This window comes from Deinococcus marmoris DSM 12784 (assembly GCF_000701405.1).
Classification (GTDB): domain Bacteria; phylum Deinococcota; class Deinococci; order Deinococcales; family Deinococcaceae; genus Deinococcus; species Deinococcus marmoris.
The window spans coordinates 50,728-100,123 of the sequence record NZ_KL370780.1 but is presented as its reverse complement, the minus strand read 5'-3'; the positions used below and the strand labels follow the sequence as shown (position 1 = coordinate 100,123).

Here is a 49,396-nt window from a genome sequence, read left to right as displayed (position 1 = left end):
GTTCTCGCTGCCCAGACACTGCCCGACAGGTATGAATGCTGGCCTGATCCACGAAGACCAGAGTGGGACAGACGGGATCGGCGTGCTGGGCCAGGGTCTCCAGAAAGCCCACGGTGTCTTGGCCGGTGGTATTGCCCTCAATCTCACGGTACTGGACTTCGCCACTGGCGAAGTCCACGACCCCCATCAGGTTCAAGCGGGCCGTGATGCCCCGTGCTTTGGAAGTCGGGACTTCCATCGGTTGCCCAATGGCGGACCAGGTGTATATGTTGGGTTGCGTCAGCCATACCGCAGACTCGTCCAGAAAGAGCAGTCGGAGCAGGCCCATCAAAGCCCCCTTTTTACCGCCTCGAGGTTGGCTTTGAATTCAGCTTTGCCTTCCGGATCGGCCTGTCCGGCCACCACCAGACGAGTGCGTTGCCAGCTCATCCCGGCATGGTGCAACCTTGTGCGCATGGCGGTACGCCCCACGGTGATCCCATACCGCTCGAACACGTAAGCCACCAGGCTACGAGAATTCCAGACCTGTTGACCTGCGGCGATCTGCCGCCCGACATCGGCCATGATGTCGGGCGGCAGTGGGCTGGTTCTTCCCGGATGGACGCGCTCGAAGAGCGCGTCCAGGCCGCCTTGGCGGTAGAGCGTGATGACCTTACGCACACTGTCGGCATTCATGATGCCCAGTCCCTCAATCTGTCGGGATGAGCTGCCAAGATGAGCGTGCCACAGGGCAAAATAGCGCTTGCGTTCACAGGGCAGCACGTCACGGGCGAAGAGCAGGTGTTCAAGCTCCTCAGCGTCTTGTGGGGTCAATTCTGGGTCAAGTCGTCTGATGCCGGAGTCTACACCCGCTAGCTACTTAAGGGACTGAAACTGAAATCCACAGCATGATGACCGTGATGGTCATTGATTTCAACGGCCTTCCCTGTTAAGGGACTGAAACGTGGGCGGGTGTCCTGCTTGGTGTGCTGTGTCATATTTCAACGGCCTTCCCTGTTAAGGGACTGAAACCGCTTCCTGGGGCTGTCTGCTCCAGGTCACGGCATTTCAACGGCCTTCCCTGTTAAGGGACTGAAACGCCATTCCTGCTCGCGGTACAGGGCGGAGTCAGATTTCAACGGCCTTCCCTGTTAAGGGACTGAAACTCAGGCGGGGTTCGCTTCCCTTGCCCAGCGTGTAATTTCAACGGCCTTCCCTGTTAAGGGACTGAAACTTGTCATTCAACACGCCGTCGTACCCGATGTGGTGCATTTCAACGGCCTTCCCTGTTAAGGGACTGAAACCCAGAATCCACGCACTGTCGGGTTCGCTCAGGTATTATTTCAACGGCCTTCCCTGTTAAGGGACTGAAACGTGATACTGGGGGCGGTACTTGATCCCCGGCGATATTTCAACGGCCTTCCCTGTTAAGGGACTGAAACCTCGTTCAGACCTACGGCTTCAACGCGCAGGGCTGCCGCATTTCAACGGCCTTCCCTGTTAAGGGACTGAAACCGGTCAGGCATAAACGGAGCGTAATTCTGGACAGATTTCAACGGCCTTCCCTGTTAAGGGACTGAAACACCGTCCCCTGAAGGGCGTACATCTGCTTCTCGGTGGTATGCCAGAACGGCTGTCCCATCGGCTGCGTTCCGCTGGCAGCGGTCAGCACGGGGAGGACACTGCCCGCATACGTGCCGCTGTCGTTGCCCCCCGGATCGCAATTTCAATGGCCTTCCCTGCTATTGATACCTGCGTAATTTGGGAACAGCTTACCCTGCAGCCATGCCACAGATTTGGCAACCTGAAAGGCTGACCCGTTCCCAACTGGAGGAACGGCGTTTGTTTGCGGAACCCTACATCCGAGAGGACAAGCTCAGTTCCGCACAGCTCGCTGAGCTCTGCGGCGTAGGTTCCAGCACCGTCCGAAAATGGCGTCAACGACTGCGTGACCAAGGTTCACTGGAAGCGACCTTTGCCTCAGGCCCGCCCAGACGTCTCCCGGATGAGCAGATAGCGGATGTGATGGCGCTGCTGCAAGCAGGACCTGATCCACACCTTTACCCCGACCAACGCTGGACCTGTCCCCGAGTGCGGAAAGCCATCGGCCTGAAATTTGACGTCTGGTACCACGTGGATCACCTGAGTCGCTTGCTCCATGCATGGGGGTTCTCACGGCAAAAACCGACGAAGCGGGCAGCAGAACAAGATCAAGAAGCGGTCATCGCTTGGATCGAAACCGTGGTGCCTGAGCTCGAAAAAAAGATGGAAGACGGAGAAACGCTTGCTTTTCTAGACGAAGTGGGTTTCAGCTTGAAACCCACGGTATCGCGGACCTGGGCGCCGTGTGGACAGAGCCCGGTGCTCGACGCCAAAACCAATTGGGACAAGGTTTCGACGATTGGGGCGATCACGACGACAGGCCAGTTTTTACAGCAGACGCATCAGGCCGCCGTCAAAGGCACTCAGGTCATCCAGTTCCTGACCCACCTGCTCCGACATGTGGCTGGGAAGGTCACGGTGATCCTCGACAACGCCAGCATTCACAAAACGAAGGCGCTGAGCGCCTTCGTCGCCGGTGAGGTGTGCCTATCTCTCAAGTATCTGCCGCCGTACTCACCAGAGTTGAATCCCATTGAACTGATCTGGGCCTACGTCAAGCAACACATGTTGGCGAATTTCTGCCCAAAAGATTTGCTCACCTTGAAGTCACGACTGGTTCAGGCGTGGCAGCGTGTTCGGTACCTCAGTAGCTGACAACTTCGTTTTTTAGTCGTCCCAGACGAGAGAGAGATCACTTTCCGGTCTGTCCCTCGACAGAAACGAGAAATGGCGGTGTTTTGAGGTGTGACGCCACCAAAACCCGCCGCTCCACAGGCTACCGAACTCACCGCCCATTTCAAGGCCTGCGTTCCCTCGCTGCGCATCGACACGCATCAGCGTGCCGTCGATGTCGTTCTGGCCATGATCATGGCGCAGAGCGTCAACCACCGCGATCTCGGTCCGCATTTGCCTGGAGAGAGCACGCTTGAAGCCAAGAAACGGCGCGTGGAACGCACCGTCCACGATGAGCAGCTCACGGCTCAGGTCTTCCTGGCCCTGTTGCTGGTCCACCTCCCTCCGGGCAAGATCCTGATGAGCGTGGACCGCACCACCTGGGAACATGGGGATGCTCCGCTCAACCTCTTGGTCCTGGGTGCGGTGGTCCATGGCTTTACGATTCCGCTCGTGTGGGTGGCCCTGGATCATACAGGCAACAGCAACACCCGGGCGCGCATGTGGCTGGTGTTGCGACTCTTGGAGGCCCTTCCAGCGTGCCGCTGGAAGGGCCTGGTGGCGGACCGGGAGTTCATCGGTGCCGAGTGGTTTCGCTTCCTGCGCCGGAAAGGCATTCGCCGGGCCATTCGGATTCGCAAGGATACGGTGCTGGACGAGCTGTCAGCCGCAGAGTGGTTCCAGGATCTGCAGCCCGGTCAGTTCCGGATGATCGCGGAGCGGACCACGGTCTTCGGTGAACCCATGCGGGTGGTGGCCACCAGGTCACCTGTGGGTGACCTGGTGATCATCGCGACGGACTTTCATGTGTGGGAAACGTGGCAGCTGTACAAGCTTCGCTGGACCATCGAATCGACATTTGGCTCGCAAAAGTCGCGGGGCTTCGATCTGGAACGGACCGGGGTCACACACCCCACTCGGTTGGAGCGACTGTTCGGTCTGGTGACCCTAGCGTGGCTGGGCTGCCTGCGAGTTGGGGTCTGGCGTCACGAGACGAAACCGATCCGGGTACTGGCCCATGGCCGGAAGGCCATGAGCTTGGTGCGCTATGGCTCGGAAGAACTGCGTCATGTCCTGCGGTGGATTCCCGAGAGAATCGGCGAGATCCTACGAATCTTGATAAGTCCTTTTCCTGCACTGGGACAGTCAGAATCTGAAGTTGTCGGCTACTGAGAAACTCGACACAGGCACGGTTCCCGGCACGCCGGTGATATTTCAACGGCCTTCCCTGTTAGGGGACTCCACCCAACATTCACTTCAGCAGGTCAGGTTCGTAGATGCGGCCGGCGCGCAGGGCCTCGGCGTACCGGCGGACGCCACGCGTCATGAACTGGCGGTAACTGAGATTCTGGGCCAGGGGAGCGTCTAGCCGCTGGGCAATTTCCTTCAGGAAAGCCTGGCGGCCTGCTGGGGCCAGCCGCAGGGTGCCAGTCTCCTCGCTGAAGTCGGCGGGTGTCAGCAGGCGGCGGTTGATGCACGCGAGAACGGCGCGGTCGACCAGGGGCGCGCGGTGGGGTTCCATCAAGTCCAGAGCCAGCGTGGGGCGGCGTCCATGCGGGCGGTGCAGGAATCCGAAGGCGGGGTGCAGGCCGACCCGCTGTAGATCGGTCAGGACGTGCTGAAACAGCAGGGTGTAACCGAAGGACAGCAGGACGTTGACCGGGTCCTGGGGCGGGCGGCGGTTGCGGCCCGCGAAGAACCATTCTGGGGAAATCAGGTCGCCCAGGGCCTGGAAATATGCGGCGGCGGCCTGACCTTCCAGACCCAGGAGCTGCTCACTGGCAGCCAGGGGAAGTTGTTTCATGGCGGACTGCTGTTCCTGGACGGCGGCGGTGACGGCGACAGACGGTTGCCTGCGGGCGAAACGCTTCAGGACCGTGGCTGAGTTCTGGAACTTGGCGTGCAGCAGGCGGCGGGCCTGCGCGAGTTGGTTCGGTGGATTTTCAGCGTGCACCTGGGCACGCAACAGGTCGGCGTGGCCGTCCAGCGAGGGCTGCAAACTGCCGAGGTGCCGCCCGGCACGGGTCAGAATATGCAGGGCGGCGCGTTGCTCCAGCAGGGCGCGCAGGGCCGGGGTGGTCACGGTCACGCCGCCGTGCAGCAGCAGTTCCTGCACGAGCTCCAGCGGAAAAGACGCGATTTCCTCGGCATGCAGGGTCACGCGCAGAGTGCCCTGACGCACCCCGATGACGGCCCCCTGACGCTGCACGCTGATGGTGTTCACAGGCGCCGGCCAGGATGGTACGGCGCGCCGCCGAGCAGGGTGCGGGCCAGGGCGTGCGCTTCCCGGTGCAGGGCAACCCGCAGACTCAGGATGCCGGCCCGTGGCGCATCGAGATGCGCGGCCCAGCGCAAAGGCACGGGGCGGAAATCTGCCGTGGGCAGGGTGTCGCAGCAGGCAGGCGTGAACAGCTGCGCCAGCAGGTCGGCGGCGCAGATCAGGGCGGCGCGCGGCAAACCTGCGGCCTGGAGCGCCTCGCGGGCGTCACGGCCCAGCAGGGCGGCAGCTTCCTCGCGCTGCGCCCAGACCAGACTTCCGTGAACCGTGTGGTACGCGGCTTGCAGGGCGACGGCGGCAGAGCCTGTCGGCAGCAGCCCCGCCGTTTCGCGCGCGGCGATCTGGGCCGCCGCCTGAAAGGCCGGATGGGGCCGCGACGGCAACAGGCACTGCAGGTCATGCAGGGCGGCGTCCCTCAGGACCTTGTGGAGGTCCTGGTCCGGCCCGCGCCGGGTCTGCCGCTGGCGGACCTGCGGCGCGAGACGGTACACGCTGCCCCGCGCGCGCGGGACGGGCGCAAAACGTGCCAGTCGGCCCTGAAGTTGCGGAAAAGTCTGGGCGGCCCAAGCGTCGAGGGCCTGGAGATCGGTGTAGACACTGCCCAGCCGGTAATACGCCTGCCAGCCCCGGACCAGGTCGTTGGCGGCGCGCAGCTGGGACTCGGGCACCTGAGGCGTGTCCAGCAGGTGCGTGAGTTCCTGCCGGAACTGTGCAAGGCGCACGGGAGCGACGCGCACGTCGCCCGCCTGGAAGCGGAAGCCCAGAAAGTCAAAGCCCTCGGTGCAGGAAACGATCCGGGTCTTGGTGGGGTTCAGGCGCAGACCGAGGTGACCAAGCGTCGTCCCGGCCAGAGTGGCCGCGCGTCCGGCTTCCTCGGGCGAGGGGGCCAGGACGACGAAATCGTCCGCGTACCGGATCACCTGTAATCCTGCGTGCGCGAGCTGACGGTCGAAGGGGTTGAGATACCAGTTGCACAGCGTGGGGGCCAGCAGGCTGCCCTGACACAGACCAACCTGGACGCGGTGGGTACCGCTGCGGTCCGTGACCGGGCGGGCCAGGACCGTGCCGAGCAGCGCCGCCAGCGGCCCGTCGATTTCCCCGGCCAGAGACGCGAGCAGCGGCGCGTGGGGAATGGAGTCGAAACATCCGGCCACGTCCCCGCGCAGCGCCCAGCCGCCAGCGCTGGAGTCCAGCAGGTGCTGCGCGGCCTGCAAGGCGCCGAGGCCCTGCCGGTACGCGAAGGCCGCGTCCGTGAGCTGCCCGTCGAGCCGGGGACGCAGGCCACGCAGCAGCGCCCCCTCCACCACGCGGTCGGTGATGGACAGCGCCACCACGCCCCGGGGCGCGCCGTGTTCGCGCGGCACCCACATCCGCCACGCGGGGCGCGGGCGGTAACGGCCACTTTGAAGATCGCCGTGCAGCGCTTGCAGGCGGGCCTCAGCCGTCAGGGCGAACAGCGGCGCGGTTTCACCGTCCGGTCCAGGCCGGGGATCACGCCAGCGCGTCGCCTGCCACGATTCGCGCAGACGCGGCAACGTCGCCACCTGCGCGAGGCAGAGCGCCGGAAACTGTTCGGGGTGGGGAATCGTCGCGGTCACACCCCTAGGTGACAGGGTTACCGAAAGCGAAGGGGGAATCCAGAAAAACCACCAGTGAGACGGCCCTGGTCCCATATCGTGCTTCACTTTGGGAGGTGGGGCCGCCTAGGGGCATGACCGCATCTGACCTGTCCTTCAGCGGCCCCACTTCCGGGGGACTGCCCACCCGTCTGCTGGCCTCCGGGCTGCTGTACGGCGGGCTGGCGGCGCTGGCCGCAGGAACACCTGGGCCGCTTTCCAGCCCGGCGCTGTGGGTCTGCGGTGTGCTGGCCGCGCTGAGTGCCGGACACGCGGCAGTGACGATGTCAGCGCCGCATATCCGCCCGGCACCGGCGCGCTTCATACCGGCTCAGGCCCAGGCCAGATCCGCCAGCACATCAGCCTGGACTGTTCCTGCCGGCTGGCAGGCCGGGTTCAGCGAAGGACGCCCGGTCCTGACCCGCCCGGACGGCAGGGCATTTCTGGTCACGGACCAGGCGGTGGCGAGCGCCCGGGGCATGACGGTCCTCTGGTGGCTGCCAGGCAGCGGCGCCGCGCCGCGCTGGGCCGAAGGGGTCTGGCAGGTGGGCGGCGGCCAAGCTGACGTGCTGGCGCTGGCGGAAGCGCTATGACGCTGCTGGCATTCCTGCTGACACCGGGCCTGCTGGCGGCGTCTGCACTGGTTGCGGGACACCGGCGGACGGCCGCCGCGCTGGGCGTGGGAACGCTGGGCCTCGCCGCCTGGCTGTGGCCCGCGTTCCTCGCGTGGCAGGTCCTGCACTCGGGCGGACGGCCCTCCTCGTTTCTGATGGCGCATGGCCTGAGCGCCGCTGCCCTGCTCCTGCCGGTGCTGGCCGGGGCCGCCGTCTGGGGCGCGTGGAGCCTGGTTTCCACTCTTTTCACGCTGCCCTCCCAAAAGCCCTGGCTGGTGCTGATTCTCGTGACGCACGCTGCGTCGGCCCTGACAGTCATCCTGGCATGTGCCGGGTTGACCGCCCTGGCCTTGCCACTGGTGGCCCTGTGGAGTCTCAGGCCCATCGCGTTCATCTACCTCCGGCTGAACCTGGGGGCGTCTCCTCTCCGTGCGGCGCGTCCCTTGCCAGGCCCCGGCCCCCTGGGGGTGGGTGTCCCAGTGCTGATCCTGACACTCGCGCTGGCGGTCACGGCCAGTCTGTGGCCCAGGTCTGGCTGGGCCAGTCTGAACATCGTCCGCGTCGCCGAGCTGCGTCAGGCCGCGTTGACGGACCTCGTCCCACGTTCCGCGTCAGGGCCGTAAAGAGCAGGGCAGCCGGGTAGAAGACCGCACGCTCAGCCAGACGGCCTATCGACATTGCTGTGGCCCCACCGTAGGCTGACGGACCCGAGAAGTCCCCGCGCACTGCGCGATGCATCTGATCTTTTCTTGCTCCCTACCCCTGCTGGCCCCCGGTGGCCTGCCAGGCGAACTGGTCGTGGGCTGGCAGTCGGCCATCCACGACGTGGTGCGCCCACTGCCCCTCGCTGCCGGGGGCGGCTCCCGTTACCACGCGGCGGTGCAGCAACTGGCTCACCGCACGCCACACGACACGCTGCGTCTGGCCGCATTCCGTGACGCGCCCGCCGCTCTGCGTGATCAGGTCCAGCGCGTCTGCCGGCCGGTGCAGCAGAACCTGCGTGATGCCGTCTATCCCCGACTGCTGGACTTCCCGGACCTGCCCCGGCTCTACCGCACCCCGGCATGCGACGACGTCCGCCCAGCCAGCCGTGAGCAGGTGCTGGACGCGGCCAGCGACGTCCTGCACTCCCCGCTGCTGGCGGCCCTGATGGTCAGCGCCTATCGCCCCGAACGCGGCAGCTTCGAGCGCTTCGTCGTGGCCTTCGCCCTGAACGACCGCCGGGCCAGCCATCAGCAGCAGTGCCGACAGGCCATGACCGCCCTGCCTCTTGAAGACGCCGGCGCCCTCGCGGCGGCCGAAACCGAACTGCCCGGTGAAGACGCGGACCCGGAAGCCGAACTACAAGACGTCCTTCAGCGCCTGCGCCTGCACTACGGTGGGCAGTTAAAAGCGCTGAACGTCAGGCTCGACCGCTATGCTGCTGAGCGGGCGTTCAAGGCTTACCTGAACTTGCTGGATCAGGAGCCAGAAGCGCTGCAGGCCCGTGACCGACGCGGCAACCCGCACCTGCCGCACGGCCTGGCCCGTGACCTGCCGGGCCAGATGCGCCTGAGTACTGCCCAGGAACGCCAGGCGCGGGAAGCCTTTTACCGTGCCCTCGAAATCCTCCGCGCCGAACGCTGAGCGCGGGTGCTGACGCCCTGAAAGGAGTGGAAGATGACTGCCCTGATCCTGAATTTTTCCCATCCGCTGACGCCCCGGCAGCAGCAGGACCTCGGCGAGCGTTTCGGCCCCGCCGAGGAGCGCCGCATTCCCGTCCATGTGCCTGATGGTCAGTCCCTGAAGGACGCGGCCCGTGGCCTGCTGGACCGCGCGGACCTGACCTCTGAAGAGTGGCAGACGCGCCCCCTGCTGCTGATCGTCCCCGGACTCGCGCCGCTGACTGCGTGTCTGCTGGCAGACCTGCACGGACGCTGCGGCTACTTCCCAGGTCTGGTCGTCATTCGTCCAGACCCAGAAGGCATCCCCGGCACGTTTCATGTCAGCGAAACCGTGAACCTTCAAGAGATCCGGCAGGGCAGCCGCTCTCGCCGGGATGAACCTGTCTAGACAGAAATGCCGACGATTTGCGAATTATACATTTTCCGGCGAAAAATACGTGCTGGCGGGTGAATAGCCTGTTTTGGGAACACGCCAAAAGGGCCATCGTCGGCACTGCCGTCCAGCACGGTAAAATCTGGTATCTTTGGAGCGTCGGAACACGCAAAAATCGGAATGGGATGAATAATCATGGGTCACCGTCATTTTCGGCTCCGCGAACGACGTGCAGGATGACAAAAAAAGTAGGGGCTATTTCAATGGCCTTCCCTGTTAAGGGACTGAAACCCAGGAAGTCGGCTATCTCGGTGGTGATGCCCTGAAATTTCAATGGCCTTCCCTGTTAAGGGACTGAAACCGCGCGTGAAGGTCTGGTCGTCGGTGAGCCGGGATTTCAATGGCCTTCCCTGTTAAGGGACTGAAACATGGTCTTTTCCCGTTTGGGAAAATCCTTCGGTATTTCAATGGCCTTCCCTGTTAAGGGACTGAAACTCAGGCGGACTGGCTTGATGTGGTTCATGTCATCATTTCAATGGCCTTCCCTGTTAAGGGACTGAAACCTTTGTGCTTGATCGCCCATTGGGTTGAGGCCAGAATTTCAATGGCCTTCCCTGTTAAGGGACTGAAACGAATGGTTCCCCACGGCAAGATGTCATCCAGCCTTTATTTCAATGGCCTTCCCTGTTAAGGGACTGAAACGGGATGATCACGTTTAGGACGCCGAGTTCGGAATTTCAATGGCCTTCCCTGTTAAGGGACTGAAACTTTACCGAGGAGGTCCAAGCTGGGGTTTAAGAAATTTCAATGGCCTTCCCTGTTAAGGGACTGAAACCGATCTTTTCGTAAGCGTTTCGGCCCATGAGAAATTTCAATGGCCTTCCCTGTTAAGGGACTGAAACATCAGCCCGATGTTGGCACCGAGACCGCGGATGTATTTCAATGGCCTTCCCTGTTAAGGGACTGAAACAGAATAATGGCCAGATGGCCGACGGTCTCCACAAATTTCAATGGCCTTCCCTGTTAAGGGACTGAAACCGTTTGCCAGTCCGTTGTAGTGCTTCACCTTGCATTTCAATGGCCTTCCCTGTTAAGGGACTGAAACCCGTCCTCGTTGCGCCAGATCACCAGCACGCCGATTTCAATGGCCTTCCCTGTTAAGGGACTGAAACTTGACGCCCGTGATGAACAAATCGTTTCTTTGTAATTTCAATGGCCTTCCCTGTTAAGGGACTGAAACAAGCGAGGGCGAGGCAGATGACGGCAAACATTATATTTCAATGGCCTTCCCTGTTAAGGGACTGAAACCAGGGGGCGCGGCAAGGTCATGTCCCAGTCTACATTTCAATGGCCTTCCCTGTTAAGGGACTGAAACGCTCGGTGAGGGTGTTGGAGGGGCGGACTTTGGATATTTCAATGGCCTTCCCTGTTAAGGGACTGAAACCTGTGTGCCGTGTTCGGGATCAACCAGGCCGAGAGATTTCAATGGCCTTCCCTGTTAAGGGACTGAAACACTGAGAAAAGGTGGCAACGATTTTGGCAATTGCATTTCAATGGCCTTCCCTGTTAGGGGACTGAAACTCTTTGGTGAGTCCTTTCACGCTGATCCGGGGATATTTCAATGGCCTTCCCTGTTAAGGGACTGAGACCCCATTTGTCTCCCTGTGTCTCATGGTTTCCCCCATTTCAATGGCCTTCCCTGTTAAGGGACTGAAACTCCATCAGGCGCGTCCAAAATGCAGATCAGGGCATTTCAATGGCCTTCCCTGTTAAGGGACTGAAACTTGGGAAAATCCTTTGGCCTATGACCGCTTCCACAGATTTCAATGGCCTTCCCTGTTAAGGGACTGAAACCCACTGGCGCGGCCAACGACAAAAGATCAACAGCATTTCAATGGCCTTCCCTGTTAAGGGACTGAAACTAAGAACTGTCGTGGCTTAGCTGCGACCACCCCAGATTTCAATGGCCTTCCCTGTTAAGGGACTGAAACTTCCCGGGCATTCAGTCGCCGATTTTCGGTGATGATTTCAATGGCCTTCCCTGTTAAGGGACTGAAACATCACGCCTGCGCTTGAGGCGCAGCGTCTTGAGAATTTCAATGGCCTTCCCTGTTAAGGGACTGAAAGTCTGTGATTAGCGGCCCCCTGAGTGCCCGGCTTCCAGTCGGGCACCCTTCCCGTTACGATGGGAGCCATGGGCTCGAAGGTGACTGAGAAAGATCTCTTCGAGATCATCCGTCGCCAGTCCGAGCAGATTGATCAATTGATCGCACAGAACAAAGCGCTTCAGGCTGAAAACGCCCGCCTCAAGAAGCGCATCGAGGAGCTGGAGCGACGTGCTCGCAAGTACGCCGCACCCTTCAGCCGGGAGACGCGCACCGCTGATCCCAAACCACCAGGACGCCGTCCTGGTGAAGGCCCGTTCGCGCACAAGTCTCCACCCACGCCGCAACAGGTCACCGAAACCGTGCAGGTTGCCACGCCGAACACCTGTCCTCGCTGCGGGTTTACGGGACCGCTGATCTTCACCCGTCACGACAAGGCCTGGGTCACGGAACTCGTCCCTCAAAACGCTACGCAGGTCACCGAGTATCACGTGCCTGTCATGGCCTGCCCCCAATGTCACCACGTGGTGCGTGGTGATCATCCCGCTCTGAGAACCGATCAAGTGGGCGCGACGGCCCACCGACTTGGCCCTGTCCTGCACGCCACCCTTCAGACCCTGCACCACGAAGTGGGCCTGCCTGTCCGCCGGATCGGGCGGGTCATAAATCTTCTGGGCGGCCTGCAAGTCACGCAAAGTGCGATCACGCAAGCCGCACAGCGGCTTGCTGCTGACGGCCGTCCCCTCGCTGCACACGTGGACGCCCTACAGGCAGATCTTCAGCAGGCGCCGTTCGTGCATCACGACGACACTGGCTGGCGGATCGGCACCCAGAACGCCTGGGTAGGCGCGTATCGCAGCACAGATACGGTGCTGTTCCGCGCCAACCTTCAGCACACCAACGTGGAGCTCCGGGAAGGCCTGGGGCAGAACTTTGCAGGTGTGCTGATCTGTGACCGTTTCTCCACGTACGACAGCCGCTTCCTGAATAAGGTGCGTCAGCAGAAGTGCCTGGCACACCTGATCCGCAACGCGGATGAAGTTGCCGCTGGGGAGCAGGGCCGCCCTGGGCGCGGGGAGGTGTACGGACAGCGGGTGGCACAGGTGTTCCGGGATGGGATCCGACTGCACGGGGACGTGACGACGGGTGGGTGTACGCGGGAGGAGTACGTGCAGCAGGGTGAGGGACTCACGCTGCGCCTGAACGCCCTGCTGAACCGGGCACCGCTGAAGTCGAAAGCGAACGAGCGACTCCGGCTGGGGATCATGAAGCAGTACGTGCTGGATCGGTTGTGGCCGTTCCTGAAGGATCCCGACATTCCCCCGACGAACAACGCGGCTGAACGGAGCCTGCGAACCGTGGTGATGGCGAGGAAGGTCTCGCAGTGCAGCAAGAACGCAGTCGGAGCGCAGACGTATATGCGCATCAAGTCCACAGTGGAGACCGCGCGGTTGCGCGGTCAGGATCCCGTCGCGGTCTTGATCAGCCTTACCCGCTAATCACAGACGACTGAAACCAGCTCGATGGGCCCGGACAGCGTTCCGCTGGCCATTTCAATGGCCTTCCCTGTTAAGGGACTGAAACACGCCATTCTGAGCAGCTCGACGAGCAGCGTCAATTTCAATGGCCTTCCCTGTTAAGGGACTGAAACATCTTGGCTTGGTCCAGCGCAAACATTCGGTCTATTTCAATGGCCTTCCCTGTTAAGGGACTGAAACCGGCGCGTGGTCATTCCTTTCTCGGCTTGTTTGATTTCAATGGCCTTCCCTGTTAAGGGACTGAAACATCCAGTGGACTGGAAAGCTGCTCCCGTCATGAAATTTCAATGGTCTTTCTTGTTAAGGGACGGGATCACAGCATAAAGTGGGCTGGACAGCTCTTTGTCGACTGTCCGTGCTGTTTTTTGCTGTGTTGTAAGGGCCTTTAAATGACCTGAGTGCGCGGCTGCTCATCCAGGGCGGGAACGTCGCGGCCCAGGCAGAGACGGGTGCTGGACGTGGCGTAAATCAGGATGCTGTCGTCGTCCTCCATCAGCTCCGCGAGTTGCCGGGTCAGGCGGCGCAACCGGGCCGCGTCCAGCAGCAACTCAAAGACGCTGTACTGCACGCGGCGGCCCCGGCGGGACAGCAGGCCGACGAAGCGTCTGCGCCGGGCGTCGCTGCTGGTGTCGTAACACACGACGTGCAGACCGGGGATCATGGGCCGCGCAGGTCGTCTGGAAAGACGCGCAGGCCACGCGCCCTGGCCTCAGCGGCACGCACGTTGTGAACATACAGCTGGAACTTGTAGCCCTGGCGCTCCCGGACGCTGGCGTCGAAGTCGGTGCCAGCAGGCAACTCAGTCACAATGATCAGGGAGACCGTGAAGCGCCCCAGGGTCTGCCCGAACTGATAGGTGTCGTGCTGTTCCTGATGCTGGCCGTCAAAGGCTTGCTCGAAGCTGGGCTTGACCTCCGCGACATACAAAATCTGGTCTCGGACCAGCAGCAGGTCCGGCGTCTTGAGGACAGGTGGGTAAACGCCCTCGTCCTGTCCAGTAACGGGGTTGAAGGTCAGTTGTTCCAGGGTGGGTTCGTGAATAACGGCCCACTCGGGGCCGAGGTGCTGCCGGGCGGACCAGAATACCAGATACTCGCGCGCCTTACCGATAACGCGCGTGAAGTCATGCTTGCTGTCCAGGGGCTTGAACGGCTGACCGGGAAAAGCAACATTCCAAAGCTGGTGAAACTCATGGATGTTGTGGTTTCCCTTTTGGCGGACCAGCCGCCAGGCAGCTTCAAACAGGTCTGGGTGGAAGGTGGGGGCAGGCGAGGAGCCGTCCCGCAGCCGGACACCCTGCACGGCCAGCAGTTCCCCGGGCGTCAGGGCCAGGGGCGCGCGCGGCAAGAAACGCTCGCTTCGCAGGTCGAGGACGCGGGGCCCACTGCTGTAGGTCAGCGTGGCGTCCGGAGGCGCGGCGAAGGTGGCCGCCAGGGCCATGTTCTTGGTGCCGCCAGTCAGGTTGAGGGTCAGGGCATCGGTGTGCTGGGCCGCGTGATTCACAGCGGCGCGGACGGTAGAGGCGTCATGGTTGGAGACGGCCAGGACGCGCACGTCGTGCGAGGGACAGCGGGCGTCCAGCAGCGTGACCAGGCGGCGCGCGGCGGCCTGCACGCCGCGATGCTCCCCGGCCAGAAGCAGCACCCGGTCATACAGCGCCGGATCAAAGTCGCTCAGGGCCGGCATGGGCTGTGCCCCCAGCAGCACGGCCAGGGTGCGGGGAAGATGGCCGAGCACCGGGAGGGCAGGAGCCGGAGTGGGCGCCGGCGCGGCCGCGTCCCTGACCGGACCTTCCAGGACGCGCAGGCCCTGACCTGCCGCGAGGCGGACATAGTGGTCCTGTTGCGAAACGTCGCGGTGGGGGGCCAGGTAGCCCTGAGCGAGTTGGCCTCCCAACCGGGTGAAGGTGCTGGCGGCCTTGCGGATGCCAGTTTGCAGGTTCCGATGTGTGTGCGGACTCCGCAGCAGCAGGATGTGCGGCACCGTCCCGCGCAGCACGTAGCTGAAGCGGTCCCCACCGAACTGCACGAGCTGGCCGCTGCCTACGTAGAACTGCTCATGGCAGCCCCGCTGTGCGGGGGTCAGGTCCCCGGGCTGCAGGACATGCTGTTCGCCCAGATCGGCATACAGGTTCAGAAGCAGGTCAGGGGGCAGAAAGGACCCGGGCGTGTCTATCGTCTGCCCGCTGTCCGCACCAAGGATACGCGTGGCCCCACCGTGGCTGTCGATCAGGAATGTCAAAGACGCTCCCAGAGATGCAGCAGCGTGAAGGACGCGCAGCATGTTCATCTTGTTGCCACCAGTTACGTTGGCGATGAGCTGGCCCTGAACCAGTGGCGCGAGGGCCGACATCAGTTCTCCGGTGGGCCGGCTGGGAAGCAGATGGAGACGCGCGCCCTGATGGTGCAGGTAACGGCCCAGTCGGTCACGGACGGCGTCCCAGCCAGCGTCGTCCGGCGTGTCCTGAACGAGAATGACCTGCCCGACATCCAGGCGCTGCCGGGTCAGCCACACGTACCCGGCGATGGCCGTCACGGCGTCGTTGCCCAGACTGGCGAGGTAGGTCACAGGTGTGGTCATCGGCGCTGGCGTCTGGATCACGCCGTCATGGTACAGGTCACGTCGGGCGGGCACGGCCTAGCGGTTTTCCAGTTCTCGCCGGAGCTTTTGTGCAGCGCGCTTTTCTCGGCGTGACCGGTGACGCCCACCCTTGCGCCCGGCCAGAACCAGGTGCAGATTTGAGCGAGGCTTGACAGGTGGCTGACGCGGTGGCTTGCGGGGCATAGGGGTCCTCCTGGACGTGAATGTGGGCGGCAACAGAGGTCAGTCGGCAGAACGGAAAAGCGTCCCAAGGTCAGCCGGCGGCGCGGCGCTCAGCGGACAGGTCTCAGCACCCAGGGCTTCTCTCTTCACCAGACGCAAAAAGCGGTGCGGGAAGCAGAGCGGCGGCCCAGTGGTCCGGCATCAGCTGTCCCCAGCGCTCAGGCAGCGCAGGGAAAGGAGGTTCGGCGGCAGGGAAAGCCCGGACGAACTCCAGCCCAGCCGGGGCAGGGACAGCCGATACCGGCGCAGCAAACAGAGTGCAGTGCTTCACCGACAGGTGCGGCTCCCGGAGTTCTGCCGCCCAGGCGGCCAGCAGGGTGCGGGTGGGAGACGGGCCGGGCAGGTCACCCATCTGCTGCAAGGCACTGGCGCGTTCGCCGTGCACCGAAACCCGCTGAAGACGGATGAACTGCGCCTCGACCGCGCCGGACCGGACCGAGCCGAACGGTGCCGGACCAACCGGCGGAAGGGGCAGGGCCGCGCAGAGGGGAGCCGGGAGGCTCAGCCTGCGGCGGCGCAGTTCGTACCACGCGCCGCCTGAAGGCAGGACCTGTGCAGCGGCCCGGAGATCCGGCGCGGTCATGACAGGATTTGCGGCGGACAGGGCGCAGGCAGCGAGTTCCAGACTGCGGGGCGGCCCGGAGAGGATCAGCAGCGCCGGCGCCTCACGCCGCCACAGCACCTGCAGGCACACGGCTGGGCTGAACAAGGCCGCGCGCAGCAGGGCGGCCCAGTGTTCACGCTGAAAATGAGGCGGCACGGGCGAATACAGGGACGACATCGGGGGCAGGGCAGCGGGGTTCTCCATCTGAGAGCAGACGCAAAATCCGGTGCCAGCAGCGGCACTCTGGCCTACGCCATCTGGCCGAGTGACATTCCGGCGCGACCTGCTAAATTAACCCTCCGAGTTTTATCCGCCTGCCCACGCGCAGGCCATGAATAACCTTTTCTTCCTGTCGGCCCTGGCGTTTTCCCGCACCGCTCTACGTGACCTGCTCGGAGAAGTCCATGACGCCAGCACGCCCGTCGGGGCGCTGGTGGAGGCCGAACGCGCGACCCCCAGGGTCCACGTGGCCGAGGCCCTGCGCTGCGGCAAGGTGCTGCGGGCGGCCCTCAGCCCCAAGGCCAGCCCGCACTTCCGCGAAGGGATGCGCGCCGCGCTGTCCCCGGCCCTGCATCCCCTCGTGGCCGCGCTGGCCGAGGAGTGGGCGCCGGTGCTGGCGGACGCCGAGGCCCTGCACGCCAGCTTCGGTGGCAGTTACCTCCGCCACCTGCCCCAGTGCATTCAGGAGCTGGGGCACCTGCCCGCAGAGGAGACGCGCGCCGTCGTCCTAGCCCTTCTCGACGACCCGGTCATGCTGGGCCTCTGGGTGGAGGCCCAGGACGACGGCAGCCTCAGCACGCCTGCAGGCCTGCTGAAGTACGCCGTGAGCAACAGCGCCTTCATGGACGCGTTGGAACTGTTCGGCGTGCAGTTCAACGTTGCGGCTCCCGGCGAGACGGCCCGCTACGTGTTCGCCCTGGACCACGCGCAGGAGCTGTACGTCGAGCGCGGCGGCGAGGCCGTCTGCGTTGCGGACCTCGGTGCCGCAGATCACGTCCCCCCCACCCCGCACGGGGAAACGGCGGACGTGGAAGCCGAACTCCAGCACCGGTGCGGCCTGTGGCCGTCCTTCGGCGAGGCAGAGCGGGCCGCCTTCGGGGACCTCTACGCCCATCTGCTGGACGTGGCGTGCACCCGTCCGGGCACCCTGGCCGGAATCCGGGCGGGCGACACGCCGCTGCTCTCAGGCCGGCAGCAAAAAGCCATAGCCGACAGGCACGGCCTGCCGGCGGCGGTGCTGGCGCGCGTCGTCGGAATCTTCCGGCAGGCGCTTGAGCGGCTGGAGGACTGCCGCTGAGCTGGGCCTGCCGGGGCCCCTTCAGACCGGGCCGGTCACCACCTCCCCGAGTCCGTACATGGTCTTGACGCCGGCTCCCGTAAAGGTCAGGAGCTGGGCGGCCCGCGCGAGCCACCGGCCTTCCGGAGACGGGCGGAAGGACAGACACAGCGAGCCGGTGAAGGCGGCCTGCCGGCGCCTGGGCTGCTTGGGCGCTGAGACGAGAACGCTCCTGATGTCCTCTTCCGAGGACGCCACGTGCTCATGCACCCACGACCAGGCGTCCTCCGGCACCGACTCGGGGGCGAAGGCCTGCCAGCGGCGGACGGCGGCATGCAGCAGCAGCGCCGAGGAGGGCCGGTCCACGAACACGTCCCCGCTCTTAAGCAGGGTGGGGGCCGGAAAGGAGAGTCGGCAGTCGAGCGGGATGTCTCCCAGCAGGTCATAGGGCGTGTGGCGCTCATCGGCGCCGACCACCCGTCCCCTCAGTTCGTCGTGGTCGGCGGTTGGAATCTGGCCGGGTGACAGGATTTCACGCAGGGCAGGCAGCAGGGCGTCGTCCGCGCAGGCCACCCGGAACTGCAAGGTGCGGCCGTCGTGTCCCAGGACGCCGCCGAAGCCCGCCCGCCGGGTCAGGCCCACCGACAGGGGGTTGACCTGGGCCCCGTGCAGCCCAGCCGCCAGGCTGGGGCGGACGTCCGCGATCAGGGCGTAGACCGCCGCATGAACGGCCACGCCCAGCCGCCCGGGGGCCGGGCGGTCCAGTTGCGTGGTGACGTGGAAGGTAGACGGCACCGGACTTCAGAGTTCCGGCACGCCGTAGGTCTCGGCCAGGGTCTTGTACCACGCACTCTTGCGCACGTCCCGCCAGGTGTCACGGTCCGTGGCGAACGAACGCACTTGCGTCAGGGCCTCGTGGATGGCCGCTTCCCGGAAGGACTGCGCCTCAGGCTGCGCCAGCGCCTCCAGCAGACGGGCGAAGCGGTTGGCGAGGTCCGGGCTGCGGCGCACGACGTCGTTGCGCTTCAGGAACCGGATGTTCTTGAGCGCCTCCGCGAGCGCCGCAGGCGGCTCCGGGGGAGCGAAGGGATCGCCCTGGACGTGGAACTGCCCGTACCCGCTGCTGGTCTTGGCCCCCAGCCGCGCGCGCTCCAGCGCCAGCTTGAGCAGGGCAAAGACCGCCTGACCGAGTTCGGTGTCCTCGCAGTGCAGGGCGAGCGTGAAGTCGCCCATGGCGCTCAGGAAGGACACCGGTATCGGCGAGTCCCAGTCGGCCGGCGGTTTGTCCTGACCGCCGTAGTACTCCGGATGGTGGACGGTCAGCACTTCCGCACGCAACCTGAACTCGCCGGGCCTCGGCAGGGCGGTGTGAAAGGTCACCTCGCCGCGCGTGAACAGTTCGCTGCCTGTCTCCCCGGTGGCCGCGTCCCCGCCGCCTGCGTCGGCTGGCACAGTTCCGAAGGCCCGCCGGTGCCACTCACCCTGCACGCGCCACTCGTCTTCCTGAAGGTGCACATGGGCGTACTGCGCGGCCAGTCCTTTGAGAGCCGTACCGGGAAGCACCGGGACCCCGTAGGTGTGGTCCAGCGTGAGATTCGTCTCGAGCAGGGACTCGCCGCTCAAGCCCACGATCACGGGCGTGACCGTGTGGAGGGTGGCCAGGGCGGCGCCGCTGCGCTGCATGGCGCCGTGCCAGCGGGCGTACGCCGCGCGGTAGACGTCAGTCGCCCGGCCTGCATGCAGACCGGCCACCTCCTGCACGAGCCGCGCTTTGGCGCGCGGCCCATCTTTGTCGTCCGAATCCTCGGGCATGTAGCGGCCCATCCACAGGGCCGCGTTGGCCTCGGCCGGAGGTGAGCGCAGTCCCAGCGCGCTGCGGCGTCCGGCGGGCATGCGGTCACCCGGCAGGGTCACGCGTCCCGTCCGGCGCTCACGCGCTTGACCCACACGGCGTAATCCAACGCCCCCTGGATCAGTTGCAGGTACGCGGCGGGGTGGTCCACCTGCAGCGCCGTCTGGTACAGCGCCTTCGTGTCTCCCTGGCCCTGCGTTCCGTGGCCCAGCGCGGCGGCCAAGTTCCGGAGCAGCAGCCGCGCCGTCTCCTTGTCCTTGGTCTTGGTCTGGAGGAAGATGACGGTCGGGGCCAGACCGGCAGTGCGCAGCATGTAGGGCAGTTGCCGGGCCAGCCGGGCGTAGGCCTCCTGGTGCTGCGGGCCGGCCGCCACCCAGTCCTGCTCGGCCTGCACCGCCAGCGTGTGACTGCGCTTGATGTAGGTCATGGGCGCACCACCAGGCGGCACAGCCCCCGGCCCGTGCTGGCCTTGCCGCCGAACTGCAGGGCGCGGCCCGTAGCGTCGCCCACCGCCCGGGCGATGACCTGCGCGGGGTCCAGGTCCGCGCCGGGCTTGCGGCTGGCCTCCGCCGCGATCAGGCCAAACAGGACGCTCTCGGCCGGCAGACTTTCCTCGTACCACAGCGCGCCCTCCTGCACGGTCTTGCGCTGCGGGTCCAGCCGGATGCGCGCCTGCACGTCCGTGGACGTCAGCGCCAGTTGCGTGAGCAGCGCGTCGGGCACCACGGCCAGCCGGGCGCGCAGGAAAGGCCGCCACTCGTCGTCGAACACCGCGTCCGTCAGGTGATCGGCCCAGGCGTCGACCCGCCCGTCGGAGGCGCAGTCCAGTTCCCAGTCTTCCAGGAGAACGCGGGAAGTGCCGGGGCTGAGCAGCCCGCTGTCAGACGTGACCATGGCCGCGCCGCCCACATCCGGGATGGTGGGGCAGTCCTGGCCACGCTCCAGCAGGGTGGCGTCGCGGCGGTAGCGGGCCAGCAGGTAAGGACTGGTCAGGTAGGCGAACGTGGTCATTACCGAACGCACCGGGAACAGCAGCAGCCGCGCGTCGCTGACGCTGACCGCTCCGGCATGGGCGTGGGCGTTGTCGTGTTCCGGGCCGAAGACGGCCTCGCGGTCCTCCGGGGCGCTCGCCGCGCGCAGCACGCCGCGCACGCTGGAACCGGGCAGAAAAGGAAGCTGCGTGGACGTCTCCCGGATGATCGGCATGTCGATGTCACGGATGCCCTGTCCGGTCCCGGCGTGAAGAGGCGTAACGGCGTGGAGAAAGTAAGAGTTGAGAAGCATTCAGGACCTCCGGAAGGCGTTGAGGAGTGCGGCGGCGACATCGGTGGTCACAGTACCGGCGGTTTCGAGAACGGAGACGGCGCGCGCCTCAGCGGGAGTGAGCTGGTGGCGCTGCCCTTCGTGGGCGCGCTTGCCGGCCCGGACCACCAGACGGCCTTCCGGGGCGAGCGGATCGCCTGGAGCAGGCTCCGAGCGCAGGCGAAAGGCCAGGCTGGAGTACCGTTCTCCCAGTTGCACCGGACGGAACAGCACCGGGCTGGCCAGCCGCTGGACGTCCTTGCCGTTCACGTCGTTGCCGCCCTTGCCGAACACGATGGGCAGGCCCAGGGCCGCGCGTGGAAACGGGTACGGCCCGGGTTCACCGTCTTGCAGGGCCAGGAGCGAATCGGATTCAGGCCACAGCGTGGCGCCCCGGTCCTCGCCGTTGTGGGTGGCCCGGCGAAACACCTTGAGTTTGCGCGCCTGGCCTTCCCAGACGGCCCGGGCCGTGTTCCCGGCCTGCGTGCCGAACGCCCAGTCGGCGGCGTCCATGGTGAGGTGCGGCACGCCGCCCGGCCACACTCCTGGCGTGAGGTGGCGGCGCAGCCCGGCCATGACCAGGTCCTCGAGCGCCCCTTCAGGCGCTGGCCGGCGCTGCAGGGCGCCGAAGCCGCGCCGGGTCCTCGCCCCGATGCCGCCGCAGGTCTCGAGCCCCCACAGGGCCGCTTCCAGTTCCTGCCAGGCCCAGCTCTCGCTGTGGCCAGGCGGCAGGTTCAGCGGCTCGACGCTCACCCCCAGCCGGAAACGGACGCCTTGCAAGAGCTTCGGCGAGGCGCGGCTGACGGGATGCTGGGCGTCGCGCAGGGCGAAGGCCAGGTAGCCGATGGCGGTGTTCAGCCCGGGCACCTCCTCTTCTTGCGTTGCGCTGTTCTGATCGGGAACGACGGTGATCTGGACGGCAGAGACCGTTCCCTTCGCGTCGGTGTCGGACGCGCCACCAAACAGCGCGCGCTCCGCGTCCCGCATGGCGGCGAGGGAGCCACCGAACTGCCCGCCGCGCAGCGCACGCCACCAGAAGCGCAGCTGTCCGCGCACGGCTTTGCCGCTGACCGGAAAGGCCAGATCAGGAAATCCAGGGACCATGCCGCCGCCCATCAGGGGCGTGCTGAGGCTGTAGTCGCGTTCGTCTCTCCGCACCGGGCGGGGTGTGACGGTAATGGCCGTCATTCGTCCTCCTCTCCAAAGTCAAGATCGTTCCACAGGTCCCCGTCGTCCTGGGCCAGCACGTTGACCGCTTCAGGATCCCAGACCCCGAAGACGCACAGCCCGAAGCCGTCCCGGCGGGCCTGCTCGGTGTCCGAGACGCAGCGCAGCCAGGTGGCGGCCACCCAGCGCCGGATGGCAGCGGGATCGCCTTCCAGATGCAGGTAATACGCGCTGCCTGCCTGCGCGAGGCGGCGGGTAGGCTTGGCCCGCTGTAGAGCCAGGTCCCAGCCGCTCAACACCAGCGGGCGGGACGTCGCCGCCGCGCGCAGGGTCACGCTCAGGCCCTCGTCCCCGTCCAGCAGCCACCCGGGCAAATACCCGGCGGTGAATTCTGCCGGGGTCAGCAGGTACGCGACCACGGTTCCGTACCGCTCGGCGTGGCTAAGGATTTGCTCCGGGCACTCTGGCCAGGCGGCCTCTGACGGCTCCAACCGGGCCAGGCGGCCCTCACCGCCCACCCGTGTCACGGTCGGCACCTGCGGCAGGGGCGCGTCAGTCTGGAAGACCAGCCCCAGCGTGGTCAGCTCGCCGGTCTGAAAGTCACAGTGCGTAAAATCGCGGGCGCTGGTCCCGAAGAGCAAGCTGCCCGCCGCCGTGCCGGTCGCGGGGTCCACACTCACGTGGACGCGCTCCTCGGGCCTCGGCGACGGCGAACCGGGCGGCACGATCACGCCGTCGCCGGAGCCGTACTCCCGCGTCAGCCACTGCTGCCACACGTTCCAAGACCAGTGGCTGGGGGCGGCGTCCACCTTGACGGCCCGCTGTGGGCCCAGGAGCAGTCGGTCCAGGTCCGTACGGGACCCGGCGTCCAGCAGGGCCATGTGCCGGTACGCACCCTCACGGCTCGGCTCGGCGTCCAGCGGAGCGGGCAGCAACCATTCGCCGGCCACACCGTCCTCAACCTGTACCAGCACCGGGCCGCGCACGCCCAGGCCGAGCAGCGTCGGCAAGTCGTGTTCCATCGTGAAGCGGCCGTCACGTGATCCGGCCAGGGTACGCACCACGCCGGCCAGAACGCTGGGGGGCATGTCACTCAGGCTGTGGGCACGCTCACTCGCCCCAAACGGCCGCCCATCCCGGAAGATCAGCGGGTCACGGGGGGTCAGGAGATAGGTCTTCATGCGGCTCCTCCTTGCTGCTGGCCCGCCAGGGCCGCTGCGATCACCAGTAGATCGGCGAGCGTCCACAGTGGACCCTTCCCTTCGTCACCAGACTGTGCGTGACCCACCCGCTCGTCGCTGAGCCGGTCGAAGATGGCCAGCAGCGTGGCCTGCATGTCGGCAGGCAGCGTGGGCCGCAGTTCGCCGGGGACAAGCGTGTCGTCAGTGACGCGCTTGCGGGCGATCACGCGCTGGAGTTCACGCCGTTCCAGTCGGGGGTGTTGCATGTCTGCCAGCTCGCGGCCGATCTCACGCAGTTCGTAACCGAGCTTCGAGGGCAGCGCGCGCGTAACGAAGGCGTCGACCAGCACCCCCAGGCGGGCCTGAACCTCGGGGTTGGGAAGCGTGACTGCGGTCGGTGAGCCGGAGCGCTTCAGCAGGGCCAGATGAAGCTGGTCGCCGCCGCGTGCGCGGCCGTATCTCTTGCCGCGCCGCTCTGCGTCTCTCACGGCGCCCAGAACGTCCTGTAACGGATCGAGCATATGCGCGACCACCAGCCCGCTGGTCAACGTGGGGGTCCGCCACTCGCCCTGAAACCGGCCGGACTCTACCTCGTAGCGGAACGGGGAGAGATGGTGGCGGAAGCGCTCGCTCAGTTCCAGAGCGCAGGACGCGGCGCTCGGCGTGGGCAGGAGGGCCATCACGTCGTCGCCCCCGGCGTAGATCAACGCGCCCTGATGTCTGGAGACGATCTCGGCGCACTCCTGACTGAAAGCATGCAGCGCCCCCGAGATCTGCTGGTGTCCTTGAGGGTCCTTGATGTCACTGATGACGCGGCCCATTGCGTCGCCGTCGCCCAGCAGCACGGCGTAATAGGGACTGGGGCGGTCCTGTGCCCGGCCGAGTTCGCTGTAAAAGGCCCGCGTCGCGTCCAGAACCTGCGCCTCGAGTTCCGGCGTCACCTCCTGCGCCGGCAGCTCTTCGAGCAGGCGGCTGGGGTACAGCAACCGGGGGTCGATGTCTCCAGTTCCGAAATCATCCACCGGCACCCCCAGCGCCTGAACACGGTCAAAGAGCCGCCCGTAGGCGCTGTGCAGATTGGCCTCGTCGCCACGGCTCAGGCGCGCCAGGTACGGCGCGGCAGCCACATGGGCCGTGCTGAGAAAGCGCACCTTCTGGCCTTCACCGAAACGGGCGACCCGTTTGACCAGTCCCGGCGCGCACAGCAGTTCACCGGCGCGCAGTCCCAGGCGCAAGCGGGCGCGGCCCCGCAGCGGCTGCGTGACCGCCTCGCGCTGGCCGTCCAGTGAACTCTTGGGCGCGGCGCTGCCCCAGCCCACCGCCGCGAAGTCGCGGGTGGTCTTGCGGGCGGCCAGGAGCCGCGCCACCTCCTGCCGCGCCTGAGCGTATCCGTCAGGCCCCTCTGGGCAGGGGGCCCAGGCCCAGTACGCCTCGAGCAGATCCTTCAGTTGCGCCGTGGTGGCCTCACCCAGTACGGCGTCCGTCACGTCGGCCGAGGCGACCCGCAGGAGGTCCGCTTGAACCTCGCTGAGCACGTCCATCAAGCGCGCCCGGGCCGCCTCCACGCAGCGTGTGGCCAGCTCGCCAGGATCCGCTTCTGGGGGAATGAGGGCCAGCAACTGGTTGGCGATATTGCTGCCGCCCTCGTCCAGCGCCTGGGCCGTGGGAAAGATCAGGACGGCGCCGCCGTCCCGCAGCGACTGCGCCGCCGCCCGGCTCACCTCCGAGAGCAGACGCGACCCCGCCCACAGGTCCCGGGTACGCCGTGCCGACGCGATGAAGTCCTGTACCGGACCGAAATTCACGGCCAATACGGCCCTCATGTCCCCAACCCTTGCACGATTGCAGTCACACTCGCCTCCAGATGTCCTCTCCGCCAGCGCCATACGCCAGGCGGTAAGGGCTGATTTTTGTCCTGAACAACGTGCAGGCTGTAAGCCCCCTCCAAACTGGAACCCGCCAGCACCGCTGCCCACAGCGTGCGGTCGTCGTTGGACAGTTTCTCGACGTTCGGGAGCCGCCATCCCACGATGGCTGTGTGGGTGTAACGCCCACCGAAGCGCTGGGCAAGTTCCACGGCGTCCAGATGTTCCTGTGCGTCGCGGACGCCTCGCATCAGGTTCAGTTTCGCCTCGACGAGTACGATATTTCCGTCTACCTCGAGGAGAATATCTGCCTCACGGCTATACGTTCTATCGCCAGGCCGCGATACGTCCTGTCCGGTCTGCGCGTCGCCGTCCCAGTGGAGTTGCCGTACCTTCACACCTAGTGCAGCGCGGGGGCGCCCAGGTTGATTCGCGTTCAGTGCGTCAACCAGTTCGGCATAAACCAGCACCTCAAAGGCGAATCCACGCCACCGAGAATCGTAAGCATTGGTACTGGCATTTGATTCTCGCGCTTTTGCTTTCGCATCTTTATCAGTCTCAGCCAGCAGTGCGGAGGGCAGCTCGTTCTCAATCCATGCCGCCTGAAACTGGTCCAGTGCCGCGCCGAACTTGGAGCTGTCCTTAACCCCCAAGAGACTGGCAGCAGCTTGGCGAACCTCTTGATACCGGAAGGTGTGGTTTCGGAGTTGCTCCTCGCTGGCGTCGAGGCCCAGCAGATTCAGACGCTCACCCAACGACATCGAAACGGGCACACGTACCGGGGCGAGCCGTTCGGGCCTGAGCGTGACGATAGACTGCCCCCGGGTGTATTCCACGGTCCGGTCCACCGTAACAGTGGTTCCCAGGAATGCGTTCAGGGCCATCGCTTTGGTCCCCCCGCTGATATTCAGACGCAATTTCTGCGCCCTCCCCAGATGGGCGCAGACCTGATGCATGTACTCCTGAAAGTGCCGGGGCTTGACTTCATCGAGCAGCGCCACATATACCTTCATCCCACGCGCCATCAGAAAGGTCCGCACGCGGCCGGCCACCGGCACCAGCGGCTCGGTGGTCAGCAACACGACGGTACCTGGCTGTCCGTGCAGCGCTGCCACGATGGCGGGTAGGGGCTGTTCGCCCAACACGCAGACGAGGACGTCGCCGTCGAGACCGGGCGCAGTGGGAACAGGGCGCTGAGCAGGCAAGCTGCTCCCATCCTCTTTCAGATCCAGGACATCCCCCAGGCTCTGCACATAACTCAGGTCCTGCTCTCGCAGGCTGACGCGGTCCCAGGTTGGTCTGGCCGCATCCCCAAAGGTCCGGCGCACGAACTCCGCGAAAGTGCGGGCGTCCTGCCGATTGTATTTTTTATACGGGCCCGACTGGTCTCGAACGGGAGCGAGCGAAAGGACACGGATGATCCCGCCCTGGACGGCAAGTGCCGAGAATCGCTCGGTTTTCCAGCTGTCGTCACGTTCATCGCGTGCACCCTCATGGGCAAAAAGCAGCACTTGACTGCGCCATTCCCGCTGGCGGTTCAGAATTTTCGCCTCGTCCTCTGGCAGGTCTTGGGCCGCGACCTTCCTGCCGCCGACGTCGCTCAGATCCCAGACATCCTGAGGTTTGAGGCTGCTGCCCAGCGGTCTGGAATCACCCCCGGACAGGAAATGGACGCGGTGGGTACCGAGGTGCGCGTCTGTAACGAAAACGCTACAGCCGCGCGTCAGGGCCACGTCCGCCACACGCAGTGCAAGTTCCTTGGTCCCGCCTGTGACGTTCACCGCCGCGTTTTGCAGCAGTGCGGGGAGCACTGTCCGCATGGTTTCCCCGCCCGAGAGCACGCCCACAGTCGTTCCCTGAGCCTCAAACCATGCTTTCAGGCGGGCCAGGCGCTGCGGAGTCTGGGGCACGCTGGGATCGTCGATCAACGTCACGTGCCCGGGAGAGTGACCCTGCTGGCGCAGGTACAAGAAAGCCTGCACGAGCGGGACCGGCTGGCCTCCATAAGTGGCGATGTACTGATTCAAGTCAGAACCTCGATGAGAGAGGATGAATTTGGCATGAGTCACGATTATGGCCCAGTGGGGCGCGGAGTATGCGAGGTTGCATGTCCAGGGAGATCGCGTCTGGTCAAGGGTGAGGGGCGACTGTTTTAGCAGGACTGGCGCTGTCCAGGAGCAGGTCCAGCACACCGGCGGCCTGGGCCTGCTCGGTCAGGGCGTGCGTGATCAGGGTGCCCTCCCTGGCGATCACCTGGTCCTGCCGGTCCAGCAGCGTGCGGGTCAGGGGACGGCCCAGCACACCGCGAATGCGCCGTTCCTGGATGGCGGCGGCGGCCTGGGCCGTGCGGGCGCCGAGCCACTGTCCGGCGCCACTCAGCGCCTGAGTGCCGCGCAACTGCAACTGCGCCCTTTGTGCGGCACTCAGCACAGGCCGTCCCGCCCCGCGCAGCAGCGGCGCCGCGACCAGTCCCACACTCGCCAGCAGGGTCAGCCAGTAGCCACTTCCGGCGAGGCCGCCCAGCCCGCTGCCCAGCAGCCCGGTCAACTGCGCGGCGCTCCACCAGGCCAGCAACAGGATGACGACGCCGGTCACGGCTGATCCGGCCTTCAGGGGCAGGCGCGCAGGTCTGCCCGTCAAGGCCCGGTAGGCAAGGAGCCCACCTGCCATGGGAATCAGGTACAGCGCGTAGAACAGCAGGGCGGCCAGGCCCACGCCAGACGGCTCGCCCCCGAACGCCTGATTCATGCCCTCGCCCATGGCGGCGAGTGAACGCAACTGACCGGGCAGGGCCGCGCCGCTCACGGAAGACGACGCGAAGAACAGGTCGATATGGATCCAGGGCATGAGAAAAGCCAGAATCAAGAGCAGGCCAGAGCCGGCAATCACCGTGCGTTGTGTGTTCATCAAGACCTCCGGGTGGAACCGCGTCAGGCGCGGATGGAAAGCAGCGAGGGAGAAACGGACGGGTCAGTCGAGGTCAAGTTCAGTGGCGCTGACCTGCGCGCGCAGCGCCTGACCTGTCCAGCCCTCAGGCGGCGTGCCGCTGGGCTTCACGGTGGCGCTGCCGCCTGGATCCAGCACCCGCGAGCTGAACCAGCCCGGCGAGTACGTCTCGTACTCGCTCTCCCCGACAGGTTGATCCCCGTTGAGGAAGGTGAGCTTGAGCGTGAAGCTCTTGATGGGCTGGGCCGAACCGTTGGTGACCACCACGTCGGCCTGGTAATCCCCCTGATACAGCCCCGCGCGGCCGACGTCTGCCGTGAACTTGGCCAGGACCGGCATCAGCGCGTCCACAGCGGCCGCTTCCTCCTTCCAGCCGGCGTCGTTGGGGTACGTGGCCACCAGTTTCTTCAGGGCCAGCCGGGCGCGGACAAGGTCTTCCTCGCGGCCCGTGCGGTAATCGCGCTGCAGCGCGGCCAGCGCCGCCTCACGCGCCTGGCGCTGGTCTTCGGCACGTTTGGCCTGGGCTTTTTCAGCCCAGTCAGTATCGACGCGCCACTGGCCATCCTCACGCACCAGTTCGAGCGTGTGGGCCTCGTCCTTGAGGGGCGCCTTGTCAAACTGGGCCTTGACTTTGCGCGTCATGGCCGCCTCGTCGCTGCCGCCGCCGAACAGCGCTTCCATCAGGACGCCGCTCAGGTCCACGTCGGGCACCCGCGCAGTCACGGCCACGCTGGCCCGGTCTCCCTCGGTCTGCGCGCTGGCTCCCGCGATTTTCACGCGCGCCCCGTAGAGGTCATGCAGCGGCTGGTCACTGGCCTCGGGGTACAGGGTCTTGTCGGCTGTGTTGGGGGCTTGAGCTGCGGCCGCCTGGTCCGGGCGCGTCGCCAGCGCGATCATGCCCGCCGTGTCGCCGGAGAGCTGGGCGCGGACGAAGCGTCCGGCCACGCTTTCGGGAGCGTTGGCGTCCGGGCCACAGGCCACCAGCAGGGGCAGCAGGAACATTATTTTTCGCATCATCATGGTCTCCTCCGGCCCGCTCAGCGAACCGGCACGTTTTCGAATTCAAGGCCGGCGAACCGCAGGTACGGGACGCTCTTCAGACCAGCGGGCGCGGCGTACAGCACGCTGACCGTGCCGCTTCCGCCAGAAGACAGGGGGACGTTGACGCGGTACGGGCTGGACGTGCCCGCCGCCGTCAGGGTGCGTGCGCCGTACCACACGCCGGCCAGACCGAGGAACATGTTGTCGGTACTGGTGACCTCCAGACGGTAACCGGTGTCCGTGCGGTTGGTGAGGGTGAAGTCGCATTTCAGGCCATCCTGGACATACGTGCAGGTGTCGAGCTTGCCGGCGTAGTCGCGCACGCGGTAGGCGTCGACCACCGCGCCCGCCGGGTTGAGCAGCCGGGGACCGGCCTGGGCGGTCACCGGCAGGTTCCGGAAGCTATAGCCGTTAAGTTGCAGGTAAGGAACGGAGGTGTCCGTTTCCGGCAGGGTAAAGGTGACCTGGCTCAGGAGGCTGCGGCGCGCCGGCATCAGGCTCTGGGCGGTGTAGCGCTCGTCGTCGCCGCCCAGACTCACGCTGTCGGCGCTGCGGACCAGGCCCCGGCGCGTGACCAGCCAGGTGCCGTCGGAACTGCTGCTGCTCACGCGCAGGTTCTCGTCCACCGTGCTGGTCACCGCGAAGCTACAGGTGACGCTCGTCTTGACGCGCAGGCAGTCCAGCAGGCCCAACTTGACCTGCTCACCCTGGGCCGTGGTGACGGGCACCCCAGCGGGATTCACGGCGGGTTCGTCGGGAAGGTCCTGCGCCAGGGCGACGTTCAGGAATTCGGCGTCTCCCACGCGGAGTGCTTTGAGGGTGGTGACGCCCTTGGCCAGGTTGTAGTTGAGCTGCGCGCGCACACTGATGCCCGTGGGAAGCAACTGCACGGTCCGGTACTGGCCCGACTGACCGCCGAAAATCAGTTCCCGGGGCCGCGCGACCGAGCCGTCCGGCAGCGTGACCGTCTCCGAATCGGCCTCCAGTGGGACCCGCAGCGGCGCCGTTCCCGTGTTGGTGAGGACCAGGTTGCAGCCGGAATCCGTGCCAGAAGACGCACGGAAACAGCCTTCGAGCGTGATGTTCAGGTCACCCCACCGTTTCGTCTGCGGCGCCTTCGTCTGCTGCGCGGTGGCGGTGCCCAGCGCGAGGGTCGCGGCCAGGAAAGTGGAGGCAAGGGCGGCTCTGGTGGTGTGCATGGGTGTTCTCCTGGGTCTGAACGTGAGGACGTGAATGGACGGGGCAGGTCTTGCGGCTTGCTGGAGTCAGACGCAAAACCCTGCGTGGGGACGCCCTGAGGCCCAGGGCCCCTTCCCCTGACTGACGTCTCAGGAGATTAGGAAAGTCCAGTCGCAGGTCAGGAAAAAAAGCAAGTCCATGTGGCGGGCGGAGCCAAACTTTGTCCCGCAGGCCCTTTTGCTTCTCACCCCGTGCTGCTCCGGAGACGCGGAAGGTCCGCGTTCACAGGGGGCCAGCACCGGGGGCGCACATGAGCGCAAAAAAGAACGTTGTCCGGTGGTTCGTGCTGTTCCTCGCCCTCTCTGCGGCCGCCCATGCGGAGGACCGTGGCGGGTATCCGCCCAACGTGCAGGCACACGCCGTGCGCAGCGGGCAACGGTGAACGGCAAGGGGGGCCACGGCCCCCCTCCGGTACGCCATGCTGTGGTCCATGGCGTCTGCGGAAAAAGCGTTGTCGTGGCGGCTCTACGCTCTGGTTCAGGAAGGCCGCCTGCAGGCGGTTCTCGACCTGCTCGGAGGTGTCGACCTGCCCCTGAGCAGCGACCACCACCGCCAGCGGGCCTACGCCCTGCACGTCCTGGGTCACCGGGAAGCGGCGCACGCGGCCATCGGGGCCGCGCTGGACACGGACCATCCCGACTTGAAGGGCACAGCCTACGGCGAGCTGGCCGTGATGCTCATGCGCGAGGGCGACTTTCAGGGCGGCCTGCGCGCCTACCACCAGTCGCTGGCCCTGCTGCGTCATGACCGTGGACGGGTCCAGACGCTCTACAACCTCGCATGGACCTACCTGCGCCGCACGGAACTGGATCTGGCGCGGGACACCTGCGGTGAGGGCCTGCGCCTGGTCTCACGCTCGGCAGACCCCCTCGCCCGCCAGCAGCGTCCAGGCTTCGCCGGGTTGCTGACCCACCACGCCCGCGTCACCGGGCAGTGGGACCTGGCCCTGGAGCGCGCGCAGCAGGCCGTCGACTGCTCGCCGGCAGACCGCTCACGCGGCGCGGCTTTCCGCGCGCTCGCCACCACCCTGCGCCTGAGTGGGGAACTGGATGGGGCCAGGGAAGCGCAGCTGCGGGCCCTGGACTGGACCAGCGAGGGCCGCGAGGCCCTGACCGACCGCCTGCACCTCATGCTGATCCAGCTCGCTCAGGGCGAGGACGTGAGGTCCGGACTCCAGGTCATCCTGCCAGACGCCCACCCGGTCGACGCGGCCCGCGCGCAGTTGCAACTGGCCCGCTGGAGCCTGCTGGAGGGAGACCACTGCGCCGCCCTGGGGAGCCTGCGGGCTGCCCTGGCGGCCGACGAGCCGTTTGCCGTCCTGGACGAGGCCCCGGCCCTTGCGGGACTCTACGCATGGGGCCAGGAGGCGGGGCTGGACCTGCCTGCGCCGGCACCAGGACAGACGCCGCGTCTCCACCTGACGGTGCGCGGGCAGCCGCAGGTGGCGCTAAACGGCGCAGTCCTGGAAGACCTCGGGGCCGTCCATGTGGGGCTGCTGCTCTCCTTGCATCTGGAGGGGCCGGCCACGCCGGCCACCCTCGCCGGGGCCCTGTTCGATCTCGCGCCGGAGGAACGCGCGCGGGGGACGCAGCGGATCAAGCGGGCCGCGCAGGCCGTCCGGCTGTTCACCTGCAGCGACGGGGCCGTGGTCCTGGAGGGCGGCCTCTACCGGCTCGGCGCCGCCTGGCGCGTCACCAGTGATCTGAATGGGGGCCACGGTCCCGTCCTGATGGAACTGTACGGCCCCTGGATCGCTACCCTCCAGTAGCGCCGCTGGCCTGCCCGGGTGCCCAGGCCAGCGGCATGCCGGCGGGCCGGACCCCCGGTTCGCTCAGGTCTGTGCTCCACACCCAGGTGGGCGACAGGCTCAGGCGACCCCGGCGGAGCTGCACGGCGTCGCGCTCACCCATCACCGAGCGCAGCACCGACAAGTGGTAGCGCAACTGGTCATAGAGGGTCCGCTCGTCGCCCTCGCCCAGCACCTCGTCCACCACCACGCGCCAGGGATGGCTGCCGCGCTCGATCAGGTAGGCCAGCAGCGCCAGCGCCTGGCCCTGTCCGTACACCGGCGCGAAGCGGCCGGACACCAGCAGTCCCGGCTGGCCGAGCGTCACCACCTGGGCGGTCCGCGCCGGGGCGATGGGCAGCTCGGTTCCCAGCCGGTCCCGCAGGTCCGGGAGTGAGCGCAACTCGTCGAGCAGCGCAAACCTTGAGCCGGACAGGGCCAGTCCGGGGACTTCGCCGCCCCTGGAAAGGACGCCCGCCGCCGCGTGCAGCGCGAGCCGGTAGGCGACGTCCGGATGAACTTCCCGGACCGTTTCCACGCTGGCTGGCGGTTCCAGCAGCGACAGCAGCGCCTGGATGTCCGGCGCCAGTCCGTGTGCCTCTCCCCGGGCCAGCGCGAGATAATGCAGGCGCGTGGCTTTGAACCGCTCGCCCTGTAGCCGGTGGACAGTGCCCGCCGCGAGCGCCGCGTGCGAGGCCGTGAGCGTGTCCCCGCGCGCGCGCGCGAGTTCCCCTGCCGCTTCTGCACGGGCCAGGGCCTGCGTCCCCTCGCCGCTGGCCCGGTGGACGCTGCTCAGGGCCACCAGCAGGGCCCCCTGCCACGGCCTGGCGGCCCGCTGGGAGCGGGTCAGGGCCAGACCTTCCTCGGTCAGGGCGCGTGCGTCGGCCAGTGCCCCGGCCAGCAGCGCCGCCCAGCCCAGATCGTGCAAAATCGCGGCGCGCTCGTACGTGTTGCGCCGCGTTTCCAGACAGAGGGTCCAGCTTGGGGGCGGCCGCCGCCAGGTCCAGTCCGGCGGCGGCGTCAGCGGGCTGCCCGGGGGCACCCAGGCACCCAGAAGAGGGGGAATCGGCGTCATCTGAGACTTACCTCCGGCATTCTCCTGAGCATACTGGCCTGGTGGCGTGACCGTCGTTCAGCGCACGTCCACCGTGAAGGGCACCTCGACCACACTGTCCTTCCGGTCGGCGGCGCCCACGGTAATCGCCAGTTGTCCGGTGACCGCCGTGCCCGCTGCCGGCTTCTGGGTGAATTTGAGCTCCACGCAGCCCTGCGCCCGGAAGGCGTTATAGACGTTGTCGAAGAATTTCTGAAGTTGTCCGGCGCTGGTCGCTTTCTGGAAGAGGCCGCCCGTGCGCGCGGCGATGTCCTCGGCGTCACGGAAGTCCAGCGTGTCCTGGGCGTCCAGGCCGATGATGTACAGCGGCGTGCCGTTCTTGTTGGCGGCGGCGATCACCTGCGCAGGTGAAGTGAAACTGCCGGTGTCCTGGCCATCGGTCAGGACCAGCCCGCGCGCGTTGCGGCCGCCGCTGGCCTTCAGCAGGGCGCTGGCATCCAGCATCGCGTCGTACAGCGGCGTGCCCCCGCCGATAAAGGTGGCCTGGTCCACGGCTTTGGTGAGAAGCGCCCTGTCCCCGGTAAAGTCCTGCCACAAATAGGAGGCCAGCAGATCTTCAGAGGGAGAGGTGGCCGTGTCGAACGACAAGATGGCCGCTTTGTCCGACGGGCCCATCCGGTCGACGAATGCCCGGGCCGCCGTGTTGCGGAGCTTGCCTGGATCCGTATCCTGCATGCTGCCCGTGCTGTCGAGGCTGAGCGTGGCCGTGACCACATCCTGGCCCTCCACGTTTCCGCAGACACGTGCCGAGGCTGCCCCAGCACTCAAGTTCTTGACCGTCACCGATTTCAGGGTGGCCGTTCCCACGATATCGGTGCCCTTAAGCGGCGTGAAGCCGAACTGGTAGGTGCTGACGTCCACAAACCGCACGCCGTTGATGGTGCCGGTGGTCGCGGCGGGTTCCGTGGGGGGTTCCGTGGGGGGTTCCGTGGGGGGTGTGGTGGGTTCGGTACCACCACCGCAGGAAGCCAGCGTGAGGGTGAGGGTGATCAGGGCCAGTGGAAAGACTCTTTGCATGCTGTTCTCCAGGGGGTGGGAAGGGGGAGTCGGGATTAGAGGATCAAGCGGTGCAGTCTCGTCTTGCGGGTTCGCCGTTGGGCTGGCCGGGGTCATAGACACTCAGCAGCCCTTCTGCCGTGTGCAGGAAAGTGATGGACCCGAATGGACATGGCGTCACCACCTCCCTGGACAGTAAAGCGCCGGCGTACGATTTGCGGGAAAAAAGCAAGTCCAGGTCAGACGCCGCTCAGACCACCAAGCGTCCTGGGTGGGAACAGCGAATTTGAACGCCAGGACGTGGCATGAGTTCGGTCCCATGTGCCCGTCCACCACAGTCCATCTGTAATCCCTGCAAATTCGTCTCAACACCGTAGTGAAGCAACAGCAGAATGCTTCCTGCCCCGTCAAAACACTCTGACGTCCACCCGCCACCCAGCGGCTGTCTGCCGTGGTTTGCACCAGTTCTGTGCCTGTTCTCCCTCCCTTGTCCATTTCTTCTCTTCGCACCCTGGCCGATCTGATGTTTCACCTGGCCCAGGCGCACGAGAATTCATCACCAGCCCTGGCCTGGACCAGGGGACACAGAACGGCGGCAAAGAGCCAGTGGTTCTTCCACCACTATCGGTGAGGCACGTCCAGCGAAACCCGCATTAAACGAATCCTGTTGCCGTCCAACCAGTCCTCTTACAACGTAAAAATGCTCTATGTGCCCGGCGCCGCGACAGGCAAAACCAGCCCATTCATGTGTTCACGTCTGGCCCTGGCCACCCACTGATCCCACTGCCGCATTCAGGCCACGGCCCGGTGTTGATGACCGGTGGCCGGCGCTGGCTTGCAGACCCTGGGGCTGGGCACCATGACGGGTCCTGCTTGGATCACCACCCGCCAGCGACAGGCCCCGCGTCCACCGTTATGCGCGGCAACATCAAAATATTGCCTTGAAAAGACCCGTGCCAGGATTAAACTTGTGAAGCCCCCATCCAACCTCAGTACCACCTTCCAGCACAACGCCACGCCAGCGAAGACCCGCGTGCGCAAGCCCGTGGGCAACCCGTTCACCCCCATCCTCGAAACGTTCACCCAGCTCCAGAAAGAAGGCCCGCAGCCAGAGGGGCTGCGGGCCTTCAGCGTGCGTCCTTTCCCCGGACGCCCCCAGCACCATCTGGCCATTGACGGACAGGGGGCACCCGCAGTTTTGCTGCGGGCCAGGGCCAACCCGACGCTCCACTTCGGAGTGCCGCACCTGGGCGTTGAACATGACGTCCTGTGCAACATCACCCACGCAGATGGCACACGCGACCAGCACACGTTTCTGGTGGTGCGCTGCCGGGGAGACGACGCCGGGGTCCACGGGTACTTTCTGAACGTTGTCGGGGGAGCGGTGCTGGCCCTGCCTGATGACGCCACAACACATGACGTCGCAGAGATGACCGAGCACGTCGCCTATGTGTTGGCCGACCTGAACCGGGAACCCCGCCTCGCGTCCCCAGAGCTGTGGGCGGAGGTTTTTATCATCGCGCGCGCAACTGACACTGCCCAGGCGGTCCAGGTCTGGCGAGACCACCCGGAAAACACGTACAGCTTCGGCACCAACGGCAAGCACGCCGAAGTGAAGTGCACCGTGGGAAAGGGCCGGCAACACAATTTCTCCCTGAAACAGTTGCGTTTGCCCTTTGACGGCGGCGACGTCACCATCCTCTCGCTGAAGCTGCAGCCGTCCAGGACGGAGGTGTCTCTGAGCGAATTGATTCGGGAGGTGCGGGCCAGACTGCTCCATGACCAGGCGATGCTGAAGAGGTTTGACTGCAACGTTGCGATGGCGCTGGGGCACACCCTGGTCCGTGCGCTGTCGACCGGGTTTGACACGCGGCTGGCCGCCAGGAACCTGCGGCTGATGGCGGCGGGAGACATCCCCTGCCTCTCTACTGCACTGCCGGAGGGCATTTCGGACCTGCGGTTCACGGTGAATGTCGGGTCGGTGCCCGCCAGCAAAGTGACTCCACAGGACAGTCTCCACGTGGCGCTGAATGTCCCACGCTCACGGCAACGTGGTATGGACTGACTTCAAAGCCGTGTCGCCCATCGGTCAAAGGGGCATTGGTCTACTGGCCTTACATGCCGGCTGACCACCACCCAGGGCTTTGGGCGCAAGAACAGGTGACAACACCTGGATCATGGGCAAGGCTGTTCAAAAGGTTCTGACCAAGAGGCTGTGGCTGTAAGTGTCTGCATGCTGCCCGTATCCCTACTAGCCTGGGCGGTGCCGAACGCATCGAACATGCGGTCTAGGGTGGCCCCACGTTCGTCAAAAGTGCAGGCCATGTATCCACTCAGCAGCAAGCGGGGCGCTTCAATTCTGGTCAATGCAGCTTGACGCTGGGCCTCGATCGCCGCCCGCTTGGTCTGCTCCTCCCAGGCGATCTGGCGCATCTTCTAAGCTTCCAGAGCGACGATCTACAGCGTGACGAGCGCAGTATTTGCCAGCGCAGCATTGGGGAGAGGTGCCACCTTGAGCAGCGACGCGGCCTGCTGTACCCGTCCCCCCCGGGCTCATCGGCCTGCATGGACTGTCCCGTCCCAAACGCATTAACTCTTCAAAATCCCACTTCAGGTCGTAATAGCTCATGCGGCGCCGTCCAGCGTCTGCGCGCCGCGCCGCCCACCACTTCCGAAGACCCCGTTGCCGCGAACTGCTCGTCAACGACTGGAACCTTCATGACGTCCTTGAGGGCCTTGAGCAGCACGGCTGCGTCGAACATGGCCGACACGAACCTGGCTTTGTGCGCGCCCAGCACCCTGTTCTCTCGTTCGATTTGCTCGTAGCGCTACACCTGGGTCAGCCGCTGTTCGCCCTTGCAGGCGGCAGCAAAAGCGCCCATCAGCACTGCGGGCGTCACGAAGATACCGCCGAGCACCGTGTCACCCAGCGTCATTCCGCCGCCGAACCACACCAGCAGGCCGCTCTTGGCCGCCCCGAGGGCTGCAGCGCCCGCTCCAGCACCCGCAACAGCAGATTTGCCCAGGCCACTGGCCACCTCATACGAACTGATCTGTGCGCCCCCGAAGGCCGCGAACTTTTTCGGAATCAGGTTCAGTCGGATCTGAAGATCAATGGCCGAGTTTTTCAGTTCGTCTTTGTGGCGTAACCACAGTTCCGGGTAACGGGCTAGGGAGGTCTTCAGCATGAGGTACTGGTGGGCTACGAAGCCCACAAAGCGCTCTTGTGCCGCCGCCGAATGAGCCCGGAAACCGACGTACAAGCGCGATCTGGCCGCACCTACGCCGCCACGGCCTGGGGGTGGACTGAGGTAGATCCCGCAGGAATTATGGCGGGGCAGTAGACAGGAGGCACCGGAACAAGCATGTGCGGCGCCTCACTGGTTCTGTCCTCCCTGCTTTATTTGAAAGTCACACTCGCCTCCTGCCCCTGAATGCCGCCCTGCTCCACCGGCACCACGCGGTACACGTCGCCCGCTTTACCCTGCGCGTCGGTGTAGGTGGGCGAGGCCACCACGCCCAGGCGCTCCTGCCGATTTCCACGTGTGCGGTACACGGCGTATGACGCTGCGCCCTTATCCGCCGTCCAGCGCAGCACCGCACCGCCGCCGCCCGCACTGACGCTCAGGCCCTGAACCAGTGGGGTGGCTGTAATGTTCAGCGGCGTGGCCCCACTCACGTTGGAGGGATCGCTGCGCTTGCCCCTGGCGTCCAGCGCGGCCACCAAGTAGGCGTAGGCGAAGGGGGCCTGCACATTGCGGTCTGTAAAGACCTTGGTGGTGCCGGGCAGCCGGGCCACCAGCACCAGGTCGCCCTGCGGGTTCTGGCGGAAGACCTCCACCTGTGCTGGGGCCGCGCCTGCGTAGGCCCAGGTCACCTTCAGGGCACTGTCCTGCGGGGCCACGCTCAGCAGCGTGGGGGCGTCGCCGCCGATGCGTGGCGTGACCACCGCCACCGGCTCGCCGGGTTTGCCGCTTACCCCAGAGGCGCTGACGGTGATGACCCGGAAGGTCATGCCCGTCCCCGGCGAGGCGTCCAGGTGCAGTTTCAGCGTGGTGGCGGCGATGGGCCGGGGCGTCACGCTCACGAACTGTTCGCTGGGCGTGGTGGCCGTTGCGCCGCGCACCACCAGATAGCCGATGGGCTTGCCGGGTGCGGGTTGCCAGCTCAGGGTCAGGGTGTTGGCGTCCTCAAGTTTGGCCTTCAGCCCCTTGGGCGGCGCGGACAGGGCAGGATTCAGCGGCTGCGCCCCCCGGATGCTTAATGGCCCGGTGGGGCCAGCGGCCAGTTTGTACCCCAGGCCGTACACGTAGCTTTTGGCTTCCTCAGTCGTGGTATCGGTATAGGTGCTGCTCCCCGCCGCCACCTCGCTCAGCGGTTTGAGGGTGTCGGGGGAGCTGCCCCGGTAGACCATCAGGCCCAGGATGCGCGGGTCTTTCACGGCGTTCCACATCAGCTTCACGGCCCCGCGTCCGTCCGCGCCGAAAGTGATGACGGGTTCTACCAGACTGGCACGCGAAAAGGGTTCGGCGTCACCCGTGTCGGCCACCAGCACCGCCGTTCTGGCGCTCTCGCGTCCGAACAGGTCCAGCGCCGCCACCTGATAGCTGTACTTGGTTTTGGGCTTCAGCGGCAGGGCATCGTCTTTGAAGCTCACGCGGCCCGGCTGGGCGGGGTCCACCGTCGGAAAGTACGGCGAGGGTTGCAGCAGGAGCGGCGTGGCATTACCCTCAGCGCGGTAGACCTGGTAGGCCATGACCTGCCCGCCCGCACGCTGCCACGCCACGGTCACGCGGGTGCGCTCCGGCACGGCACTGAGCTTGCCCGGCGCGGGGACGGCGGGGGGCTGGCCGGGTGTCACCGTGGCTGTCCCCACGGGCGTTTCCTTACCGCCGCGCACCGCCACCACGCGGTAGCTGTAGCGGGTGCCGTCCTTCAGGCCCGTTTCAGTAACCAGCAGATTCAGAGTTCGGGCGATGCCGGGACTTGCCAGCGTTTGCAGTTGCAACCCCAGTTTCTCGAAGGGATCAGTGACGGGTGTGCCGAACTTGGCCTTCAGAAAGTCGTACTGCTGGGCCGTGACCCAGCCGTTCTTGATGGCGTCGGCTTTCGGGGCGATGCCAGGCAGATCACGCCTGACCTTGCCGCTGCCGCCCTCACGGATCAGGCGGTAGGTGTCGGGCAACGTGTCGCCGATCAGCGTCCAGCGCAATAACGCGCCGCCAGGCTGGGGCAGGGCCGCCACGCCCGTCTTGGCCGGATCGGGGGCAACGCCTTGCTGGACTGGTCCGGTCTGGGGCGTGTTCTGGGCGCGGACGGATGACGGGTTGCTTAGGCCCAGCAGCAGCAGGGATATGGCCAGCAGATGCGACAGTCTGATCGGCGCGTGGGCGCGGCGCGGGTTTGAATAGCTGGACGTTTTCATGACGCTCCTCGTGCGGGCCTCCGGGTGAACTTGCTCCAGAGGCCCGGCGCTTGCTAGAGGCTCAGGCGAATGGACTTCTCGATGTCCACGTCATCAAAGACAGGCAGCGAGATCTGTATACGGGCCGTGCCTTTCACGTAGCTGTCGTCCTGGCTGAGTTGGAAGTCAGCGTCCAGACTGACCGAGGCGCTGATAGAGCCGCCTATGCCGCACAGGTGGGCGCTGACCCTGGCCCCGGCGTACAGGCCCACATGCCCGTTGACCTTGAACGTGGGCGATACGACGACTGCGCCGTCTACGGCGGCATACAGCCGGGCATCGAAACTCCAAGAGTAGTTGCAGATGAGCGCGCTGCCGCCGCCCCCGGCGTGGTAGATGTTCTCGATGGCAGCTCCGGCGGCCAGTCCAAATGAGCCGACAGGTTTCACGAACTCAGGGGCGCGGCCATCCAGCTTGCCGGTCATCACGTAGCCGTCAACGGAGGCTTTGAGGATCGCCAGATCCACCTGCACTGAGACCCGCCCGGCACGGTAACGCGCGGCGCACGCGGCGCTGTTAGTGGGGTTGCAGTACGCCCCAGTTTCACTGGCGGGCCGGAAAGTGCCGATATACAGGTGTGGAGTCTCGGAAATCGCGATACTGGCCGCGCCCTGCACCGTCAAGATGCCGCCCGCCATGGACAGTGGCCTCAGGTCTGAACACTTCAACTCGCCCACGCTGGCTGGCCCCACGCACAGATCCACGAACAGGCCGCTCAGGTTCACTGTTCCGGCGAAACGGGCCTGGGGTTTGCCGCCCCCGAAGTAGCCCGCCGCCGTATTGATGCCCCCGGTCAGCAGGTAGCCGTCCCCACCGAAGCGCAGTTGCGGTTTGTCGGTGCCTATCTCCGCGACGATGGCCGCGTGCAGCTCCGTATCGTCCACGCCGGTAAAGGAGGCCACCACGCCAGCCGTCAGGTGCAGACCCTTGCCATCATTCGGGCGTTTGTTCAGGTCACTAAAGTAAATCTGCCCCTGGCCCCACTGCATGTTGTAGGCCAGCCCGCCGGTCACCTGGTAGATGGTGATGATCGACAGCGGAATGCCGTCTGAGACCTTGGCGTTCGCCAGCAGATACCAGTAACTCTTGCTGCCCTTGTGCCCGAACAGGCCCTTCACCTGCATAGACAGTTTGTCGCTGACGCCCACGCTGCCGCTGTCGAAGGCCAGCTCCTGGGCGACGGCGGGCGCTTCACCTGCACCGAACGCCCGCAAACCCAGGCCCGTCAGGTCTGTCTCACTGCCCTTGAGGGTGATGACAACCTTATTGTCTGTCGTTGACATGACCTCCTGATCCACGTCGTCCACAGACAGTTTCAGTTTGTAATCCTGCGCGTCGGCGCCCAGGACAAAGCGCGACGGCGCGGTAACGTTCTTGCCGTTCTCGTCGGCGTTGCCCAGTGCGGACAGGCCCGCCAGGATCATCTTGCCCAACAGCGGTTTTGCGAGGCTGTTCTTCGTTGCCTCGACCGCGTCCTCCTTGGAGAACGTCATACTACTCAGGGTGATGGGATTGCCCGCGATCTTGCGGTCCTGGCCCTGAATCGCGTCGCAGCGGCTGGACGGCAACTGCACCAGCCCACCGTCGATGATCAGCATGTAGCAATTCAGCTTCAGGCCATCGCCGATCCTTGAGAGATCGAAGGTGCTGCCCAGCAGATTGAAGGTCAGCACGCCCGCCAGGTTGGTGCTTCCCTGCACGTCCCTGGCTGTGAAGCTGCCGTCTGGCCCGTAAGCGCGGGTCAGCCCGGTCTTGTCGAGGGTGACGGCTCCCTCGTTGGGGCCGGTGATGTACCAGGTGCCGGTTAACTTGCCGCCACCCACGAAGGGCAAAGGCCCGAATGCCCCGGTAGTCAGGCTGCGAATCAGGTTGGTCTTGACCATGACCACCACGACCTCGCGCGCGTCGTAGGGAATGCCGCCAGTCAATTCGGTCTTGCCGGGAGCCACCTTGCCGTCCGGTCCGTCGATGTTGAGGTTCCAGCCGCGTGTACCGTAGCTGACCGGCACCTTCTTGACCAACTCCACCGAGAGCGTCTGCTCTGGGCTGGTTTCACTGTCCCCCTTGGTGGCGTCGTACTGCGCCACGGTGTCGATGGTGATCTGATTGGACAGCCACAGCAGCCCCTGCCACTGCGGCCCCACGTCCGGCACCGTCACGGCGCTGGGCGCTCCACCGTAGGTCTGACGCAGCAGCGCGGCTTGCGAGGGTACGGCGGGCAGCAGGCCCCCGCCTGCGCGGGCTGCGGCCTCGGCCAGTCCTATTGCGGGCTTTTCCGGCGTGCTTTCGAGGGTTTTAACGGCAGCTCCGTCTGGCTCCACGCTACGTTTGCTACTCAGATCCAGATACGCCGTGGCGGTCTGCGAGCCGAGGGCAATGGCACTCACGGACACGCCGGAATCGCCCAGTTTCATCACGCCCCCGTAGGTGGTGATCTTGCCGCTGTTGCCGTGCGGCAGGGTTGGGAACGAGGCCACGCTCCTACCATTCAAGACCCGCGCGGACACCACGTCACCCGCGTTGCTCAGGTACAGCTCCGGGAAGGTCAGGAAATCGGTTTGCCCCGCCCCCAGGATTTCCTGAAGCTGCTCGACGGTCTTTGGCCCCGTCCCCTGGATGGGTGGCGGAAACTTGACCACCAGGTTCCCGACGCCGTTGCCTGTAGACACGCCTTTACTGGCGGCCTGATCCAGCGCGGTTCGGCCCTTGTCGGTGGCGTAGCCGATGCCCGTGCCGGTGCTGGTGGGCAGTTGTCCCGTCTGTGTGTATTTCAGGAAGGGGCTGGGCGCGCTCACATCGCTAACTCCGGTGTTCTTGCCCTGGGCATACACGGTGTTCAGCAGACCAAGCCGCTGCTGCTCTGGGGCCACCATCACGGGTGTTCCCGCAGAGTTCAGCTCCACGTTGAAAGCTGGATCGAAGACCTGATTGATGAGTTCATTGATCAGTTCCTGGGGTCCTCTGGGGCCGGGCGCTCGCTCCTGGGTGTAGACAGGCGGCTTGTTCACCACCGTTGCCAGCGTGAAATCCGGCGAGGTCACCACGGCTCCGTTCAATACTGCTCCACTGGCCGAAAAAGTCACGCGGCCCACGCGCAGCCTCATGGGCGAGAAGGCCGGAAACTCGGTGTACACGGTATGAATCTGGTTAGGGATGATGGCACCGTTCTTAGGGGACGGTGGCTCGGCAGTGAAGCTGCCCGACACCAGATAAGCGGTGTCGCCGTCCACCTTGACCTTGAGGTGAGAGGCACCGATGTTGCCCAGCGCCACCGGGGTCAATCCAATGACCAGCGGCGTGTCGTCGGCCACCGCCAGGGTGGCCCCGAAGTCGTCGGGGTTAAAGAGCGGGCCAGACTGCGGCCTGACCGCGCCCAGAATCTTGAACTTGAACCGATCCTCGCCCTCGCCCACCACCAAGAATTTGGGCAGGCCGGGTTCGGTCAGGTTGACGGTCTGGAGGCTGATCTGGCCGGGGAAGACAGCTTTACTGTCGCCGGTTACACCCAGCACTTCCACGCGCAGCAGGAAGCGCCCGCTCTTGTCGTCGGGCAGTGTGAGCGGCACCGTGTTCTGGCCCGAATTCAGCAGCACCTGCCGGGTGTCCAGGGTCAGCGGCTGGCCGTCGGGCTGGTCTTTCACGTTGAGTGGGGTCCAGGTCCAGCGCAGGTTGACCGTGCCGCTGCCTGAGACGTTCAACAGCGCCACCGACCGGGTGGGCATACCCAGTCTGATCTCGGCGGGGGTGGGCGCGGCAATGGCGGCCCCCACCAGGGGCCTGATCTCGGTGCTGAAGCCTTTGATGCCCACGGCGGCGTCGATCACGGCGGCCACCACCACCGTCCGTTCGGACGCCTGATCGGCCTTGAGGGTCAGCTTGACGGTATAGACCCCGCTGACCGCAAAGACATGCGGAACCTCTGCATCGGCCTTGACACTCTGTTTGGGTGTACCGTCGCCGAAATCGAGCGTGTAGACGTACTGGGGATAGCTCTGAATGTTCCCGACGTTCACCGTGCTGGGCGTCCCGGCACGGGACGCCAGAACTTCCAGGGTCGGCATCGGAACGGTGACCACCACTGGCAGCGTTCCCAGCAGCTCGCTGGTCTGGTTCAGACTGACCTTGATCAGGAAGGTGCCGTCCTTGACGTAGACGTGCGTTCCCAGCGGGAAGGTGCCGTCACCCGCGCCGCTGGTGTTCAGGGTCTGGGTCTGGCCGTCGCCCCAGTCCACCTTCAGCGCGGTTCCGGCAGGCACGTCGCCCACGCTGAGGGTCACGGTCTGATCCACTGCCGGACCCGCCGGGTCCACGGCCAGCGGAATCTGGGCCGCGACGACGGTGATCGGCTGGATGCAGGGCGGGGCATTGCCCACCTTGACCTGCACCACGAAGCTGGCCGCCTTGCCGTAGGTACGCTGCTGGACGTTCTGCTTGGACCCGTCGCCTGCTGTGGTGAGGGCCTGCGACACGCCGGAAACCACCGTGCCGTCGTTCCAGTCCAGCGTGTAGGCCGTGCCTGCCGCCAGCCCGTTGACCTTGACCTCCACGGCTTTCCAGCGCACCGGGGAAACGGTCAGGACTTCCAGCGAACAGGGAACGGGCTGCACCGTGACGGTTACAGGAACAGGCGCAACACTGCCCAGAGGTGCGCCGCCGCGCAACAGGCGCACGAGGTAGGTGCCTGCACTGCCGTAGCTGTGATTCAGGCTGACGGCGGCGGGAACCACCGTCGTGTCACCCCAGTCGAGCTGATCGCCGGGTTGAATATTTGCGAGTGTGGCCGTGACCGGCTGCCCGGTCTGCATGCTGGCCGGACTGACACTCAGAGTGGGGACGGGAAGAATGACCACCACGGGAACGGGGGTAACTCCAGCAACGGACTGTCCACCCCGCAGGAGCTTCACAGCGAAGGTCCCAGCTTTGCTGTAAGTGTGGGTCAGGCTGGCTGCCACTGGCACCACCGAGCCGTCACCCCAGCCGAGTTGATCTCCAGGTTGAGTGTTCGTCAGGATAGCGGTCACCTTTTCGCTGATTTGCACGGCATTGGGAGAAACGGCCAGCGTTGGGGTGGACAGACTGACGAGGACGGGCTGCGGCGCAACGGTGGAGACAGGGGCGCCCTTCGCGTCCAGCAGGCGCACGGCAAAGGTACCCGCCTTGCTGTAAACATGCGTCAGGCTGCTTGCCACTGGCACGTTCGTGCCGTCGCCCCAGTCAAGCTGATCACCTGTCTTGAATCCAGTCAGGGTAGCCGTAACCTTTTCACCTGTCTGGACGGCGGTGGGCGAGACGCTCATGGTCGGAGTGGGCGCTGGGGCCGTGACCGTCACGACTGCGGGGGGGACGCCAGCCAGCAGCTTGCCACCTCTGAGCAGGCGCACGGTGAACACCCCGGCCTTGCCGTAAGCATGAGACAGACTGGCCACCGCTGGGACCACTGAGCCGTCGCCCCAGTCGAGCTGATCGCCCGTCTGGAAGTTAGTCAGCGTCGCCGTGATCTTCTCACCCGTCTGCACGGCGGGAGGTGAAACCGCCAGCGTCGGGGTGGGCAGGGTGATCACAACCACAACGGGCGCGACGCCCGGGGCGGGTTTGCCGCCGCGCAGCAAACGCACCGTGAAGGTCCCGGGCTGGCTGTAGGTGTGCTGGAGACTGGCGGCGGCATTCACCACCGCGCCGTCACCCCAGTCGAGTTGATCGCCCGTCTGCACGGCGGTCAGCGTCGCCGTGATCTTCTCGCCCACCAGTGCCGCACCGGGGGTCACGTTCAACGTCGGATTGGGCAGGCTGACCACCACGGGCACGGGCGGGGTGGCCGGGTACGGTCTGGCATTGGCGTCCAGCAGTCGGACCAGGAAGGTTCCGGGCTTACCAAAGCTGTGGCTCAGGCTGGCGGCAGCGGGCACCACCGAGCCGTCACCCCAGTCAAGCTGATCGCCGGGCTGGAAATTCGCCAGTTTGGCCGTGACCTCTTCGTTGATCAGCACGGCGGGCGGAGCTACACCCAGTGTTGGATTGGGCAGAGGAGCCGTCACAGTGACGATGGCCGGCGGCACAGCGGCCAGGGGTTTCCCGGCCCTCAGCAGCCGCACGGAAAACGCGCCAGCCTTGCCGTAAGCATGCGTGAGGCTGGCCGCTGCTGAGACGACCGAGTTGTCTCCCCAGTCAAGCTGATCGCCGGGCTGGGTGTTGGCCAGGATGGCCGTAACTTTCTCACCGGTCTGGACGGCATTGGGAGAGATATTCAGCGTTGGAGTGGGCAGACTGACCACCACAGGGACCGGCGCGACGCCGAGGATGGGTTTCCCGCCACGCAGCAGGCGAACCGTGAAGGTCTCCACTGCGCCGTAAGCGCGCTGGAGACTCGGGGCGGCATTCACGACGCTGCCATCGCCCCAGTCCAGTTGATCGCCTGTCTGAAAGTTCGTGACTGTCGCGGTGACTTTCTCGCCGACCAGGACAGCATTCGGAGAAACACTCAGGGTAGGTGTGGGAATTGGAGCCGTGACCGTGATGATCACGGGCGGCACAGTCGTTTCGGCCATTCCACCAAGAATCCGGACGGTAAATGTTCCGGCCTTGGGATAGGCGTGGGTGAGGGTGGCCTCTGCGGGAACCCTGGTTCCGTCACCCCAGTCCAGTTGCTGGCCTGGACCCGCCGTCAGGACGGGCAAATTTGTGATGACCGCTGTCACTGGCTGGCCGATCTGCACCGCCGTGGGCACCACCTTCAGGGTAATGGTCGGCACGGCACTTACTGTGACGATGACGGGCGGCACGGTCTTCGCGGCTTCGCTGCCAGTGACGCGCACGGTAAATGTCCCGGCCCGGGCATAAGCGTGGGTCAGGGTGGGCGCCGCACCCACCGCTGTGCCGTCGCCCCAATCCAATCCACCGATAGATTGAAAGTCCGTCAGAGTGGCCGTAACTTTCTCGCCCGCCTGTACAGCGGTGGGCGACACGCTCAGGGTGGGTACCGGGGCCAGTACCGTCACGATGACCGGCGGAACACCAGAAACGGGCAGACCGTCCCGCCCGAGCAGGCGCACAGTGAATGTTCCCACCTTGCTGTAGTTGCGTTCGAGCCTGCTGGCCGCCGGACCAGTGATGCCGTCACCCCAGTCAAGCTGCTGGCCCGGCTGGAAATCAGTCAATGTCGCCGTGACCTTCTCGCCCACTTGCACAGAAGTGGGAGAGACACTCAGGGTGGGCGGCAGGGGAGTCACGTCCAGCTTATCTGACGCGCACGATGCACTCCCCAGGCCGTTGCAGAGCCAGCCAACACCGTAACCACCGGCCGACTTATAAACGTGGGTGACCGTCAGACTGGTCACCGGACTCGACGAGCCGTCACCCCAGGTAATCACACCTCTGGCACTGCTGACGGTGGCCGTCAGGGTCTGTCCTACAGTGACCGTGCGGGGAGAAAGGATCAGGAAATCCCTGGGCTGGGCCAAGGCCGGACTTCCCAGTCCTCCCAGACACAGCAGTGCCGCCACCAGGGCAAACAGCCGGAGAACAAACTTCATGCGTAACCTCCCCACCACGGACCGAGCAGATGCTGGCCCGCCCATCAGAAGTTGAACCGCAGGCCGACGCCGGCCTGATAAGAGTTGATGGTCCCGGGCCGGAAACGCAGATTGCCCGAGACCTGCAGTGGCCCCGAGACCTTGTACAGTGCCTGCACACCGATGTCCCCGGTCCAGCGCTCGGCGCCGGACGGCACATAGTTCAGGCTGCTGCTCAGACTCAGCGTCAGCGGATCACGCTTGTAGGACACGTTGCCGCTCAGGCTGCCGCCCACGCGCGTTTGCTGCGTTCCACCAATGTCCGGAAAGGGTGCAGCGTTCAGCGAGAGTTGAAGCTGGCCGTTCCAGGTGGGGTTGCTCAGGTTCAGGCCTGCGCTGGTGCGGTAACTGACGCGCCACTCCTGCGTGACCTGACCGTCCGGCGTGATGCCCGCTTGCCGCTGCCAGGTCACGCCTGCCCCCCCCTGTATTCCCAGAGTCGAAACGGCTGGCGGTGTCGTCGCCGCCGGATCTAGATCCGGAATTACGGGCGGCGGAGCGTAAGCCACGCTGAAATCCAGGGCGTGCGAGGGGCTGTCCCCCCCATTTCCGGCGTAGCCCAGCTTGCCAGACCACGGCGGGCCGGTGCGGCTGACACCGGCCCGCCAGCCCAGCGTGGCGGGCGTGGCCGCCTTCACGCCAAAATCTGCGCGGCCCCCCACGCTCACCCCGATGTCGCCCGTCCAGTTCTGAAGCCGGGTGGTGGTCAGACCGGTGTCCAGCGAGTAGCTGCCCTCGTTGTCCAGCCGCGCGGTGGCCGAGACTTTCTCGGCGGCACTCAGGCTAACCGTGCCGCCTGCGTTCAAGCCGTAGCGGGTGCTGGGAAGGGCCGCATTCCCACTGGAAAGCCGCAACGTCTCAGTGTGATCTGCCGTGGCTCCCAGCGTGACACTGCCCGGCCTCGGCCCCCCGAACTGCCCGGCGACAGATGCCCTGGCCCGCACCGCCAGATTGCGCGCACTGAAAGTGACGCCGCCCGCATAGGCGTTGACGTCGGTCAGGGTACCGCCTGTGCCTGCTGTCCAGGTCCACTTCGGGGAAAACGCCCCGCTCACTCCCAGATCGCCGCTGAAGACGCGGTAAGCCGTGCCCGATGAATCGCCATCGGTGTAGACCAGCGTGGAGGTGAGGCTCCGCAGCCCGCGCGTGGGGGCAGTAAAGCTCTGCTGGGCCAGCAGCACTGCTGTCCTTGATCCGGTAGTCAGAGTGCGGGAGGCGTCGTACTGGGTGTACAGCACGCGCTGGCCCAGGGTATACGTCACGTTAAAGTTCTGGCTCTCCGGTCCATTCCAGGAGGCGCGGGCCGAGAGCTGGCCTCCCAGCGCCTCGCCACGCCAGTCGGCGTCCGCGCTCAGCCCCTGCCACAGCGGTGTGCCAGGCAGGAAATACCGAACCTGAAAGCTGCCTTCTGCGTGCGCGGCGCTGCTCAGGACACAGGCCAGTAACACACCCAGTCCCCGCAGGCGTAGCTCTCGCGGTCGCCAGGCGGTCATGGACCGTCCGCCGCTGAATATCCGCCGTCCCAGCGCTCTTTACTGAGCTGTGCCGACCCATCGTTTCGCCTTGCCTGGCTTGCTTGCATGGGGACTCCTTGTGGGGGGAGCGATTGTGCCTGCGTTCAAGTTGCTGGTGGTGGGCTTTGAGGGAACGAAAGTTCTGTGCTGCGCAAGACAGGATGTTGAAGACCGTTTCCAGACATCAGCCCGCGATCAGCCCGCGAACTGGGTCGCTGCCTCGGCAGGCTGGGTTTACGGGCCCTGGCCTAGGACTACTGAATCGCGGCGGGCTGGCAGCGGTCCGGTTCCCAGGCATGGGCTCCCCTGTTCATCTGGGCGATTCCGGTACCGCAGTTCGATCCGCCGGGTTGGACCGTTATCCTTTCTCTTCACTGAGAGGGGGTTTGGCACGCTTCAGCAAGCATGTATGGTTGCAAATCAGGAGCGTGAACCGCGCCATGCGGAGCAGTCAGGACCGGACTTATGGCCTAGAGGGGTGTCACTCGGCGGGCCGAGGACACACCGCTCAGGGCACAGGGACGGCGACGCCGGAGATGCTGGCCGCTACGGGGACAGTGCTGCCCATCCTGCTGCCGTTGCCAAGTTGACCGTTGCCATTGAGGCCCCAGGCGGTCACGGTGCCGTCTGCTTTCAGGGCTAGACTGTGGTAAGACCCGCCGGCCATAGCCACGACATCACTTAGACCGCCGACTGCGACGGGGACGGCGCTGCCC

General features: G+C 65.4%; 38 protein-coding genes and 3 CRISPR repeat arrays. Of the genes, 10 read left to right on the top strand and 28 right to left on the bottom strand.

Annotation, left to right across the window (positions count from 1 at the left end):
• Both Q319_RS0124095 and Q319_RS0124090 read right to left on the bottom strand, forming a co-directional pair.
• The coding region (locus tag Q319_RS0124095; protein WP_029484894.1) for a transposase at positions 1-328 on the bottom strand (328 nt) is incomplete at its 3' end.
• On the bottom strand, positions 328-813 hold the full coding sequence (locus Q319_RS0124090; RefSeq protein WP_029484893.1) for a winged helix-turn-helix domain-containing protein: 486 nt from the start codon (positions 811-813) through the stop codon (positions 328-330). The genes Q319_RS0124095 and Q319_RS0124090, both read right to left, overlap by 1 nt.
• A gap of 96 nt (positions 814-909) precedes the next feature.
• Positions 910-1,562: a CRISPR direct-repeat array (repeat unit 34 nt; unit sequence ATTTCAACGGCCTTCCCTGTTAAGGGACTGAAAC).
• A gap of 211 nt (positions 1,563-1,773) precedes the next feature.
• Between Q319_RS0124090 and Q319_RS28535 the strand changes: the two genes are divergently transcribed.
• Positions 1,774-2,736, top strand: coding sequence for an IS630 family transposase (locus Q319_RS28535; RefSeq protein ID WP_211252430.1), 963 nt, complete (start codon positions 1,774-1,776; stop codon positions 2,734-2,736).
• A 207-nt stretch (positions 2,737-2,943) separates the two neighbouring features.
• Positions 2,944-3,927 (top strand): IS4 family transposase, encoded by a 984-nt coding sequence (locus tag Q319_RS0124080; protein WP_029484891.1) that lies wholly within the window; start codon positions 2,944-2,946, stop codon positions 3,925-3,927.
• A 79-nt stretch (positions 3,928-4,006) separates the two neighbouring features.
• Here Q319_RS0124080 and cas1 read toward each other — a convergent pair whose 3' ends face one another.
• Together cas1 and Q319_RS26035 are read right to left on the bottom strand one after the other, a co-directional pair.
• The gene (cas1, locus tag Q319_RS25255; protein ID WP_029484890.1) at positions 4,007-4,978 is read right to left on the bottom strand and encodes a CRISPR-associated endonuclease Cas1; all 972 of its coding nucleotides are present in this window, start codon (positions 4,976-4,978) and stop codon (positions 4,007-4,009) included.
• Positions 4,975-6,630: a reverse transcriptase domain-containing protein gene (locus Q319_RS26035; protein WP_029484889.1), complete on the bottom strand. Its 1,656-nt coding sequence runs from the start codon at positions 6,628-6,630 to the stop codon at positions 4,975-4,977. Before Q319_RS26035 ends, cas1 begins: the two co-directional genes overlap by 4 nt.
• A 113-nt stretch (positions 6,631-6,743) precedes the next feature.
• Here Q319_RS26035 and Q319_RS0124065 point away from each other — a divergent pair, with 113 nt between their 5' ends.
• From Q319_RS0124065 to csx15, 4 genes are all read left to right on the top strand, one after another.
• Positions 6,744-7,241 carry a hypothetical protein gene (locus tag Q319_RS0124065; protein WP_029484888.1) on the top strand — a complete coding sequence of 166 codons (498 nt, stop codon included), beginning with the start codon at positions 6,744-6,746 and terminating at the stop codon, positions 7,239-7,241.
• Positions 7,238-7,885: a hypothetical protein gene (locus tag Q319_RS0124060; protein ID WP_029484887.1), complete on the top strand. Its 648-nt coding sequence runs from the start codon at positions 7,238-7,240 to the stop codon at positions 7,883-7,885. The genes Q319_RS0124065 and Q319_RS0124060 overlap by 4 nt, the downstream gene beginning before the upstream one ends.
• A gap of 109 nt (positions 7,886-7,994) precedes the next feature.
• A complete protein-coding gene (locus Q319_RS0124055; protein ID WP_029484886.1) occupies positions 7,995-8,888 on the top strand; it encodes a hypothetical protein in 894 nt (297 codons plus the stop codon).
• A 33-nt stretch (positions 8,889-8,921) separates the two neighbouring features.
• Positions 8,922-9,314, top strand: a complete 393-nt coding sequence (gene csx15 / locus Q319_RS0124050) for a CRISPR-associated protein Csx15 (protein WP_029484885.1) — start codon at positions 8,922-8,924, stop codon at positions 9,312-9,314.
• Here csx15 and Q319_RS27775 read toward each other — a convergent pair.
• Positions 9,311-9,496: a hypothetical protein gene (locus tag Q319_RS27775; protein WP_156039602.1), complete on the bottom strand. Its 186-nt coding sequence runs from the start codon at positions 9,494-9,496 to the stop codon at positions 9,311-9,313. The genes csx15 and Q319_RS27775 overlap by 4 nt on opposite strands.
• Before the next feature lie 60 nt (positions 9,497-9,556).
• Positions 9,557-11,426: direct repeats of the CRISPR family, unit length 34 nt; unit sequence ATTTCAATGGCCTTCCCTGTTAAGGGACTGAAAC.
• A gap of 79 nt (positions 11,427-11,505) precedes the next feature.
• On the opposite strand from Q319_RS27775, the gene tnpC reads away from it, so the two are divergent.
• The gene (gene tnpC, locus Q319_RS26760) at positions 11,506-12,903 is read left to right on the top strand and encodes an IS66 family transposase (RefSeq protein WP_245619462.1); all 1,398 of its coding nucleotides are present in this window, start codon (positions 11,506-11,508) and stop codon (positions 12,901-12,903) included.
• Between the two features lie 51 nt (positions 12,904-12,954).
• A CRISPR array of direct repeats spans positions 12,955-13,257; the repeat unit is 34 nt; unit sequence ATTTCAATGGCCTTCCCTGTTAAGGGACTGAAAC.
• A 70-nt stretch (positions 13,258-13,327) separates the two neighbouring features.
• Here the strand turns inward: tnpC and cas2 are convergent.
• The 3 genes from cas2 to Q319_RS26030 form a co-directional block, all read right to left on the bottom strand.
• Positions 13,328-13,603, bottom strand: a complete 276-nt coding sequence (gene cas2, locus Q319_RS0124035) for a CRISPR-associated endonuclease Cas2 (RefSeq protein ID WP_051655750.1) — start codon at positions 13,601-13,603, stop codon at positions 13,328-13,330.
• Positions 13,600-15,543, bottom strand: coding sequence for a PDDEXK family nuclease (locus Q319_RS0124030; protein ID WP_156039601.1), 1,944 nt, complete (start codon positions 15,541-15,543; stop codon positions 13,600-13,602). Before Q319_RS0124030 ends, cas2 begins: the two co-directional genes overlap by 4 nt.
• 286 nt (positions 15,544-15,829) lie before the next feature.
• The gene (locus Q319_RS26030; RefSeq protein WP_029484880.1) at positions 15,830-16,573 is read right to left on the bottom strand and encodes a hypothetical protein; all 744 of its coding nucleotides are present in this window, start codon (positions 16,571-16,573) and stop codon (positions 15,830-15,832) included.
• A 127-nt stretch (positions 16,574-16,700) separates the two neighbouring features.
• Between Q319_RS26030 and Q319_RS0124020 the strand changes: the two genes are divergently transcribed.
• A complete protein-coding gene (locus Q319_RS0124020; RefSeq protein ID WP_029484879.1) occupies positions 16,701-17,666 on the top strand; it encodes a hypothetical protein in 966 nt (321 codons plus the stop codon).
• Between the two features lie 21 nt (positions 17,667-17,687).
• Here Q319_RS0124020 and cas6 read toward each other — a convergent pair whose 3' ends face one another.
• The 11 genes from cas6 to Q319_RS0123965 all read right to left on the bottom strand — a co-directional run bounded on the left by cas6 (position 17,688) and on the right by Q319_RS0123965 (position 30,198).
• A complete protein-coding gene (gene cas6 / locus Q319_RS0124015; RefSeq protein WP_029484878.1) occupies positions 17,688-18,440 on the bottom strand; it encodes a CRISPR system precrRNA processing endoribonuclease RAMP protein Cas6 in 753 nt (250 codons plus the stop codon).
• A 6-nt stretch (positions 18,441-18,446) separates the two neighbouring features.
• Positions 18,447-19,559, bottom strand: coding sequence for a type III-B CRISPR module RAMP protein Cmr6 (gene cmr6 / locus Q319_RS0124010; RefSeq protein ID WP_051655748.1), 1,113 nt, complete (start codon positions 19,557-19,559; stop codon positions 18,447-18,449).
• Positions 19,556-19,924, bottom strand: coding sequence for a type III-B CRISPR module-associated protein Cmr5 (cmr5, locus tag Q319_RS0124005; RefSeq protein WP_029484876.1), 369 nt, complete (start codon positions 19,922-19,924; stop codon positions 19,556-19,558). Before cmr5 ends, cmr6 begins: the two co-directional genes overlap by 4 nt.
• Entirely contained in the window at positions 19,921-20,781 is an 861-nt protein-coding gene (gene cmr4, locus Q319_RS0124000; RefSeq protein ID WP_029484875.1) for a type III-B CRISPR module RAMP protein Cmr4, read from the bottom strand. The genes cmr5 and cmr4 overlap by 4 nt, the downstream gene beginning before the upstream one ends.
• Positions 20,782-21,987 (bottom strand): RAMP superfamily CRISPR-associated protein, encoded by a 1,206-nt coding sequence (locus Q319_RS0123995; RefSeq protein ID WP_051655747.1) that lies wholly within the window; start codon positions 21,985-21,987, stop codon positions 20,782-20,784.
• Complete coding sequence (locus Q319_RS0123990) at positions 21,984-23,147, bottom strand: type III-B CRISPR module-associated protein Cmr3 (RefSeq protein ID WP_051655746.1); 1,164 nt, start codon at positions 23,145-23,147, stop codon at positions 21,984-21,986. Before Q319_RS0123990 ends, Q319_RS0123995 begins: the two co-directional genes overlap by 4 nt.
• Positions 23,144-24,970 carry a type III-B CRISPR-associated protein Cas10/Cmr2 gene (cas10, locus tag Q319_RS0123985; RefSeq protein ID WP_162178723.1) on the bottom strand — a complete coding sequence of 609 codons (1,827 nt, stop codon included), beginning with the start codon at positions 24,968-24,970 and terminating at the stop codon, positions 23,144-23,146. Before cas10 ends, Q319_RS0123990 begins: the two co-directional genes overlap by 4 nt.
• Complete coding sequence (locus tag Q319_RS28075) at positions 24,967-26,946, bottom strand: DUF1887 family protein (protein ID WP_162178722.1); 1,980 nt, start codon at positions 26,944-26,946, stop codon at positions 24,967-24,969. Before Q319_RS28075 ends, cas10 begins: the two co-directional genes overlap by 4 nt.
• Before the next feature lie 196 nt (positions 26,947-27,142).
• Positions 27,143-27,919, bottom strand: coding sequence for a hypothetical protein (locus tag Q319_RS0123975; protein ID WP_029484870.1), 777 nt, complete (start codon positions 27,917-27,919; stop codon positions 27,143-27,145).
• Between the two features lie 63 nt (positions 27,920-27,982).
• Positions 27,983-28,975, bottom strand: coding sequence for a hypothetical protein (locus Q319_RS0123970; protein ID WP_156039600.1), 993 nt, complete (start codon positions 28,973-28,975; stop codon positions 27,983-27,985).
• 20 nt (positions 28,976-28,995) lie between these two features.
• A complete protein-coding gene (locus Q319_RS0123965; protein ID WP_029484868.1) occupies positions 28,996-30,198 on the bottom strand; it encodes a hypothetical protein in 1,203 nt (400 codons plus the stop codon).
• Between the two features lie 470 nt (positions 30,199-30,668).
• On the opposite strand from Q319_RS0123965, the gene Q319_RS0123955 reads away from it, so the two are divergent.
• Positions 30,669-32,006, top strand: coding sequence for a tetratricopeptide repeat protein (locus tag Q319_RS0123955; protein WP_156039599.1), 1,338 nt, complete (start codon positions 30,669-30,671; stop codon positions 32,004-32,006).
• Here Q319_RS0123955 and Q319_RS0123950 read toward each other — a convergent pair.
• Positions 31,993-33,099, bottom strand: a complete 1,107-nt coding sequence (locus tag Q319_RS0123950; protein WP_029484866.1) for a hypothetical protein — start codon at positions 33,097-33,099, stop codon at positions 31,993-31,995. The two genes, Q319_RS0123955 and Q319_RS0123950, sit on opposite strands and share 14 nt — an antisense overlap.
• Before the next feature lie 57 nt (positions 33,100-33,156).
• On the bottom strand, positions 33,157-34,155 hold the full coding sequence (locus Q319_RS0123945; protein WP_029484865.1) for a vWA domain-containing protein: 999 nt from the start codon (positions 34,153-34,155) through the stop codon (positions 33,157-33,159).
• Positions 34,156-35,104: 949 nt separating this feature from the next.
• On the opposite strand from Q319_RS0123945, the gene Q319_RS0123940 reads away from it, so the two are divergent.
• Positions 35,105-36,199 carry a PD-(D/E)XK motif protein gene (locus Q319_RS0123940; RefSeq protein ID WP_029484864.1) on the top strand — a complete coding sequence of 365 codons (1,095 nt, stop codon included), beginning with the start codon at positions 35,105-35,107 and terminating at the stop codon, positions 36,197-36,199.
• A 110-nt stretch (positions 36,200-36,309) separates the two neighbouring features.
• Here Q319_RS0123940 and Q319_RS0123935 read toward each other — a convergent pair whose 3' ends face one another.
• From Q319_RS0123935 to Q319_RS26740, 7 genes are all read right to left on the bottom strand, one after another.
• Positions 36,310-36,567 (bottom strand): hypothetical protein, encoded by a 258-nt coding sequence (locus Q319_RS0123935; RefSeq protein WP_029484863.1) that lies wholly within the window; start codon positions 36,565-36,567, stop codon positions 36,310-36,312.
• A gap of 164 nt (positions 36,568-36,731) precedes the next feature.
• Positions 36,732-36,932: a hypothetical protein gene (locus Q319_RS0123930; RefSeq protein WP_029484862.1), complete on the bottom strand. Its 201-nt coding sequence runs from the start codon at positions 36,930-36,932 to the stop codon at positions 36,732-36,734.
• Positions 36,933-36,962: 30 nt separating this feature from the next.
• On the bottom strand, positions 36,963-37,397 hold the full coding sequence (locus tag Q319_RS0123925; protein WP_156039597.1) for a hypothetical protein: 435 nt from the start codon (positions 37,395-37,397) through the stop codon (positions 36,963-36,965).
• Between the two features lie 137 nt (positions 37,398-37,534).
• Entirely contained in the window at positions 37,535-39,559 is a 2,025-nt protein-coding gene (locus tag Q319_RS0123920; protein WP_029484860.1) for a fibronectin type III domain-containing protein, read from the bottom strand.
• 53 nt (positions 39,560-39,612) lie between these two features.
• Positions 39,613-47,127 carry a PKD domain-containing protein gene (locus Q319_RS0123915; RefSeq protein WP_029484859.1) on the bottom strand — a complete coding sequence of 2,505 codons (7,515 nt, stop codon included), beginning with the start codon at positions 47,125-47,127 and terminating at the stop codon, positions 39,613-39,615.
• 44 nt (positions 47,128-47,171) lie between these two features.
• Positions 47,172-48,659, bottom strand: coding sequence for a hypothetical protein (locus Q319_RS0123910; protein WP_156039596.1), 1,488 nt, complete (start codon positions 48,657-48,659; stop codon positions 47,172-47,174).
• Between the two features lie 529 nt (positions 48,660-49,188).
• Positions 49,189-49,396 (bottom strand): RCC1 domain-containing protein (locus Q319_RS26740; RefSeq protein WP_211252429.1); only part of this gene is annotated, 208 nt, incomplete at its 5' end.

Bases quoted from the DNA above. Each gene is read 5' to 3' on its own strand.
- Q319_RS0124080 (WP_029484891.1), top strand. From the start codon at position 2,944: ATGATCATGGCGCAGAGCGTCAACCACCGCGATCTCGGTCCGCATTTG.
- Q319_RS0124065 (WP_029484888.1), top strand. From the start codon at position 6,744: ATGACCGCATCTGACCTGTCCTTCAGCGGCCCCACTTCCGGGGGACTG.
- Q319_RS0124060 (WP_029484887.1), top strand. From the start codon at position 7,238: ATGACGCTGCTGGCATTCCTGCTGACACCGGGCCTGCTGGCGGCGTCT.
- Q319_RS0124055 (WP_029484886.1), top strand. From the start codon at position 7,995: ATGCATCTGATCTTTTCTTGCTCCCTACCCCTGCTGGCCCCCGGTGGC.
- csx15 (WP_029484885.1), top strand. From the start codon at position 8,922: ATGACTGCCCTGATCCTGAATTTTTCCCATCCGCTGACGCCCCGGCAG.
- Q319_RS27775 (WP_156039602.1), bottom strand. From the start codon at position 9,496: ATGATTATTCATCCCATTCCGATTTTTGCGTGTTCCGACGCTCCAAAG.
- cas2 (WP_051655750.1), bottom strand. From the start codon at position 13,603: ATGATCCCCGGTCTGCACGTCGTGTGTTACGACACCAGCAGCGACGCC.
- Q319_RS26030 (WP_029484880.1), bottom strand. From the start codon at position 16,573: ATGGAGAACCCCGCTGCCCTGCCCCCGATGTCGTCCCTGTATTCGCCC.
- Q319_RS0124020 (WP_029484879.1), top strand. From the start codon at position 16,701: ATGAATAACCTTTTCTTCCTGTCGGCCCTGGCGTTTTCCCGCACCGCT.
- cmr5 (WP_029484876.1), bottom strand. From the start codon at position 19,924: ATGACCTACATCAAGCGCAGTCACACGCTGGCGGTGCAGGCCGAGCAG.
- cmr4 (WP_029484875.1), bottom strand. From the start codon at position 20,781: ATGCTTCTCAACTCTTACTTTCTCCACGCCGTTACGCCTCTTCACGCC.
- Q319_RS0123995 (WP_051655747.1), bottom strand. From the start codon at position 21,987: ATGACGGCCATTACCGTCACACCCCGCCCGGTGCGGAGAGACGAACGC.
- Q319_RS0123990 (WP_051655746.1), bottom strand. From the start codon at position 23,147: ATGAAGACCTATCTCCTGACCCCCCGTGACCCGCTGATCTTCCGGGAT.
- cas10 (WP_162178723.1), bottom strand. From the start codon at position 24,970: ATGAGGGCCGTATTGGCCGTGAATTTCGGTCCGGTACAGGACTTCATC.
- Q319_RS0123975 (WP_029484870.1), bottom strand. From the start codon at position 27,919: ATGAACACACAACGCACGGTGATTGCCGGCTCTGGCCTGCTCTTGATT.
- Q319_RS0123970 (WP_156039600.1), bottom strand. From the start codon at position 28,975: ATGATGCGAAAAATAATGTTCCTGCTGCCCCTGCTGGTGGCCTGTGGC.
- Q319_RS0123965 (WP_029484868.1), bottom strand. From the start codon at position 30,198: ATGCACACCACCAGAGCCGCCCTTGCCTCCACTTTCCTGGCCGCGACC.
- Q319_RS0123955 (WP_156039599.1), top strand. From the start codon at position 30,669: ATGGCGTCTGCGGAAAAAGCGTTGTCGTGGCGGCTCTACGCTCTGGTT.
- Q319_RS0123950 (WP_029484866.1), bottom strand. From the start codon at position 33,099: ATGACGCCGATTCCCCCTCTTCTGGGTGCCTGGGTGCCCCCGGGCAGC.
- Q319_RS0123945 (WP_029484865.1), bottom strand. From the start codon at position 34,155: ATGCAAAGAGTCTTTCCACTGGCCCTGATCACCCTCACCCTCACGCTG.
- Q319_RS0123935 (WP_029484863.1), bottom strand. From the start codon at position 36,567: ATGCGCCAGATCGCCTGGGAGGAGCAGACCAAGCGGGCGGCGATCGAG.
- Q319_RS0123920 (WP_029484860.1), bottom strand. From the start codon at position 39,559: ATGAAAACGTCCAGCTATTCAAACCCGCGCCGCGCCCACGCGCCGATC.
- Q319_RS0123915 (WP_029484859.1), bottom strand. From the start codon at position 47,127: ATGAAGTTTGTTCTCCGGCTGTTTGCCCTGGTGGCGGCACTGCTGTGT.
- Q319_RS0123910 (WP_156039596.1), bottom strand. From the start codon at position 48,659: ATGACCGCCTGGCGACCGCGAGAGCTACGCCTGCGGGGACTGGGTGTG.